51 protein-coding genes and 1 pseudogene (1 of these 52 running past the window's edge) are annotated in these 57,671 nt (G+C 64.2%); 21 read left to right on the forward strand and 31 right to left on the reverse strand.

The window, feature by feature from the left end:
- Positions 1-1,668 (reverse strand): annotated as a pseudogene (locus tag FJ973_RS00005) (autotransporter outer membrane beta-barrel domain-containing protein); the annotation flags it as partial.
- Between the two features lie 455 nt (positions 1,669-2,123).
- Here FJ973_RS00005 and xylB point away from each other — a divergent pair.
- Complete coding sequence (gene xylB, locus FJ973_RS00010; RefSeq protein WP_140554944.1) at positions 2,124-3,578, forward strand: xylulokinase; 1,455 nt, start codon at positions 2,124-2,126, stop codon at positions 3,576-3,578.
- 197 nt (positions 3,579-3,775) lie between these two features.
- Here xylB and FJ973_RS00020 read toward each other — a convergent pair whose 3' ends face one another.
- Entirely contained in the window at positions 3,776-4,138 is a 363-nt protein-coding gene (locus tag FJ973_RS00020) for a nuclear transport factor 2 family protein (protein ID WP_140554540.1), read from the reverse strand.
- A gap of 110 nt (positions 4,139-4,248) precedes the next feature.
- Between FJ973_RS00020 and xylA the strand changes: the two genes are divergently transcribed.
- Entirely contained in the window at positions 4,249-5,574 is a 1,326-nt protein-coding gene (gene xylA, locus FJ973_RS00025; RefSeq protein ID WP_140554541.1) for a xylose isomerase, read from the forward strand.
- 308 nt (positions 5,575-5,882) lie between these two features.
- Positions 5,883-6,092: a hypothetical protein gene (locus FJ973_RS00030; RefSeq protein WP_140491096.1), complete on the forward strand. Its 210-nt coding sequence runs from the start codon at positions 5,883-5,885 to the stop codon at positions 6,090-6,092.
- A gap of 57 nt (positions 6,093-6,149) precedes the next feature.
- On the opposite strand, the gene FJ973_RS00035 is transcribed toward FJ973_RS00030, so the two are convergent.
- Positions 6,150-7,130 (reverse strand): GlxA family transcriptional regulator, encoded by a 981-nt coding sequence (locus tag FJ973_RS00035; RefSeq protein WP_140554542.1) that lies wholly within the window; start codon positions 7,128-7,130, stop codon positions 6,150-6,152.
- A gap of 79 nt (positions 7,131-7,209) precedes the next feature.
- Between FJ973_RS00035 and FJ973_RS00040 the strand changes: the two genes are divergently transcribed.
- From FJ973_RS00040 to FJ973_RS00075, 7 genes are all read left to right on the forward strand, one after another.
- The gene (locus FJ973_RS00040; RefSeq protein ID WP_140491102.1) at positions 7,210-8,127 is read left to right on the forward strand and encodes a 3-keto-5-aminohexanoate cleavage protein; all 918 of its coding nucleotides are present in this window, start codon (positions 7,210-7,212) and stop codon (positions 8,125-8,127) included.
- Positions 8,128-8,142: 15 nt separating this feature from the next.
- Positions 8,143-8,766: an HD domain-containing protein gene (locus tag FJ973_RS00045; RefSeq protein WP_140491104.1), complete on the forward strand. Its 624-nt coding sequence runs from the start codon at positions 8,143-8,145 to the stop codon at positions 8,764-8,766.
- Positions 8,767-8,768: 2 nt separating this feature from the next.
- A complete protein-coding gene (locus FJ973_RS00050) occupies positions 8,769-9,863 on the forward strand; it encodes a carnitine 3-dehydrogenase (RefSeq protein ID WP_140491107.1) in 1,095 nt (364 codons plus the stop codon).
- 4 nt (positions 9,864-9,867) lie between these two features.
- On the forward strand, positions 9,868-11,031 hold the full coding sequence (locus FJ973_RS00055; protein WP_140491110.1) for an acyl-CoA dehydrogenase: 1,164 nt from the start codon (positions 9,868-9,870) through the stop codon (positions 11,029-11,031).
- 3 nt (positions 11,032-11,034) lie between these two features.
- A complete protein-coding gene (locus FJ973_RS00060) occupies positions 11,035-13,113 on the forward strand; it encodes an acetate--CoA ligase family protein (RefSeq protein WP_140554543.1) in 2,079 nt (692 codons plus the stop codon).
- A complete protein-coding gene (locus tag FJ973_RS00065; protein WP_140554544.1) occupies positions 13,106-13,888 on the forward strand; it encodes a carnitinyl-CoA dehydratase in 783 nt (260 codons plus the stop codon). Before FJ973_RS00060 ends, FJ973_RS00065 begins: the two co-directional genes overlap by 8 nt.
- 216 nt (positions 13,889-14,104) lie before the next feature.
- On the forward strand, positions 14,105-15,043 hold the full coding sequence (locus tag FJ973_RS00075; protein ID WP_140554545.1) for an alpha/beta hydrolase: 939 nt from the start codon (positions 14,105-14,107) through the stop codon (positions 15,041-15,043).
- A 64-nt stretch (positions 15,044-15,107) separates the two neighbouring features.
- Here the strand turns inward: FJ973_RS00075 and FJ973_RS00080 are convergent, their stop codons facing one another.
- From FJ973_RS00080 to FJ973_RS00100, 5 genes are all read right to left on the reverse strand, one after another.
- Entirely contained in the window at positions 15,108-16,766 is a 1,659-nt protein-coding gene (locus FJ973_RS00080) for an FAD-binding dehydrogenase (protein ID WP_140491118.1), read from the reverse strand.
- A 59-nt stretch (positions 16,767-16,825) separates the two neighbouring features.
- Entirely contained in the window at positions 16,826-17,812 is a 987-nt protein-coding gene (locus FJ973_RS00085; RefSeq protein WP_140491121.1) for a Gfo/Idh/MocA family oxidoreductase, read from the reverse strand.
- A 102-nt stretch (positions 17,813-17,914) separates the two neighbouring features.
- Entirely contained in the window at positions 17,915-18,490 is a 576-nt protein-coding gene (locus tag FJ973_RS00090; RefSeq protein WP_140491123.1) for a YceI family protein, read from the reverse strand.
- 68 nt (positions 18,491-18,558) lie between these two features.
- Positions 18,559-19,131: a cytochrome b gene (locus tag FJ973_RS00095; protein WP_140554546.1), complete on the reverse strand. Its 573-nt coding sequence runs from the start codon at positions 19,129-19,131 to the stop codon at positions 18,559-18,561.
- A gap of 59 nt (positions 19,132-19,190) precedes the next feature.
- Positions 19,191-20,081, reverse strand: coding sequence for a LysR family transcriptional regulator (locus tag FJ973_RS00100; protein ID WP_140554547.1), 891 nt, complete (start codon positions 20,079-20,081; stop codon positions 19,191-19,193).
- Between the two features lie 96 nt (positions 20,082-20,177).
- Here FJ973_RS00100 and FJ973_RS00105 point away from each other — a divergent pair, with 96 nt between their 5' ends.
- A complete protein-coding gene (locus tag FJ973_RS00105; protein WP_140554548.1) occupies positions 20,178-21,173 on the forward strand; it encodes an aldo/keto reductase in 996 nt (331 codons plus the stop codon).
- 262 nt (positions 21,174-21,435) lie between these two features.
- Here FJ973_RS00105 and FJ973_RS00115 read toward each other — a convergent pair whose 3' ends face one another.
- The 7 genes from FJ973_RS00115 to infC form a co-directional block, all read right to left on the reverse strand.
- Complete coding sequence (locus tag FJ973_RS00115; RefSeq protein WP_140554549.1) at positions 21,436-22,032, reverse strand: nucleotidyltransferase family protein; 597 nt, start codon at positions 22,030-22,032, stop codon at positions 21,436-21,438.
- Between the two features lie 48 nt (positions 22,033-22,080).
- Positions 22,081-24,489 (reverse strand): phenylalanine--tRNA ligase subunit beta, encoded by a 2,409-nt coding sequence (gene pheT / locus FJ973_RS00120; protein ID WP_140491133.1) that lies wholly within the window; start codon positions 24,487-24,489, stop codon positions 22,081-22,083.
- A 43-nt stretch (positions 24,490-24,532) separates the two neighbouring features.
- Positions 24,533-25,630 (reverse strand): phenylalanine--tRNA ligase subunit alpha, encoded by a 1,098-nt coding sequence (gene pheS / locus FJ973_RS00125; protein WP_140554550.1) that lies wholly within the window; start codon positions 25,628-25,630, stop codon positions 24,533-24,535.
- A 142-nt stretch (positions 25,631-25,772) separates the two neighbouring features.
- Positions 25,773-26,174 carry a 50S ribosomal protein L20 gene (rplT, locus tag FJ973_RS00130; protein ID WP_006201247.1) on the reverse strand — a complete coding sequence of 134 codons (402 nt, stop codon included), beginning with the start codon at positions 26,172-26,174 and terminating at the stop codon, positions 25,773-25,775.
- A gap of 91 nt (positions 26,175-26,265) precedes the next feature.
- Positions 26,266-26,469 (reverse strand): 50S ribosomal protein L35, encoded by a 204-nt coding sequence (rpmI, locus tag FJ973_RS00135; RefSeq protein WP_006201248.1) that lies wholly within the window; start codon positions 26,467-26,469, stop codon positions 26,266-26,268.
- Positions 26,470-26,675: 206 nt separating this feature from the next.
- Positions 26,676-27,302, reverse strand: a complete 627-nt coding sequence (locus tag FJ973_RS00140; protein WP_140491138.1) for an isoprenylcysteine carboxylmethyltransferase family protein — start codon at positions 27,300-27,302, stop codon at positions 26,676-26,678.
- 140 nt (positions 27,303-27,442) lie between these two features.
- The gene (infC, locus tag FJ973_RS00145) at positions 27,443-27,979 is read right to left on the reverse strand and encodes a translation initiation factor IF-3 (RefSeq protein WP_140491142.1); all 537 of its coding nucleotides are present in this window, start codon (positions 27,977-27,979) and stop codon (positions 27,443-27,445) included.
- 218 nt (positions 27,980-28,197) lie between these two features.
- On the opposite strand from infC, the gene FJ973_RS00150 reads away from it, so the two are divergent.
- The 4 genes from FJ973_RS00150 (at position 28,198) to FJ973_RS00165 (ending at position 31,566) form a co-directional block, all read left to right on the forward strand.
- A complete protein-coding gene (locus FJ973_RS00150) occupies positions 28,198-28,962 on the forward strand; it encodes an alpha/beta hydrolase (RefSeq protein ID WP_140554551.1) in 765 nt (254 codons plus the stop codon).
- Between the two features lie 2 nt (positions 28,963-28,964).
- A complete protein-coding gene (locus tag FJ973_RS00155) occupies positions 28,965-30,107 on the forward strand; it encodes a benzoate/H(+) symporter BenE family transporter (RefSeq protein ID WP_140554552.1) in 1,143 nt (380 codons plus the stop codon).
- Positions 30,108-30,224: 117 nt separating this feature from the next.
- Positions 30,225-30,707: a DUF2852 domain-containing protein gene (locus tag FJ973_RS00160; RefSeq protein ID WP_140491148.1), complete on the forward strand. Its 483-nt coding sequence runs from the start codon at positions 30,225-30,227 to the stop codon at positions 30,705-30,707.
- A 100-nt stretch (positions 30,708-30,807) separates the two neighbouring features.
- Positions 30,808-31,566, forward strand: coding sequence for a M48 family metallopeptidase (locus tag FJ973_RS00165; RefSeq protein WP_140491150.1), 759 nt, complete (start codon positions 30,808-30,810; stop codon positions 31,564-31,566).
- 101 nt (positions 31,567-31,667) lie between these two features.
- Here the strand turns inward: FJ973_RS00165 and FJ973_RS00170 are convergent, their stop codons facing one another.
- Positions 31,668-31,886 carry a hypothetical protein gene (locus FJ973_RS00170; RefSeq protein WP_140491152.1) on the reverse strand — a complete coding sequence of 73 codons (219 nt, stop codon included), beginning with the start codon at positions 31,884-31,886 and terminating at the stop codon, positions 31,668-31,670.
- Between the two features lie 111 nt (positions 31,887-31,997).
- On the opposite strand from FJ973_RS00170, the gene FJ973_RS00175 reads away from it, so the two are divergent.
- The 5 genes from FJ973_RS00175 (at position 31,998) to FJ973_RS00195 (ending at position 37,336) form a co-directional block, all read left to right on the forward strand.
- Positions 31,998-32,657 carry a phosphoribosylanthranilate isomerase gene (locus FJ973_RS00175; RefSeq protein WP_140554553.1) on the forward strand — a complete coding sequence of 220 codons (660 nt, stop codon included), beginning with the start codon at positions 31,998-32,000 and terminating at the stop codon, positions 32,655-32,657.
- 90 nt (positions 32,658-32,747) lie between these two features.
- Positions 32,748-33,998, forward strand: coding sequence for a tryptophan synthase subunit beta (gene trpB, locus FJ973_RS00180; RefSeq protein ID WP_140554554.1), 1,251 nt, complete (start codon positions 32,748-32,750; stop codon positions 33,996-33,998).
- A 2-nt stretch (positions 33,999-34,000) separates the two neighbouring features.
- Positions 34,001-34,840: a tryptophan synthase subunit alpha gene (trpA, locus tag FJ973_RS00185; protein WP_140554555.1), complete on the forward strand. Its 840-nt coding sequence runs from the start codon at positions 34,001-34,003 to the stop codon at positions 34,838-34,840.
- A 181-nt stretch (positions 34,841-35,021) separates the two neighbouring features.
- The gene (gene accD / locus FJ973_RS00190; RefSeq protein WP_140491161.1) at positions 35,022-35,948 is read left to right on the forward strand and encodes an acetyl-CoA carboxylase, carboxyltransferase subunit beta; all 927 of its coding nucleotides are present in this window, start codon (positions 35,022-35,024) and stop codon (positions 35,946-35,948) included.
- A gap of 62 nt (positions 35,949-36,010) precedes the next feature.
- Positions 36,011-37,336: a folylpolyglutamate synthase/dihydrofolate synthase family protein gene (locus tag FJ973_RS00195; protein WP_140554556.1), complete on the forward strand. Its 1,326-nt coding sequence runs from the start codon at positions 36,011-36,013 to the stop codon at positions 37,334-37,336.
- Positions 37,337-37,435: 99 nt separating this feature from the next.
- Here the strand turns inward: FJ973_RS00195 and FJ973_RS00200 are convergent, their stop codons facing one another.
- From FJ973_RS00200 to FJ973_RS00275, 15 genes are all read right to left on the reverse strand, one after another.
- On the reverse strand, positions 37,436-37,849 hold the full coding sequence (locus tag FJ973_RS00200; protein WP_140554557.1) for a type II toxin-antitoxin system VapC family toxin: 414 nt from the start codon (positions 37,847-37,849) through the stop codon (positions 37,436-37,438).
- On the reverse strand, positions 37,846-38,094 hold the full coding sequence (locus tag FJ973_RS00205; RefSeq protein ID WP_140524091.1) for a type II toxin-antitoxin system VapB family antitoxin: 249 nt from the start codon (positions 38,092-38,094) through the stop codon (positions 37,846-37,848). The genes FJ973_RS00200 and FJ973_RS00205 overlap by 4 nt, the downstream gene beginning before the upstream one ends.
- A 64-nt stretch (positions 38,095-38,158) precedes the next feature.
- The gene (locus tag FJ973_RS00210) at positions 38,159-38,440 is read right to left on the reverse strand and encodes a cupin domain-containing protein (RefSeq protein WP_140491165.1); all 282 of its coding nucleotides are present in this window, start codon (positions 38,438-38,440) and stop codon (positions 38,159-38,161) included.
- Between the two features lie 134 nt (positions 38,441-38,574).
- Positions 38,575-38,898: a thioredoxin gene (trxA, locus tag FJ973_RS00215; protein ID WP_140491167.1), complete on the reverse strand. Its 324-nt coding sequence runs from the start codon at positions 38,896-38,898 to the stop codon at positions 38,575-38,577.
- A 74-nt stretch (positions 38,899-38,972) separates the two neighbouring features.
- Positions 38,973-42,494, reverse strand: a complete 3,522-nt coding sequence (gene addA, locus FJ973_RS00220; RefSeq protein ID WP_140554558.1) for a double-strand break repair helicase AddA — start codon at positions 42,492-42,494, stop codon at positions 38,973-38,975.
- Positions 42,491-45,625 carry a double-strand break repair protein AddB gene (gene addB, locus FJ973_RS00225; RefSeq protein ID WP_140554559.1) on the reverse strand — a complete coding sequence of 1,045 codons (3,135 nt, stop codon included), beginning with the start codon at positions 45,623-45,625 and terminating at the stop codon, positions 42,491-42,493. Before addB ends, addA begins: the two co-directional genes overlap by 4 nt.
- The gene (locus FJ973_RS00230) at positions 45,622-46,386 is read right to left on the reverse strand and encodes a nucleotidyltransferase family protein (RefSeq protein ID WP_281407016.1); all 765 of its coding nucleotides are present in this window, start codon (positions 46,384-46,386) and stop codon (positions 45,622-45,624) included. Before FJ973_RS00230 ends, addB begins: the two co-directional genes overlap by 4 nt.
- Complete coding sequence (gene tsaE / locus FJ973_RS00235; protein WP_140554560.1) at positions 46,383-47,894, reverse strand: tRNA (adenosine(37)-N6)-threonylcarbamoyltransferase complex ATPase subunit type 1 TsaE; 1,512 nt, start codon at positions 47,892-47,894, stop codon at positions 46,383-46,385. The genes FJ973_RS00230 and tsaE overlap by 4 nt, the downstream gene beginning before the upstream one ends.
- Before the next feature lie 8 nt (positions 47,895-47,902).
- Entirely contained in the window at positions 47,903-50,458 is a 2,556-nt protein-coding gene (locus FJ973_RS00240) for a PAS domain-containing sensor histidine kinase (RefSeq protein WP_140554561.1), read from the reverse strand.
- Positions 50,459-50,645: 187 nt separating this feature from the next.
- Positions 50,646-52,046, reverse strand: coding sequence for an adenosylhomocysteinase (ahcY, locus tag FJ973_RS00245; RefSeq protein WP_140554562.1), 1,401 nt, complete (start codon positions 52,044-52,046; stop codon positions 50,646-50,648).
- Positions 52,047-52,219: 173 nt separating this feature from the next.
- A complete protein-coding gene (locus FJ973_RS00250) occupies positions 52,220-52,516 on the reverse strand; it encodes an HPr family phosphocarrier protein (RefSeq protein WP_140491179.1) in 297 nt (98 codons plus the stop codon).
- Positions 52,513-52,914 (reverse strand): PTS sugar transporter subunit IIA, encoded by a 402-nt coding sequence (locus tag FJ973_RS00255; protein ID WP_027032585.1) that lies wholly within the window; start codon positions 52,912-52,914, stop codon positions 52,513-52,515. The genes FJ973_RS00250 and FJ973_RS00255 overlap by 4 nt, the downstream gene beginning before the upstream one ends.
- 164 nt (positions 52,915-53,078) lie before the next feature.
- Positions 53,079-53,525, reverse strand: coding sequence for an HPr kinase/phosphorylase (locus FJ973_RS00265; RefSeq protein ID WP_140554564.1), 447 nt, complete (start codon positions 53,523-53,525; stop codon positions 53,079-53,081).
- A 210-nt stretch (positions 53,526-53,735) separates the two neighbouring features.
- Complete coding sequence (locus FJ973_RS00270) at positions 53,736-55,520, reverse strand: sensor histidine kinase (protein WP_140491185.1); 1,785 nt, start codon at positions 55,518-55,520, stop codon at positions 53,736-53,738.
- 143 nt (positions 55,521-55,663) lie between these two features.
- The gene (locus FJ973_RS00275) at positions 55,664-56,365 is read right to left on the reverse strand and encodes a response regulator transcription factor (RefSeq protein WP_010912942.1); all 702 of its coding nucleotides are present in this window, start codon (positions 56,363-56,365) and stop codon (positions 55,664-55,666) included.
- Positions 56,366-56,707: 342 nt separating this feature from the next.
- On the opposite strand from FJ973_RS00275, the gene FJ973_RS00280 reads away from it, so the two are divergent.
- A protein-coding gene (locus tag FJ973_RS00280) for a phosphoenolpyruvate carboxykinase (protein ID WP_140554565.1) crosses the window boundary here: on the forward strand, positions 56,708-57,671 show its 5' portion. It continues 647 nt past the right edge of the window; the window shows 964 of its 1,611 coding nt (coding positions 1-964); its start codon is at positions 56,708-56,710; the stop codon falls past the right edge of the window.

Consider the following 57,671-nt stretch of genomic DNA (forward strand, 5'->3'; position numbering starts at 1 on the left):
ATCCGACGCCGCCGGTGCCGCCGGCGGGGGTGGCGGGGGCTGGAGCTCCGGATCGCCGGCCTGCACCGGCGGCGTCGGATCGACCGGCGGATTGTTGACGTCGCCTTCGGACGGCACGGGCACGTGCGGCAGTTGGGAAGGCGGCGGCGGCGGCTCGGTTGCCGGAGGTTCGGGCTCGGGCGCCGCCGTCGGTCCGATCCCCGGCGGCGCTGCGGCCGGCGATGTCGGCGTTATCAACGACGAGCGCAGATACCAGTTCTCCGCGCTGCCTGCGGTGACGCCACCCTTGAACAGATAATATTCGAAGGCGCCCGCCGCGACCGGCGCGTCGAGCGCGAAGGCGCTGGCGCTGGAGGTGGCGCCATTGACCGCCTGGACGACCATGATGCCGTCCTGCGTCGTCTCGGCACCCGTGCCGCCGACATTGACCACCCCGATGCCGGTCGAGCCGGAAGCCGTGCCGCCCGACAGCACCAGCCTGTCCGAGGCCGAGGAATCATCGCCGAGTTCCGTCTGGATGAGCAGCAGGCCGCCAAGCCCGGTGTAATTGCCCGAAATCGTCAGCCGATCCGTCGCGCCTGTACTGCCATTGGTCAGGTCGATGCGGCCGGCATTGACGACGTCCGCAAGCTGGCCCGCCGTAAAGGCCTGTATCGACGCGTTGAAGCCGCCGCCATAGAGCGTGCTTGCCGCATCGACGCTGAGCGAGCCCGTGCCGGTGCCGCTGTCTCCCAGCACCAGATTGCCGTCCAGCGTGAGTTCGGTGTCGTTGGTGGCGTCGATGCTCTCCCAGTTCTGCACCCGGCTGATGCCTTTGAGCTTGACGTTGTCGAAACTCAGCGTGTCGGTGCCGAGGCCACCATTCAGCGCGTCGGCGCCGCCCATATTGGAATTGGTCAGGTTGCTCAGCTTTGCCGTGTCGTTGTCGGCGCCGAGGTCGACGGCGCCATAGATGATGCCGCCGCCGTCCCAGACGAAACTGTCGGCGCCGAAGCTCATCAGCACGTCGCCGCCGACCGTGCCGCCGGTAATAGTCACGCTGTCATTGCCGCCGCTGACACTGATGTTGCCGCCGATCGTGCCGCCCGAAAGGATGATCGTGTCCTTGTCGAAGCCGGTGACCAGGTTGCGGTCGATGGTGCCGCCGGACATGTTGAAGTAGTTCTGGTCGAGCTTCATGTTGACGCGGCCGATGCGGCCGCCCGTCATCACCGCATGGTCGCCGTCGTCGAAGAAATCGACGATGCGTCCGTCCGTCATGGTGAAGGTGTCGAGGCCATCACCCTGGTTAAGTGAACCGATCTGGCCGCCGCTTATGTTGAAGTCGTCTATGCCCGAGCCCTGCTGCACATTGCCGATGACGGTGCCAGCGCCGATGGTGAAGAAATCGGCGCCACCGCCCTGGTCGACCGTGCCGGTGATGGTACCGGATTGCATGTTGATGCGGTCCGAACCAACGCCGAAGGTGACATTGCCGCTCACCTGGCCGGTGCCGCCGGCGGGAAAGGTGAGCGTGTTGTCGCCGTTCAGATCGTTGAGGCTGCCGCCCGAATCGCCGCTGTCGCAGATGAAGGTGTCGTTTCCGGCGGTCGGAACGAGCAGGCATGCGGCGAAGGCGGCGGAATTGGGCAGCAACGCCAGCGACGTCGCGGCAAAAACGCCAAGCATTCGAGGAAGAAACATCACCGGCATATGCCGTTTCAGAACAACTAATTTAGCGATGTCTTCCGAATCGCCATTCGGAAGCCTGTTTTCAAAGCGCCGCACCGCGTCCCTCCAAGATTCGCGATTGCAAGCCCCCACCCTACGCCGCAATGAAGACACAATTCGTTCCGTTTTACAAAGCCTAATCTGCCCGTCATGGTTGATGAACTGGAAAACGGGCCGGACAGAGCTGTGCTTTGATTGAGCCAGAATTGGTGCTTGGCGTGCGTCTCGCCAACCCTCCAAAGCGTGTTGGTGGCGGCGCGTACGCTGGCGCGGCCACACAGCCCGCCGTCGGCGTTGTTTTCGTGATGCGCGGCCGATTGTCAGAGAATTGACCCGCGGCGGATCTTGGCTTAAAAACTGCCTCGGCCAGATTTTTTCGAGTTCCGAAAAAAATAATGGCAAGGGAGGAAAACATGTATGTCGGCCTCGACCTTGGCACGTCGGGCGTCAAGGCGCTGCTGATCGATGCCGAACAGACCGTCATCGGTTCCGGCCATGGCGCGCTCGACGTTTCGCGGCCGCATCCCGGCTGGTCCGAACAGGATCCAGCCCACTGGCTACGCGCCTGCGAAGACGCGATTGCCGAACTGAAGGCCTCCCATCCCTGGCAGTTCGCGGCGGTGAAAGGCATTGGCCTATCCGGTCAGATGCATGGCGCCACCTTGCTCGATGCCTCTGACAAGGTGCTGCGCCCCTGCATTCTGTGGAACGATACGCGCAGCCATGCCGAGGCAGCCGCGCTCGACGCCGATCCGCGGTTTCGCGAGCTGACCGGCAACATCGTCTTTCCCGGTTTCACCGCGCCGAAGCTCGCCTGGGTGAAGAACAACGAACCCGCCATTTTCGCCAAAGTGGCCAAGGTGCTGCTACCCAAGGATTTCCTGCGGCTGTGGCTGACCGGCGAACATATTTCGGAAATGTCGGACTCGGCTGGCACTTCCTGGCTCGACGTTGGGAAGCGGCGCTGGTCCGCCGACCTGCTCGCGGCCACGTCGCTCGACGAAAAGCACATGCCATCCCTGGTCGAGGGTACGCAGAAGGCCGGTGGGCTGCGCGGCGAGCTGGCGTCGAAATGGGGCGTCGAAGCCGGCATCCCGATTGCCGGCGGCGCCGGCGACAATGCGGCTTCCGCCTGCGGCATGGGCACGGTCCGTGCCGGCCATGCGTTCGTGTCTCTGGGCACGTCAGGCGTGCTGTTTGCCGCCAATGCCTCCTATCTGCCCAACCCGGCAAGCGCGGTCCACACTTTCTGCCATGCGCTGCCTGACACCTGGCATCAGATGGGCGTCATCCTGTCGGCCACCGATTCGCTCAATTGGCTGTCCGAGATTACCGGCAAGGGCGCAGGCGAGTTGACATCGGAACTGGGCGATACACTGAAGGCGCCGACCGGCGTGTCCTTCCTGCCCTATCTCTCGGGCGAGCGCACGCCACACAATGATTCCGTCATTCGCGGCTCCTTTACCGGACTGGCGCATGAATCGAGCCGCGCCGTCCTGACCCAGGCCGTGCTGGAAGGCGTGGCCTTCGCCTTTCGCGACAGCCTCGAGGCGTTGAAGACTGCGGGCACGAGCTTGATGCGTGTGACGGCGATCGGCGGCGGCTCGCGCTCGCGCTACTGGCTGAAGGCCATCGCCACCGCGCTTCAGCTGCCTGTCGACATTCCCGCCGACGGCGATTTCGGCGCCGCCTTCGGCGCGGCCCGGCTCGGCCTGATCGCAGCGACGGACACTGATCCGCTCGATGTCTGCACGGCGCCAAGGACCGATGCAACGATCGAACCGGATGCCGGCTTGGATGGTGCATTTGCCGATGCCTACCAGCGCTACCGCGGGCTTTATCCGGCGATCAGCGCGGCAACGGCGTGAGCAGGTGCCACGCGCCCCCCTCTGCCCTGCCGGGCATCTCCCCCTCTAGGGGGAAGATCGGCAGCTTTGGCGGCTACGCTAGCCTTGCAAGGCCGGAGGTTGGCGAAGGTATAAAAATCAGCCAATCTCCCCCCTTGAGGGGGAGATTGCCGGCAGGCCAGAGGGGGGCGCCTGGCGCCTACCTTAGCCGTGAAGCCTCACTGCGCCGGCACCTTGTCGAGGAAGCCGGTAATGCTCTTCAGGCGGCCGTTCTCGATGACGCCGATATCGGTGCCTTCGATGATGGACGGTGTGCCCTCCGGGCCGAGGTTCCAGGAAAAGCGGATTTTGTCGGCAAACCCGTCCGGTGTGCCTTTCAGCGAGAAGCGGAAGCCGGCAAAGCGCTGCTGCACGCCGTCGATCAGCGCCGCGACGCCTTCATGGCCGTCGCCCTGCATGATGGGATCGCGATAGCTGACGTTTTCGGTGAAAGTCGCCTTGAGCAGCGCCTGACGGCGCGCGGCGTCGCTCTCGTTCCAGGCGGTGATGTAGCTTTCGGCGATCTTGTTGAGATCGGTCATGATCTGTCTCCTTCGTTGGCTTTGACATGACCCTTTTCACCCAACGGACGAACGGAACCAATTACGCCTGAGGTAATCAGGCGGAGCCATTTCGGAGAGGAAGGAAATCCATGAGCAGCGGCTTTTTCGGCGACATCCAGAAGATCAAATATGAGGGGCCGGATTCGGCTAATCCGCTGGCTTACCGGTTCTACAACCCGGACGAGCTGGTGGCCGGCAAGCGGCTGGAAGACCATCTGCGCTTCGCCGTCGCCTACTGGCATTCCTTCGCCTGGCCGGGCGGCGATCCGTTCGGCGGCCAGACCTTCGATCGGCCGTGGTTCCCCAAGGCCGGCGGCATCGACACGATGGAACTGGCAAAACTGAAAGCAGACGTCGCCTTCGAGATGTTCTCGCTGCTCGGCGCGCCCTATTTCTGCTTCCACGATGCCGACGTGCGGCCCGAAGGCAAGGATTTTTCGGAAAGTTCCGCGCGCCTCGACGAGATCGCGGACTATTTCGCCATCAAGATGAAGCAGACTGGCGTCAAGCTCTTGTGGGGCACGGCGAACCTGTTCTCGCACCGCCGTTTCATGTCGGGTGCCGCGACAAACCCCGATCCGGATGTGTTTGCCTATGCGGCGGCGACGGTGAAGAGCTGCATCGACGTCACCAAGCGGCTGAAGGGCGAGAATTACGTGCTTTGGGGCGGACGCGAGGGCTATGAGACGCTACTCAACACCGACCTTGCCCGCGAGCAGGAGCAGGCCGGCCGTTTCCTCAACCTCGTCGTCGACTACAAGCACAAAATCGGCTTCAAAGGCACGATCCTGATCGAGCCGAAGCCGCAGGAACCCACAAAACACCAGTACGACTACGATGTCGCGACCGTCTATGGCTTCCTCAAGCGCTTCGGCCTGGAGAAGGAGGTCAAGCTCAACATCGAGCAGGGCCACGCCATCCTCGCCGGCCATTCCTTCGAGCACGAGCTGGCGTTGGCCAATGCGCTCGGCATCTTCGGCTCGATCGACATGAACCGCAACGACTACCAGTCGGGCTGGGACACCGATCAGTTCCCCAACAATGTGCCGGAGATGGCCCTGGCCTATTACCAGGTTCTGCAGGCGGGCGGCTTCAAGACCGGCGGCACCAATTTCGACGCCAAGCTGCGCCGCCAGTCGCTCGATCCGCAGGACCTGCTGATCGGCCATATCGGCGGCATGGATGCCTGCGCGCGCGGCCTGAAAGCGGCCGCCAAGATGGTCGAAGACAAGGCGCTGTCGGCTCCACTCGCCGAGCGCTACGCAGGCTGGAACAGCGGCGAGGCCAAGGCGATGCTTGCCGGCAAGCGCACGCTGGAGGACATCGCCGAGCGCGTGGTGAAGAAGAAGATCGAACCGCAGCCGCGCTCCGGCCGTCAGGAACTGCTCGAAAACATCGTCAACCGCTACGTGTAAGGGATGAAAGGCGGGCGGCGGCTTGTTCAGCCGCCGCTCCGCTTACCCACGCCGCTTCGCGGGGAGAAGTTCCCGGCGTCGCGCTTATTTGCCTGCCGCCCTGTTCGCCATTGAACGGAAAAGGTGCCGGCGGGCGGACGAGGGTGGCGCCGAGACCGGGTGAAAGGGCTTTGCGCCAGTGCGGAATCGACGACAAGGTTTTGCCCACTGACGCCCCTCAATCGCCTCTCTCTTGCCTTCAAACTGCCGTCACGAATCTCCTATAAGAAGGTGCTCGTGGCGGGAGAGGAAGAAGGAGGCGAACCGATATGCAGAACGAACGTGAAATCGACGCCCTGCTCTCAAATGGCGAGGCCGGGTCGATTATCGACCGGCTGATGGCAATGCCGCATCCGAAGGATGGTGCGCGCCGCTCCAACGAATGGGACCGCGCCGTTGCCAGCCGTTTCGAGACCCATCTGGCAAGACAGATGCGCTCGCAGATCGATAGTGGCGGCGACCGGCAGAACGCTGCCTGATCAACCGCTTCCCACCCTCGGGTCAAGCCCGTGGGCATGCTTTGGACGACATGTACATCAACCCCGGCGTAGCCTGACCGGGGCTTCACCGAAAGTTCTTGAAAACGCCCTCGAAAATGCCGCGGCGGATGAAAATCCGGTCCGCCCGGCAATGTCGGCCATGGCCACTCTGGTGTCGATCACCAGCCGCCGCGCAGCGCCCAGGCGCAGCCTGAGATAGTAGGCGCCGGGCGTCTCGCCGATCGACTTGCGGAAGATGCTCTCCAGTGTCCGTGCCGTAACCCCGGCGCGCTTTGCCACGGCGGCGACCGTCAACGGCTGGTCGACATGCGCTTCCATCAGCCGGATGGCTTGCGCCAGGCGCGGATCATAGCCGTCGAGCCGGCCAAGCGAGACCAGGGGCTGAGCGTCGGTGGCCGCACGGGCCTGATCGTAGATGAAGACGCTGGCCACATCGAGCGCCACGGCCATGCCGAGGCGGGTGCGAACGAGGTGCAGCATCAGGTCGAAGGTGGGCGAGGCGCCACCGGAGGTGAAGACCGGCCCGTCGATGACGTAACGGTCCGGGCGGACGTCGACGCCCGGAAAGGCCGACGAGAAATCCTCCATGTCTTCCCAGTGGGTGGTGGCGCTGCGGCCTTCGAGCAAGCCGGCCCGCGCGACCAGCCATGTACCGGCCTCGACGCCGCCGCAGGCGCGCGCCGAACGGGCGGCGCGGCGCAGGCCCGAGAGCAGAGCCGACGTCGCATAATTCTGCGTGCCGAAACCGGCGACGACGACAAGAACGTCGGTCGGTTCGGCCGCGTCGAAGCGGCCGCTGACCGCCACTGGCAGGCCGCAAGTGGTGACCGGCGCCTCGCCGGTTACGGAAACCAGCTTGAAATCGAACAATGTCTCGCCGGAGATGCGGTTGGCGGCGCGCAGCGGGTCGACCGCCGAGGCCACGCACATGATGGACGAGCCGGAAAACACCAGCATCGTCACCTTGAGCGGCAGACGCTCGGCGCGAAAGATCGTCAGTTTTTCGCCTTTAGTCATGGAAGCTTCGTAAAACGCAAAGCAGTTTTCGGCAAGTCGGGCGATGCTTGGCGCCTGTTTCGACTGGGAGGAGAGTTCCATGCCGCTTGCGATGAACCGTGAGGTTTTCATTACCTGTGCCGTGACCGGGTCCGGCGGCACGCAGGACCGCAGCCCGCATGTGCCGCGCTCGCCCAAAGAGATCGCCGATTCGGCCATCGACGCGGCCAAGGCGGGGGCGGCGATCGTGCATTGCCATGTGCGCGACCCCGAAACCGGCAAGCCCAGGCGCGACGTTCATCTCTACCGCGAGGTGACCGAGCGCATCCGCGAGGCAGACGTCGACGTGGTGCTGAACCTTACCGCCGGCATGGGTGGAGACATGGTGTTCGGCTCGCCCGAAGCGCCGCTGCCGCTCAATGAGAAGGGCACCGACATGGGCGGCGCCACCAACCGCATGGAGCATGTACGCCAGTGCCTGCCGGAGATCTGCACGTTGGACTGCGGCACAATGAACTTCGCAGAGGCCGACTATGTCATGACCAACACACCCGGCATGCTGCGCGCCATGGGCGGCATGATGACCGCGCTCGGCGTCAAGCCGGAGATCGAGGCCTTCGACACAGGCCATCTGTGGTTCGCCAAGCAGTTGGTCGAGGAACAGGTTCTGAAGCCGGATGCGCTTGTGCAGCTTTGCATGGGCGTGCCATGGGGGGCGCCTGACGACCTCAACACCTTCATGGCCATGGTCAACAACGTGCCGTCGACCTGGAGCTGGTCGGCCTTTTCGATCGGCCGCAACCAGATGGCCTATGCCGCCGCCGCAGTGCTGGCCGGCGGCAATGTCCGCGTCGGTCTCGAAGACAATCTCTGGCTCGACAAGGGCGTGCTTGCCACCAACGCGCAGCTGGTCGAACGTGCCGCCAGCATCGTCACCAATCTCGGCGCCAGGATTCTGGGGCCGGAGGAAGTGCGCAGGAAGCTCAACCTCACCAAGCGGCCGCCGATCGCGGCATAGAGAGGGGAGCTTCAGATGGCCACCGTCAAATTCACCGCAATGAAGGATGGCGACAAGGACGACTACGAATTCCTGACCGCCCATGAAATCGACTATGCCGCCAAAACCGGTGATCGGTTGCTGGAAGCCCTGGTTCAACTCGACGAGGGCCTTTCCGGCTACAAGATCACCCGGCTCGGCCATTCGCTGCAGGCGGCAACACGCGCCTGGCGCGACGGCGCCGACACCGACTGGATCGCCTGCGCGTTGCTGCACGACATCGGCGATATCTACGCACCCTACAACCACGACGAATACGCCGCGTCGATCCTGAAGCCTTTCGTGCGCGAACAATGCACCTGGGTGGTGGAGAAGCACGGCGATTTCCAGCGCCTCTACTATGCCCATCATCTTGGCGGCAACCGCCATGCGCGTGACCGCTTCGCCGGTCATGCCTATTTCGACGATTGCGACCAGTTCTGCGAGCGCTGGGACCAGTCGAGCTTCGACCCCGACTACGAGACGCTGCCGATCGAGTTCTTCAGGCCATTCGTGCTCGAAGTCTTTGTCCGCAGGGCCTACGACCCCGCCATTATCCGCGCCGGCGAGCGCGTGCCGCTCACCGATCCCGAAACAGCCAAGACAAGAACCGGAGCCTGACCATGAGCATCATCAACAAGGCGGCCGCCATCGGCGGCGGTGTCATCGGCGCAGGCTGGGTGGCGCGCCTGCTCTTGAATGGCATCGACGTGTCGATCTTCGACCCTGATCCCGAGGCCTCGCGCAAGGTCTCAGAAGTGATGAAGGGCGCGCGCCGCGCCTACAAGCAGATGGTTCCGGGCGGCCTGCCGAAAGAAGGCAGGCTGACCTTCGCCAAGACCATCGCCGAGGCGGTGGCCGATGCCGATTTCATCCAGGAGAGCGTGCCGGAACGGCTCGACCTCAAGCATAAGGTCCTGTCCGAGATCGATATCCACGCGCCGGCCAACGCCATCGTCGGCTCGTCCACATCAGGCATCAAGCCGACCGACATGCAGGTGGCGATGAAAAAACACCCGGAGCGGCTTGTCGTCGGCCACCCGTTCAACCCGGTCTATCTCCTGCCGCTGGTCGAGATCGTCGGCGGCGACCAGACATTCCCCGAGGCGGTCGAAGTCGCCAAGGAGATCTATGCCTCGATCGGCATGAAGCCTGTCGTCATCCGCAAGGAGATTGAAGCCTTCGTCGGCGACCGACTGCTGGAAGCCGCCTGGCGCGAGGCGCTGTGGCTGATCAAGGACGGCATCTGCACCGTCGAGGAACTGGACGACATCATGCGCTATGGCTTTGGCCTGCGCTGGGCGCAGATGGGTATGTTCCAGGTCTATCGCGTCGCCGGCGGCGAAGCCGGCATGCGCCACTTCATGGCGCAGTTCGGCCCCTGCCTGAAATGGCCGTGGACCAAGCTGATGGACGTACCGGAGTTCAACGACGAGCTGGTCGACCTGATCGCCACGCAGTCGGACGACCAGGCGCATGGCCTGTCGATCCGCGAACTGGAAAAGATCCGCGACGACAATCTGGTCGCCATCATGGATGCGCTCTCGAAGCAGAACAAGGGCAAGGGCTGGGGAGCCGGCGCCCTGCACAGGGACTATACGAAGCAGTTGGCCAAGCTGGCGGCGAAAAAGCCGGCCGCCTCCAAGGCGGCCGAGAAGGCGAAGGCATCGAAGCCGGTGAAGAAAGCCGAAAAACCGAAGAAAAAGAAGAAAGGCTGAGACCATGGATTTCGGTCTGTCGGAGGAACAGAAGCTCATTGTCGAGACGACGCGCGCCTTCGTCGAGAATGAGCTTTACCCGCATGAGCGCGAGGTCGAGCGCACCGGCGTGCTGCGCCGCGAACTGATCGAGGAGCTGAAGGCCAAGGCGATCGAAGCCGGTCTCTATGCCGCCAACATGCCGGCCGATGTCGGCGGCGCGGGGCTCGATACGGTGACCTGGCTGCTTTACGAGAAGGAACTCGGCCGCGCCAACTACGCGCTGCACTGGACCTGCGTCGCGCGCCCCTCCAACATCCTTTTGGCCGGCACGCCGGAGCAGCGCGAAAAATATCTGTTCCCGTGCATCCGCGGCGAGAAATGGGATTGCCTGGCGATGACCGAGCCGGGCGCCGGCTCCGATCTGCGCGGCATGAAGGCGACCGCCGTGCAGGACGGCGACGACTGGGTATTGAACGGCACCAAGCACTTCATCAGCCACGCCGATCTCGCCGACTTCGCCATCGTCTTCATGGCCTCGGGCGAAGAGGATTCGCCGCGCGGCAAACGCAAGAAGATCACCGCCTTCTTCGTCGACAAGGGCACCAAGGGTTTCACGGTGCGCGACGGTTACCGCAACGTCTCGCATCGCGGCTACACCAACGCCATCCTCGAATTCGACGATTGCCGCCTTCCGGCAAGCCAGGTGTTGGGTGAAGTCCACAAGGGTTTCGACGTCGCCAATTCCTGGCTCGGCGCCACCCGCCTGCAGGTCGGCGCCACCTGCCTCGGCCGCGCGGAACGCGCGCTCGGCCACGCGGTCGAGTACGCCGCGCAGCGTCAGCAATTCGGCCAGCAGATCGGCAAGTTCCAGGGCGTGTCGTTCAAGCTCGCCGACATGGCAACCGAACTCAAGGCCGCGGACCTGATGGTGTTCGAAGCCGGCTGGAAGTACGATCAGGGCACCGTCACCGACCAGGACATGGCCATGGCCAAGCTGAAGGCCACAGAAATGCTGGCTTACGTCGCCGACGAAGCGATCCAGATCCATGGTGGCATGGGGCTGATGGACGACCTGCCGCTGGAGCGCATCTGGCGCGACGCCCGGGTCGAGCGCATCTGGGAAGGCACGTCGGAAATCCAGCGCCACATCATTTCGCGGGCGCTGCTGCGCCCGTTCGGGGCCTGATCCATGCACAAACTTGAACGCCTTCTGCGCCCTAAATCGATCGCCGTGTTCGGCGGCGCGCAGGCCGCCGCGGTCGTGGCACAGTCGATCAAGATGGGCTTTGCCGGCGAGATCTGGCCGGTGCACCCGAGCAAGGAAGAGGTCGCCGGCCGCAAGGCCTATCGTTCGATCGCCGATCTGCCCGGCGCGCCGGACGCCGCCTTTGTCGGCGTCAACCGACACCTGACCATCGACGTGATCAAGGCCCTGGCCGAACGCGGCGCCGGCGGGGCCGTCTGCTTTGCCGCCGGTTTCCTCGAAACCGAAGCCTATGACGCGGATGGCGAGCGCCTGCAGGCCGAACTCGTCGCCGCCGCCGGCGAGATGCCGATCATCGGGCCGAACTGTTACGGCCTGATCAACTATGCCGACGGCGCGCTTTTGTGGCCCGACCAGCATGGCGGCATAAGATTGGCCGACGGCGGCAAAGGGGTGGCCATCATTACCCAGTCGTCCAACATCGCCATCAACATGACGATGCAGAAGCGCGGCCTGCCGATCGCCTTCCTGATGACCGCCGGCAACCAGGCGCAGACCGGCCTCTCCGAAATGGCGCTCGGCCTGATCGAGGACGAGCGCGTCAGCTCGCTCGGCCTGCACATCGAGGCTTTCGATTCGGTAGCCGGCTTCGAGCGGCTGGCGGCACGGGCCAGGGAATTGAAAAAGCCGATCATCGCCATGAAGGTCGGCCGCTCCGAACAGGCCAGGCAAGCGACCGTCTCGCACACCGCGTCGCTCGCCGGCTCGGACGCAGCGTCCGGGGCCTTCCTGAAACGGCTCGGCATCGCGCGCGTCGATTCCATCCCCGCCTTCATCGAGGCGCTGAAGCTGCTGCATGTCACCGGTCCGCTGCCCGGCTACAGCCTGTCATCGATGAGCTGTTCGGGCGGCGAGGCTTCGGTCATGGCCGACAGCGCCGAAGGCCGCTGGGTCAACTTCCCGGTGCTGACGGAAGAACACCGTGCCCACGTCAAGTCGACGCTCGGGCCGCTGGTCGCGGTCGCCAATCCATTGGACTATCACACCTTCATCTGGAACAACGAGCCGGCGATGACCGCCACCTTCACCGCCATGGTGTCGGGCGGCTTCGACCTCAATATGCTGGTACTCGACTTCCCGCGCCCGGACCGCTGCTCGGTGACCGACTGGTGGGCGACGCTACGCGCCTTCGAATCGGCGCTCAAGACCAACAAGGCACATGGCGCGATCGTCTCGTCGCTGCCCGAGAACCTGCCCGAGGAATACACCGCCGAGCTGATGGCGCGGGGCATGGTGCCGCTGTTCGGCATTTCCGAAGCGATGGATGCCGCCCAGGCGGCCGCCTTCATCGGCTGGGCCTGGCGCGAGCCGCAGGCGCAGCCGGTCGATACCTCAGCTTCCGGCGCTGCCGGCGGCGAGCATGTCACGCCTGACGAGGCGCAAGCCAAGGCGCGGCTGATCAAGGCCGGGCTGCCGGTGCCCAAGGGCGAGCGCGCCGACAGTGCCGTCGAGGCGGTGATCTCGTCCATGGCGCTCGGTTTCCCCGTGGCGCTGAAGGCCCTGGGTGTCACCCACAAATCCGAGGTCGGCGCTGTCAGGCTCAACCTCAGGGACGCCGAATCCGTCAGCACCGCCGCGCACGACCTTTTGCCGCTCGGCACCGGCCTTTATGTCGAGCGCATGGTGCGCGACGGCGTCGCCGAGCTGATCGTCGGCTTCACCCGCGATCCGATGTTCGGCGCTGTCATGACGCTGGGCACCGGCGGCGTACTGGTCGAATTGCTGCGCGACAGCGTCACCTTGATGCTGCCGGCGACCCGCGACGACATCGAGGCAGCACTTCGCGCTCTCAAACTGTTCCCGCTGCTCGAAGGCTATCGCGGTCGGCCGAAGGCCGACGTCCAAGCTGCCATCGACGCCATCGCGGGCATTGCTGCCTTCGTGCAGACGAATGCCGGCGAGATCGAGGAACTCGACATCAATCCGCTGATCGTCTGCAGCGAGGGCAAGGGCGCCTGGATCGCCGATGCGCTTTTGGTGCTGGGAGAGAACAAGAATGCCTGACGTCGTTTCGACCCGCCGTGAAGGCTCGATCCTCGAGGTCACGCTCGATCGGCCCAAGGCCAACGCCATCGACCTGAAGACCTCTCGGCTGATGGGCGAGACCTTCAAGGCGTTTCGCGACGACCCCGGCTTGCGCGTCGCCATCGTCAAGACCGCCGGCGACAAGTTCTTCTGCGCCGGCTGGGACCTGAAGGCCGCCGCCGGCGGCGACGCCGTCGACAGCGACTATGGCGTCGGCGGCTTTGCCGGGCTGCAGGAACTGCGCGACTTGAACAAGCCTGTCATCGCCTGCGTAAACGGCATGGCGGTGGGGGGCGGCTTCGAGCTGGCGCTGTCCTGCGATCTCATCTACGCCTCCGATCACTCCTCCTTCGCATTGCCCGAGATCCGCGCCGGCACGCTTGCCGACGCCGCGACCATCAAGCTGCCGAAGCGCATTCCTTATCATGTCGCCATGGACCTTTTGCTCACTGGCCGCTGGATGGACGTTGCCGAGGCGCATCGCTGGGGCCTGGTCAACGAGGTGCTGCCGAAGGAGAAGCTGGAGGACCGCGTCTGGGAGATCGCCCGCCTGCTCGCCAGCGGCCCGCCGCTTGTCTTCGCCGCGATCAAGGAAACCGCGCGGGTGGCCGAAGCGCTGACTTTCCAGGACGCGATGAACAGGGTGACGCGCCGGCAGTTGCCGACGGTCGATGCGCTGTACGGTTCCGAGGACAATATGGAAGGGTTCCGGGCTTTTGCGGAGAAGCGGGAACCGGTGTGGAAGGGGAAGTAAAGCAATGCCAGAGATGACGGCGCGAGGCACCCCCCTCTGGCCTGCCGGCCATCTCCCCCGCAAGGGGGGAGATTGGATGTCATTTCCGCTTTCGCCAATCGTCAACGCTGCAATAAGGGCGATGTCGATTGAACTGCCAATCTCCCCCCTTGCGGGGGAGATGTCCGGCAGGACAGAGGGGGGTGCCTGGGCTCGCCGTTCACAGTCGGCGCGGCCATGACCGACTACAGCAAACTCATTGATGCCGAGACCCGGGCCTTCATCGAGCGGACCAATTCCTATTACCCGCCGGATACGATCGACTACACGATTGCCGAGCAGCGCGAGATCTACGCCCGCATGTGCCGGGAGTTCTTTGCCGGCTATCCCGAGGGGGTGACAGCGGAAACCACCGCTATTGCCGCACAGGCGTGCAATATCCCGATCCGCATCTATCGCAGCGCCCCGCAGGCAGTGGCAACGGTGCTCTATTACCACGGCGGCGGGTTCATCCTTGGCGGGCTCGACAGCCATGACGACGTTTGCGCCGAGCTTTGCGGCCGCACCGGCTATGACGTCGTCTCGGTCGACTACCGGCTGGCGCCGGAGCATCTGCATCCGGCCGCGTTTGACGATGCGATGAACACCTTCGAGTGGGCGGCAGCCACCCGCGATCATCCCGTCCTGCTCTGCGGCGACAGCGCCGGTGGCAATCTCTGCGCCGCAGTCAGCCATGCGACGCGCGGCCATGCGAAGAAACCGATCGGGCAGGTGCTGATCTATCCCGGGCTCGGCGGCGACCGTTCGCGTGGCTCCTATCTGAAGCATGCCGAAGCGCCTATGCTGACCACGCGCGACCTCGAATTCTACAAGCACATCCGTACCGGCGGCGTGGACCAGACCGGCGACATCACGCTTCAGCCGCTGGCCGACGCCGATTTCGCCAACCTGCCGCCGACCGTGCTGATCACCGCCGAGTGCGATCCGCTGTCGTCGGACGGCGAGGCCTATCGCGACCGCATCGTGGCGGGCGGCGGGCGAGCCACTTGGTTCGAGGAAAAAGGGCTTGTGCACGGCTATCTCAGGGCGAGGCACACGGTCGGCCGCGCCCGCGCCAGCTTTACCCGCATCGTCGAGGCGGTGTCGGCGCTCGGCAAAAGCGAGTGGATCTGGTGAGGGCCTCCTCGCATGACAATCGACAGAAGATGATCAACCCAGCGACTGCCAAGCCGTTCGGCGCTCAGCCTACCGAACGAGCCGCCGCCCGGCCGGCGCTGCGGCCGGAGAAGATACAGCCGCCCAGGAACGTGCCTTCGAGCGCCGCATAGCCATGCACGCCGCCGCCGCCGAAACCGGCGGCTTCGCCGACCGCATAGAGGCCCTGAACCGGCTCGCCATCGCTCCCCAGCACGCGGCTTTCGAGATCGGTCTGCAGGCCACCCAGCGTCTTGCGGGTCAGGATGTTGAGGCGAACCGCGATCAGCGGGCCGTTCGCGGGATCGAGCATCTTGTGCGGCCTGGCCGTGCGGATCAGCCGGTCGCCGAGATAGGCCCGCGCTCCGCGCAGCGCGGTGACCTGCATGTCCTTGGAGAAGGGATTGTCGAGTTGCCGGTCGCGGGCGCGGATCTCGCGCTCGACATGGGCGACGTCGAGCAGCGGTTCGCCGCCGGCCAGCTTGTTCATGCGCGCCACCAGATCGGGCAGTTCGGCCTCGATGATGAAATCCTCGCCCTTCTCCATGAACGCCTTGACCGGGCCCGGAATGCCCGACGTGGCGCGGCCGAGCACCTGGCGCCAGCTCTTGCCGGTCAGGTCCGGGTTCTGCTCGGAGCCCGAGAGCGCGAACTCCTTCTGGATGATTTTTTTGGTCAGGATGAACCAGGAATAATCGAACCCGGTGCTCGTGATGTGGCTGAGCGTGCCGAGCGTGTCGAAACCGGGGTAAAGCGGCACCGGCAGGCGCTTGCCCCTGGCGTCGAGCCACAGCGACGACGGACCGGGCAGGATGCGGATGGCATGATCGGTCCAGATCGGCGCCCAGTTCCTGATGCCCTCGACATAGTGCCACATGCGGTCGCGATTGATGACGCTGCCGCCGGCCTGTTCCGTGATCGCCAGCATGCGGCCGTCGACATGGTCGGGCACGCCGGTGATCATGCACTTCGGCGCCGCGCCCAGACGCTTCGGCCAGTTTTCCCGGACCAGCTGGTGGTTGCCGCCGATGCCGCCGGAGGCGACGATCACGGCCTGCGCATGAACCTCGAAATCACCTGATATCTCACGCGAACTCTTGTGGCCGCGCTCGACGGTGCTTGGTTGCAGGATGTCGCCGCGCACCCCGTCGATCCTCGTGCCGGTGCGGATCAATTCGTTGACGCGGTGGCGGAACTTGAAGCGGATCAGTCCCTTCTTCTCGGCTTCGCGGACGCGCAGCACGAAGGGCTCGAGCACGCCGGGACCGGTGCCCCAGGTGATGTGAAAGCGGGGCACGGAATTGCCATGGCCAATGGCATTGCCGCCGCCGCGCTCGGCCCAGCCGACCACGGGAAAGAATTTCATCCCGCGCTCCAGCAGCCAGGAGCGCTTCTCGCCGGCGGCGAAGCCGACGTAGGCCTCGGCCCATTTGCGCGGCCAGTGATCCTCCGGCCGGTCGAAAGCGGCGGTGCCCAGCCAGTCCTCGAGCGCCAGCTCGTGCGAATCGCGGATGCGCATGCGCCGCTGCTCGGGCGAATCGACGAGGAACAGACCGCCGAACGACCAGAAGGCCTGGCCGCCCAGCGACTGCTCCGGTTCCTGGTCGACGATGACGATCTTCTTGCCGGCCTCGGCCAGTTCGGCGGCGGCGACCAGCCCGGCAAGGCCGGCGCCGACAATGATGACATCCGCGTCGTCAGCCAATTTCCCCTCCCGTTAGCTGGCTACCGTATGAATCTCGAACCGGAATATATTAATGATGGTCAGACCGCCTCCCAGCCATCCTTGCCGCCGGCGCGGAAGATGGCGTCGATGACCTTCTGGTTGAGCACGGATTCCTCCAGCGTGAAGACGCGCTCCTTACCGCCCTGGGCCGCCCGCGCGAAGGTCTCGACCTCGAGCCGGTACTGCTGCGTACCGGGAAAGCGGAACACCTGCGCCTCCGTGTGGTTCTGATTGTGCAACTCGACGCGGTGGTGATCGTAGAGCCCGGCATTGAACGGCGAGAACACCTCGATGAACCCGTTCTCGCCATGGAATACCATCACCTGGCGCGCGGCCATCTGGGTCGAGAGATAGAAGGACAGTTCGAAGTCGCCGAAATCGGCGCGGATCGAGGAATAGATGTCGGTGCCGAATTTTTTGTCGCGCTCGATCGTCGCCTGCACGCGCAGCGGCTCCTTGCCGGTGGAAAAGCGCGTCGACACGGTCGGGTAGACGCCGATGTCGGGCAGCGCGCCGCCGCCAAGGTCGAGCTGGTTGCGCATGTTGTTGGGATCGACATTGTAATAGGAGAACGCGCCCTGCACATGGCGCAGCCGGCCGATGACGCCGCTGGCGATCAGGTCGCGCACCTTGATCCATTGCGGATGGTAGACGACCATGAAGGCTTCGCAGACCAACACCTTGCTGGCATCGCGCAGCTTGATCAGCGGCGGAATGTCCTTGGCGTCGAGCGCCAACGGCTTTTCGACCAGCACATGTTTTCCCGCCTGAATGGCCTTGGCCGTCCATTCGACATGCTGCGATGTCGGCAGCGGGATATAGACGCCGTCGACCTCGTTCGAGGCGAGCAACTCCTCATAGGAACCGAAAGCATGCGGCGCGCCGAAGCGATCGGCCAACCCACGGGCCTTCGACTGATCGCGGCTGGCGATTGCGGACAGCACGCCATTTTCCGCCTCCACGATCGCAGGTAAAAGCTGCTCGCGACCGATCTTGGCCGTCGATAACACACCCCATCGGAACATCAGGCTTCTCCTCTCGATTACAGGCGAGGAGGTTTGCCTGAAATCGGGGCAAAAGCCAATGCGGGGGCCAAGTTCCTCGCCCCACGAGCGGGGAGCGATGGCTCAACCCCTCTTCCCCGTCAGCCTCATGTCGAAACCGACGACGTTGGAATAGATCGGCGTGCCGACATCCATTCCGTAGCGCGACCGCAGCACCTTGCCGGTGACGTGGAACCCGATCGTGCCGGACTTCAGGCCATCGAGCTCGGCGGTGAACTTTTCCGCAAACGTCTTGCCGCGCGCCGTCAGCCGGCCGGTGACAAGCGCCGTCGTATCGCCGGTGCGGGTCACGCTGGTCGAGCGGAACTGGATTTCGGGGCTGTTGGCCGCATCGAACACGGCGTCTGAACGCAGGAAAGCGTCGATGCGGCCCTGGCCGGTGCCGACGCTTTCGGGAAAAATGGTAAGGTTGACCTTCGAGCGGCTGACGTCGTCATTGTCGATGCGGATCGTGCCCTTGAAGTGAGCAAACGCACCATCGAAACCGCCGCCGCCGGCCTTGCCGATGGTGAAGCGGATCGAGGAGTCAGCCTGGCTGATCGTGTAACTGCCGGCGGCATCATCGAGGACAACTGCTGCCCAGACAGGCACGGCAAGGCAAGCGGCAAGGGCCGCCGATCCGAGGAGTCGCGCATACATGAGATTATTTCCTTCTTCGGAGGCAACGCTCTTCGCGTCCTCGCTTACAAACGAGGCCGAAGCCCGTTCTATTCCCCGCCTGAGGAAGGCGTGACGATGCGTGTAAGCACATTGTCCCTCAGTCGAAAATGATGGCGCAGTGCCGCCGTGACATGCAGCGCCACAAGTGCTGCGCCGGCATAGGCAAGGTACCAGTGCGCTGCCGCCCAGAAACTTTCGGCGGCATCGGATTCCGCGAGCGGCAGGTTGGGCATCACGAACAGATTGAACGGCATGCTTGGAATTTCCAGCGTCGAGACCGAAACCAGCGCCCAGCCGGACAGAGGCAAAGCGATCTGAAAGGCATAGAGCGCCAGGTGAGCGAGCGGCGCCGCCAGGCGCTCCAAGGATCCGACCGAGGATGGCAAGGCCGGCGCGGCATTGCCGAGCCGCCAGGCGATGCGCAGGATGATCAGGCCGAGTAGCAGGAAGCCCAGCGATTTGTGCAGCTGGATGAGCTCGAAAGCCGTGCGCTGGCTGCTGATGCGGACCATCGCGAAACCGAGCGCGAATTGGCCGATGAAGGCAAGGCCGATCAGCCAATGAAGCAGGATTGTCGCCCACCCGTAGCGGGTCGGGGTATTTATGATCGAAGCTCGCATGGAAGGTGAACGAATGTCGCGTCGGCTTTCTTCCACCCTCCCACAAGGGAGAGGGCAGCCTATCCGCTCACCCTGAAGAAATCGATGAAGGCCCTGAGCGCAGGCCGCATCTGGCGGCGGCTGGGATAGTAGACGAAGAAACCCTCGAAGGACGGACACCAATCCTCCAGCACGCGGATCAGCCGGCCGTCGCGGAGCGGCTCGCGGACATAGTCCTCGAAGACGAAGGCAAGCCCCGCGCCGTCGACCGCCGCCTGGGCGATCAGATGGTCTTCGTCGAGGATCAATGGTCCTTGCGCAGCGATCTCGATCTCCTCGCCATCCCTGGCGAATTCCCAGCGGTAGAGAATGCCGCTGGAGAAGCGGAAGCGGATGCAGCGATGATCGGACAGGTCACGCGGATGGCGCGGCCTGGGCATGGTGTCGAAATAGGAGGGCGCGCCGACCACGGCGCCGCGTATATCAGGCCCGATGCGCACCGCGATCATGTCGCGTTGCAGGCTTTCGCCAAGCCGCACGCCTGCATCGAAACCGCCTTCCACCACGTCGGTGAAGCGGTCCTCGATGACGATCTCCAGCACGATATCGGGATAAGCCGCGGCAAAGGCGCCGAGCCGCGGGGCCAGCACCAGATGGGCTGCCGTGCGCGGCACGCTCAGCCGCAGATTGCCGGCCGGCCGGTCGCGCGCCTCGACCGCCGCCTCCAGTGCCAGGTCGATCTCCGACAGCGCCGGCCGCAATCGTTCCAGCAACCGCGCGCCCTCTTCGGTCGGGGCAATGCTGCGGGTGCTGCGTGCCAACAGCCGCACGCCAAGCCGCGCCTCAAGGCTGGACACGGCATGGCTGACCGCCGACGGGGCGATCGCCAGTTCCCTGGCCGCGCCGCGAAAGCTGCCGCATTGGGCAACAGTTGCCAGCACCGCAAGCTGTGAAAGATGTGCCCGGTTCATTGATCTATTTTCGAGAACGCCCCGTGCACAGATGAGCCGATTATCGAACATAAGGCAAGGCGCTATTTCCTGGGCATCGCAACAAGGAGACGCGTGATGAAAACCCGCAAACTCGGTACTGAACTCGAAGTTTTCCCGATCGGCCTCGGCTGCATGGGCATGAGCTTCGGCTATGGCGGCCAGCCGGAAGCCGAGGCGATCGCCACCTTGCGCCGCGCCGTCGAGATCGGCGTCAATTTCTTCGACACGGCAGAGGTCTACGGGCCCTACGAGAACGAGATCCTGCTCGGCAAGGCGCTGAAGCCGGTGCGCGATCAGGTGACGATCGCAACCAAGTTCGGCTTCAAGATCCTGGAGGAAGGCACCGGCACCGATCGCATGGCGGGCGTCGACAGCCGCCCCAAACACGTCAAGGCCGTCGCAGAGGCGTCACTGAAGCGGCTGGGCACCGACGTGATCGATCTCTATTACCAGCACCGCGTCGACCCGAACGTGCCGATCGAGGACACGGTCGGCGCCATGGCCGAGCTGGTGCGCGAGGGCAAGGTGCGCGCGCTCGGCCTTTCGGAAGCGAGTGCCGCCACCATCCGCCGGGCGCATGCCGTACATCCGATCGCGGCGGTCCAGAGCGAATATTCACTGTGGAGCCGTGACCCGGAAGACGATGTGTTCGCCGTCTGCCGCGAACTCGGCATCGGTTTCGTTCCCTACAGCCCGCTCGGCCGTGGCCTCTTGACCGGCACGATCGCCAAGCCCGAGACGCTTGATGACGACGACTGGCGCCGCACCTTGCCGCGCTTCCAGGCCGACGCCATGGAAGCCAATGCCAAAGTCGTGGCCACGCTGGAAAAACTGGCGACCGAAAAGGGAGTGACCTCGGCACAGCTGGCGCTCGCCTGGGTACTGCACCAGGGCGATTTCATTGTCCCCATCCCGGGCGCCCGAAAAATCCGCCATCTCGAGCAGAACACGGCGGCGGCTGATATCGAGCTGAGTGCCGCAGAGGTACAGACCATCGGCGATGCACTGTCGCCTGATAAGGTCATGGGCAAGCGCTACACAGAGGAGCTGCTGGCGCTGGTGAATGGGTGATTGGCAATCCCAAGAGAACCGAAAAGGGGTGCTCCTGCCCCCCTTTTCGATGCCGCGCGGCATAAAAGATTGCCAGACGCCCGCGTGAAACACCCCCCTCTGTCCTACCGGACATCTCCCCCGCAAGGGGGGAGATTGGCAGCTTCGCTGTCTCGTCTACCTTATGCCGTCTGTAATTCGCGAAAGCGGATCAGAGCCGATCTCCCCCCTTGCGGGGGAGATGGCCGGCAGGCCAGAGGGGGGTGTCTCGCACCCGCATTTCCTACCATGGCACGACCGTAACCTCCGGCCAGTTCTCCCGCGCCCGCTGGCCCTTCGCCTCATGCGTCCGCTGATTGTCCATCGCCCGGTTCGGCGTGACGCGGAATGAGAAGACGTCGTCGAGACCGAACGGCGCCAGCAGTTCCAGTTGACAATCCGCGTCGTATCGCACCCCGACCGCATGTGTCTTCGACGCAAAAAACCGGACCGACTCGCTCGAACTCGTGTAGCGCGGACAGGGCCGCCCGAACTTCTGCGGGTACCACAAATGCACCCGCGCTTGGTTGCGCACCTCGACGGGCAGCCCCTGGAAATGCTTCGCCGCCCGGCGGATGACGGCGTCCTCGGCCTCGTAGGACAGGTCGCTATCGTCGAAATAGAACAGGTCGACATCCTTGATGCCATAACCCGACGGCTTCCCCGTCAGATGGTTCCAGACCGAGTTATAGAGCACGCCGGAGACCACCAGCCAGTCCGGAAGATCGAGCGTGCGGGCACATACCAGCGCCTGGCGCACGAGCGCATCCGACAGCAGGATATCGAGAAACGCAGCGCGTTGTGCTTCGAACGGGAGGCCGGAATAGTGCAAATGGTCCATCGCCCTTTGGAGGGCGATTCGCCGTGCTCCCGCAATCCCGGAAAGAGGCTATGCCCTGAGCACGCCTCCAGTCTGCTTGCCGACATTCTCGACGACGCGCCTGGCCAACGCCTCGAAATCCTCGTCGGTCAGCGTCTTCTCGACCGGCTGGATCGACACTTCGATGGCGATGGACTTCTTGCCCTCGCCGAGCGCCGCACCTTCGAAAACATCAAAGACCGAGACGCCGGTGACCAGCTTCTTGTCCGCGGCGAGCGCCGCGCGTACCAGCGTGCCGGCCTCGACCGCCTTGTCGACGACGAAGGCGAAGTCGCGCTTCACCGCCTGGAAGGCGGAGAGATCCAGCCTGGGCTTGGTTTTCGTCGGCTTTGCCTTGGGCTCGGGCACGGCATCGACATACACTTCGAAGCCGCAGAGCGGGCCGGAGACGTCAAGCCCTTCCAGCGTTTTTGGATGAAATTCACCGAACGTGCCGAGCACCGTCTTCGGTCCGAGCTTGATCGTTCCGGAACGACCAGGATGGTACCAGGACGGGCCGCCGGCCTCGATCTGCAGCCGCTCGACCGGCGCGCCGCAGGCTTCGAGTGCGGCGATGGCATCAGCCTTGGCGTCGAACACGCCGACCGGACCGGAATTGCCAGCCCAGTTGCGGCCGGAACCGTCGAGCTTGGCGGTGCCGCGCCGCACGCCGGCGGCAACGCGCCGTTGCTGGTCGGCGCCGTCGCCCTCATAGGTGCCGGAGACCTCGAACAACGCCACGTCGCCAATGCCCTTGTCGGCATTGCGCTGGGCGGCTGCGATCAGGCCGGGCAGCAGTGAGGGCCGCATGTCGGACATGTCGGCGGCGATCGGGTTGGCGAGCTTGAGCGAAGCCTGCCCGCCGCCGAACAGTTCGGCGTGCCTGGCGGGGATGAACGACCAGGTGACTGCCTCCATCATGCCGCGCACGGCCAGCGCCCGCTTGGCCGCGCGGGTGCGGATCTGCAGCGTCGTCAGGATCTTGCCGTTGACCGCGTCATGCGCGCCGAGCGGCTGCGAAGCGATGTTGTCGACGCCGTGGATGCGCATCACCTCCTCGACCAGGTCGGCCTTGCCGTCGACATCGGGACGCCAGGACGGCACGGCGATTTCGACGACATCGCCCGAACCCTCAGGCTTGAAGCCGAGGCGCGTGAGAATATCGAGGCTTTCCGCCTTCGGCACTTCTATGCCGGTCAGCCGCTTCACTTCCGACAGCGGGAAGGAGACGATCTTGGGCTGATGGCCGGCATAGCCGGCCACCTCGATTTCCGTCGGCGTGCCGCCGCAGAAATCAAGCACCAGCCGGGTCGCAAGCTCAACGCCCGGCACCATGAATTCGGGGTCGACCCCGCGCTCGAAACGATAGCGGGCATCGGTGATGATGCCGAGCGCGCGCCCGGTGCGGGCCGTAGTGATCGGGTCCCAGAGTGCGGATTCGATCAGCACGTCGGTCGTGTTCTCGTCGCAGCCGGAACGCTCGCCGCCCATGATGCCGGCGATCGATTCCACGCCATTGTCATCGGCGATGACGCACATCTCCGGCGTCAACGTGTATTCGCGGCCGTCGAGCGCCAGTACCTTTTCGCCATCCCTGGCGCGACGCACGACAAGATTGCCGGCGACCTTGCCGGCATCGAAGACATGCAGCGGCCTGCCACGATCGAAGGTGACGTAGTTGGTGATATCGACCAGCGCGCTGATGGGCCTCAGCCCAATGGCGATCAGCCGCTGCTGGAGCCATTTCGGGGACGGGCCGTTCTTGACGCCGCTGACCAGATTGAGCGCGAAGCCGGGGCAGAGTTCCGGCGCTTCGATCGTCACCTTGACGGGGCACATTCCATTGCCGACATGCGGCATGATCGCGCCGCCGACGAGGCGGCCGAGACCGCTCGCCGCGAGATCCCGGGCGATGCCGTAAACGCTGGTGGCATCAGGCCGGTTTGGCGTCAGATTGATCTCGATGACCGGATCGTCGAGATGCGCGTAAGCGGCGAAGCTGGTGCCGACCGGCGCATCTTCGGGCAGGTCGATGATGCCGTTGTGCTCGTCGGAAAGTTCCAGCTCGCGCTCGGAACACATCATGCCGTGGCTTTCGACGCCCCTGATCTTGCCAACCGTCAGCGTCACATCGATGCCGGGCACATAAGTGCCGGGCGCGGCGAAGGCGCCGATCATGCCCGCCCGCGCATTGGGTGCGCCACAGACGACCTGCACGGGCGGCTTGCCGTCGCCGGTGTCGACGGTCAGCACCCGCAGCCGGTCGGCGTCGGGATGCTGCACCGCCGTCAGCACCCTGGCGATGACGAAGGGCTTCAGACTCGCCTTGTCGTCGACATGCTCGACCTCGAGGCCGATCGAGGTCAGCCGCTCGACGATCTCGCCGAGCGAGGCGTCGGTCTCGAGATGGTCCTTGAGCCAGGAGAGGGTGAATTTCATGATGCTGTTCCGTAATGTATCGCAGCAGGAATCGTCTTGACCGTCACGCGCTCAGGCCCCCGAACAAAGTCGGCATGTCGAGCGGCCGGAAGCCGTAATGCGACAGCCAGCGCACATCGGCATCGAAGAAGGCGCGCAGATCCGGCATGCCGTATTTCAGCATGGCGATGCGGTCGATGCCCATGCCCCAGGCAAAGCCCTGATATTCATCGGGATCGAGCCCGCCAGCGCGCAGAACGTTGGGGTGCACCATGCCGCAGCCAAGGATCTCCATCCAGTCGGAGCCTTCGCCGAAGCGCACCTCGCCTGGCCGCGAGCGGTCGCACTGGATATCGACCTCGAGGCTTGGCTCGGTGAACGGGAAGAAGGACGGCCGGAAGCGCATCTTGACCGACGGCACCTCGAAGAAGGCCTTGCAGAACTCTTCCAGCACCCACTTCATGTTGGCGACGTTGGCCGATTTGTCGATCACCAGCCCTTCGACCTGATGGAACATCGGCGAGTGGGTGGCGTCGGAATCCTGCCGGTAGGTCTTGCCCGGAATGACGATGCGGATCGGCGGCTTCTGCTTCTCCATGGTGCGGATCTGCACCGGCGAGGTGTGGGTGCGCAGAAGCTTGCGCTCGCCCTTCTCGTCCGGCTGGAAGAAGAAGGTGTCATGCATCTCGCGCGCCGGATGGCCTTCCGGGAAATTCAGCGCGGTGAAATTGTAATAGTCGGTCTCGATGTCGGGCCCTTCGGCGATGGCGAAGCCGAGATCGCCGAAGATCGCCGCGATCTCGTCGATGACCTGGCTGATCGGATGAATGCGGCCGCGCTCGGCCGGCGACTGCCGCACCGGCAGCGTCACGTCGACCTTCTCCGCGGCGAGGCGGGCAGTGATGGCAACATCCCTGAGTTCCGCCTTGCGCGCGGTGAGCGCATCGGTGACGCGGTTCTTGAGGCCGTTGATGGCGGGGCCTTTGACCTGGCGCTCCTCGGCGCTCATCGAGCCGAGCGTCTTCAGCATTTCCGAGATCGACCCCTTCTTGCCAAGGGCTGCCACGCGCACGGCTTCTATCGACGCTTCGTCGGACGCCGATGCGATGTCGGCGAGCAGCGAAGCTTCCAGGCTTTCAAGATTTCCAGCGGTGGCGTTCACGGCGAAACTCTCTCGATCGGGCAACCCACCATCACCGGGCGTGTCACCAATTTGGTTACATCAGGCATAAGAAAAACCCGCGCCAGCCGTGCCAGCGCGGGTTCCCCAAATCAGAATTTCGAATGCTTGGGAAGCGCTGGTCTTAGGCGACAGCGCTTTCAAAAGCATTCGGGGTGGTGTTCTTGAGGTACTCAAGAGCAACCTTGGCCTTGGCCACGAGCGCGGCGAAAGCCTGCGGCTCGTGGATGGCCATATCCGACAGGATCTTGCGATCGATCTCGATGCCAGCCTTGTTGAGGCCGTCGATGAAACGGCCATAGGTCAGGCCGTGCTCGTGCGTCGCGGCGTTGATGCGCTGGATCCACAGCGCGCGGAACGAGCGCTTGCGGTTCTTGCGGTCGCGATAGGCGTATTGCAGCGACTTTTCCACCGCCTGCTTGGCGATGCGGATGGTGTTCTTGCGGCGGCCGTAGAAGCCTTTCGCGGCTTTCAGGACCTTCTTGTGCTTGGCGTGCGAGGTGACGCCTCTTTTTACGCGTGCCATGTCATGATCTCCTTAAAAGCAATTCCAGGAAAAGTGCCTTGCGGTTTTCCGTTCGGAATTGCGTAAAACAAATTCGTGTTCGGCCGAATGCTCAGAGGCCGTTCGGCAGAAAATTCTTGATGACCTTCTTGCCGTCCGGTTCAGCCAGAACCATCGTGCCGCGGGCATTTCGAATGAACTTGTTGGAACGCTTGATCATGCCGTGACGCTTGCCGGCCGCAGCCGACAGGACTTTACCCGTACCGGTGATCTTGAACCGCTTTTTGGCGGCCGATTTGGTCTTCATCTTGGGCATTTTGCTACTCCGTATTGTGGCGCACCATCGCGCTTCTTGTTCGCTTCGGGCCGACCAAAGCCCGAAAAGCAAATGAAACCGCCACGGCATGCCCTGCCGGGCGGTTTTCTTGGAACGGCGGTCCTATACGTCAAAGCAGGCGACTGTGCAACACCCACCGCGCCGCGCGTTTCCCCGAACGCCGGGATGCGGCGCCCGGTCCTTCTTCAAGGGAGCGTAAACAACACCGGCAGCATACCCGACTGCTGGGCGCCGTCGATCAGTTCGAAGGCCGGCAGCGCGATGAGGAAGACCAGGCCGTCGAGAAGCGTGGTCAACAGCAGGCGCGGCTTGAAGCTGCCGGTGTCGCCTTCCTGGTAGAGGGAAAGCTTCGGAAAGAATCGCGGCACTCTTGCCAGATAGGCCTGATAGGGCTCGCCGAGCGTTTCCTTAAGGAATTTCTCCTCGCGCAGGATGACGATATGGAAGGCGCCCGCACACAGGACAGCGAACAGAATGATGCCGGAGAACGAGCCGATCTGCGCGCCGACGCCGGCCGCGGCCACAGTCGAGAACACATAGAGCGGGTTGCGGGTGATCGAATAAGGCCCGCCCGTCACAACTTCGGAAGATTTGCGCCCACCTATGTAGAGCGTCGACCAAAGGCGACCGCAGATACCTAGGAAAATCAGCAGCACGCCGAACATCTCGATCGTTTCATGCATCGCCGTATCAGGCGGAAAGCTCGATTGCCCGAACAGCAGGGCTGCGAACAGCACCACCACAAGCACGGCAAGCACCAGCCTGCGCGTGCGCTGGTAGCCACCCAGCCCGTATTTGAGTTTTTTGTCCAAGGGAGGAATCCGATCGTCGAGAGCTTAGCCGGCGACCGCAGCTATGGCCGAGAAATGGGCGTCCCGCCGATCGCCGGGACGCCCTGTAGCACAATTCAGGCGGAATTGGAGCGCGTCGGTCGCGCTAACCTTATCGTGATCTAGCGCGGCGCCAGCACCATCATCATCTGGCGGCCTTCGAGCTTCGGCTCCGCCTCGACCTTGGCGATGGTAGCCACTTCCTCACGCACCTTGTTCAGAAGCTGCATGCCAAGCTCCATATGCGCCATCTCGCGGCCACGGAAGCGCAATGTCAGCTTGACCTTATCGCCTTCCTCGAAGAAGCGGCGCACCGCCTTCATCTTGGTCTCGTAGTCGTGGCTGTCGATGTTCGGGCGCATCTTGATCTCCTTGATCTCGATGACCTTCTGGTTCTTGCGCGCCTCGGCCGCCTTCTTCTGGTTGGCGTATTTCAACTTGCCGAGATCGAGGATTTTTACGACGGGCGGCTGCGCGTTGGGCGATATCTCGACGAGATCGAGCCCTGCCTCTTCGGCGAGCAGCAATGCGTCGTTGATGGAAACATCGCCACGGTTCTGGCCTTCGGCGTCGATAAGCTGGACCCGGGGAACCCGGATGTCACGATTGGAGCGCGGCCCATCCTTGGTCGGCGCCGCTGCTTTGAAAGGTCTGCGAATGGTCGTGGTCTCCTTGGCCGTTTCGTTCTGGATTTGCAGGTGTTGATATGTGGACGCGCCAATGTGGTGAGCGCGCGGGCGGAGTCAATAGCACAGCATTGACAGAAAATCACCTGATCGCTGCCTGCGGCAAACAAAGAAAGATCGCGAGCACTTTTCGCCACACCACTGGCTGTGTCACAAGACCCTGCGCCGAAAGTCGGCGTGAGGAAAAAGCCATGACTGCCCCTGTCTTTCTGGATGTCGACGGATCGAGCATCGCGGTGCGCCATATTGCGGGCGCGACGCCTGGCGTCGTCTGGCTCGGCGGCTACAAGTCGGACATGCTGGGCACGAAGGCTGAAGCGCTTTCGGACTGGGCGGCAAAAGAAGGCCGCGCCTTCCTGCGCCATGACTATTCCGGACACGGCGAATCCGGCGGCGCCTTTGCCGACGGCACGATCTCGAAATGGCTTTCGCAAAGCCTGGCCGTGTTCCGGCATTTCACCAGCGGCAGCCAGATCCTGGTCGGCTCGTCGATGGGCGCCTGGATCGCCCTGCGCATGGTGCAGGAATTGCGCAAGGCAGGCGACGCAAGCGTCGTCGGTCTGGTGCTTCTAGCACCGGCGCCGGATTTTACCGCAGAACTGGTCGAACCGGTGCTGACCAAAGCGCAGAAGCGCGACCTTGCCAAAAAAGACTTCTTCGAGGAGCCGTCGGACTATTCCACCGAGCCCTACATCTACACGCGCGCGCTGATCGAGGATGGGCGCGACAACCTGGTCATGACAGGCCCGCTCGACACGCACTGCCCCGTACACGTCTTGCAGGGCCTGGCCGATCGGGACGTGCCGTCGAGCCATGCGCTGAGGCTGGTCAGCCTGCTGCCGGCCGACGATGTCACGCTGTCGCTGATCCCGGACGGCGACCACCGGCTGTCGCGGCCGCAGGATCTCGATATGCTGGTGCGGGCGGTCGGCGACATGGCCGCGCGGGGCAAGTGACGATGCGCCTTTCCATCCCGATCTCAGCCTTCGTCGCGGCCATCGTCGGCTTCGGCGGCACGCTGGCCATCGTCATTGCCGCCGCCCACGCGGTCGAGGCCACGCAAATTCAGACCGCGAGTTGGGTGACCACGATCTGCCTGGCCATGGCGGTCGAAAGCCTGTGGCTGTCCTGGCGAACGAAAATGCCCATCATCACCGCATGGTCGACGCCGGGCCTGGCGCTGATGGCGGCGTCGAGCGGTTTTTCGATCGGCGAGGCCGTCGCCGCCTTCATCGTCACCGGCATTCTTTTGGTCGCCACCGGGCTGTTCCGGCCGCTGACGAAACTGATCTCGGGGATACCGCCCTCGGTCGCTTCAGGAATGCTGGCCGGCATTGTCGTCACCTTCGCGCTCAATGCGGTCAAAACTGTTCCCGCCGATCCCTGGCTGATCCTGCCGTTGATCGCCGCCTTCTTCGTCATCCGCCTGTTCAATCCGGCGCTGTCGGTGCTGGCAGTGCTGGTCGGCGGCGGTCTCGCCGCGTTTCTCACCGGCCGCGTCGGCGGTTTGCCCACTCCTGAACTGTCGACGCTCACTCTGATCGCGCCTGTGTTCACCGCCAAGGCGATAATCGGCCTGGCAGTACCGCTCTACCTGGTCACCATGGCTTCGCAGAACCTGTCGGGCCTCGCCGTGCTGCGCGCCGCCGGCTACCATCCGGAACCCGGTCCGCTGATCGGCATCACCGGCCTGTTTTCGCTGCTTTCGGCGCCGTTCGGCGGCTCGACCACCAATCTGGCGGCAATTTCGGCGGCTATCTGCACCGGGCCCGACGTTCATCCAGACCCAACGGAGCGCTGGAAGACAGGGCCGTTCTATGCCCTTGCCTATCTGATCTTCGCGATTTTCGGCGCCTCCCTGGTGGCGATCTTCGCCGTCCTGCCGCAGAGCCTCATCGTGCTGGTTGCGGGTCTTGCGCTGATGGCCTCGCTGGCCAACGCGCTGGCGATCGCGCTCAAGGACGAAAGCGAGCGCATGGCCGCCACCGTCACTTTTGTCGTCACCGCCTCCGGGCTGACCTTGTTCGGCGTCGGCGCCGCATTCTGGGGACTGATTGCCGGGCTGGTCGTGCTTTTCCTCGATATGCTCAAAAAGCGATAATCATTTCAGCAGCTTGTCCGGTTTTAGCCGACATTGTCTTGAATCGCCGTTTTTGCCTTCCCATTTCGATTCCACGCAGCCGGTCCTGGCTGTCTCCAACCGAAGGAATGGGAGAAAATGAACACATCTGCATTGATCCGCCCGGCCTGGACGCCGGCAACCATCGCGTTGATGGTGATCGGCTTCATGGTGTTCTGGCCGCTCGGCTTCGCCATGCTCGCCTACATCATCTGGGGCGACCGGCTCGAGGGCTTCAAGCGTGACGTCAACCGCGCGACCGACGGCATCTTCGCCGGCTGCCGCCGCGGTTCCGACAAAGCCGCGCGCTGGGGCCACGGCTCCGCCCGGACCGGCAACGTCGCGTTTGACGACTGGCGCGAAAAGGAGCTTGAACGCCTGGCCGAGGAACGCCGCAAGCTCGACGACATGTTGACCGAGTTCGACGACTACGCCCGCGAATTGCGTCGCGCCAAGGACCAGGACGAGTTCGATCGCTTCATGGCGAACCGCAACAAGTCGACCGCTCCGGCAAAGAGCGACCCGAGCACAGGCACGACCCCCACCAAGCGTGGCAAAGGCTCGAACCTGCTTGACGACTGAGGCTGAGCGACAGGCCCGATCGTGAAAAAACGGCGTCGCGCGAGCGGCGCCGTTTCTTTTTTGTTCTATTCGTTTTTCTCGAATCGCGTATCGTCCGGCCATGACCCTCGGATTCTTCCGCAATCTGACGAAGCCCAAGCCCACGCCTGTCGTGGAGCGAGAATACTGCGTTGCCGGCCGCACGCTGCCGCTCAAGATCGTCGAGAGCGCCAGGGCGCGGCGTCTGACGCTGCGCATCGATTCCAGCGGCCAGGGCCTGCGTATCACCGTGCCGCCGGGCCTGCGCCGCGGCGAGGTGGAGCGGTTCCTCGATCGTCATCAGGACTGGCTGGAGCAGCGGCTGGCCAAGGTGCCGACACGGCCGCAGGTACGGCCAGGCATCAAGATACCAATCCGCGGCGTGCCGCACCGCATCGTCCATGAGCCGTCAAGGCGCGGCACCGTCACCGTGTCGCGCGACGAACGCGGCCCGCTGCTGATCGTGCATGGCGAGCGCATCCACCTGCCGCGCCGCATCGCCGATTTTTTGAAGCGCGAGGCCAAGAAGGAGATCGAGAAGCTGGTGGCCAGGCACACCGAAGCGCTTGGCAAGCGCGCCAAGGCGATCCGCTACAAGGATACGTCCAGCCGCTGGGGCTCGTGCACCTCCGAAGGCAATTTGTCCTTTTCCTGGCGCATCATGATGGCGCCGCCGCCCGTCATCAACTACCTCGTCGCGCATGAAGTAGCGCATCTGAAAGAGATGAACCACGGCCCGAAATTCTGGAAATTGTGCGAAAAGCTCTGCCCCGACACCGACCGCTGCAAGGACTGGCTGAAGCGCAATGGCGGGGCCTTGCAGGCGATCGTTTTCGAGTAGCGCAATGAAGCGTCGTACGGCGCCAGAAAATAAGCTTTTCCGCGGTGATGCTTCACACCTCCGGTCCCGCCAGCGTCTACGTTCTCACTGGGCGCACGAACTCAATCGTCATTCGCGGCGTTCAACTCTTCAGGCCGCAGCCCCTCTTCGCTATGATGCGGCCACGGTAAAAAATTCCGATCGAAGGCGTCGGTGTCGAAATAATCGAGCGCCCGATGCGCCTCGGCGCCGTTGAAGGCGGCCTTGTCCATCAAATGCGCGATCACCTCGCGCGCCTGCGCGATCTTCTGCCTGAGTTCGGCAACGGTTCTGTCAGTCATGATGTTCTCCCGCCTTGCATGCTTTCCCATGATAGGTAGCGCCTTTGGCCCTGCCGGCAAACAACATGCTTTTTCTCGACTCTGCCTCGATTTCATGTCAATTCCCGCGCCATGGCACTCGACGTCAAAATCTGCGGCTTGAAGACCGACCAGGCAATGGCCGCGGCGCTGGCCGGCGGCGCCAGCCATGTCGGCTTCATTTTCTTTGCCAAGAGCCCGCGTTACATCGAACCGGCTGCAGCCGGGCGGTTGCGCGAAGCGGCGCGCGGCAAGGCTTTGGCGGTTGCCGTTACCGTCGACGCCAACGACACCTTCCTGGACGACATCATCGACAGCATGCGCCCGGACATGCTGCAGCTGCACGGCTCGGAAACGCCCGAACGGGTGGCCGAACTGAAAGCCCGCTATGACCTGCCGGTCATGAAGGCGCTGCCGCTCAGCGAAGCCGCCGATCTCGAGCGCATCAAACCGTTCGTCGGGGTCGCGGACCGGTTCCTGTTCGACGCCAAGCCGCCGAAGGGCTCCGAGTTGCCGGGCGGCAATGGCGTTGCGTTCGACTGGCGCATCCTGACCGGCCTTGACGCCGGGCTCGATTACATGCTTTCCGGTGGGCTCAACGCCGCCAATATCGGCGATGCCCTTCGGCTTGCCAGCCCGCCCGGAATAGATATTTCCTCAGGCGTGGAAAGCGCGCCGGGCGTCAAGGATCCGGCGCTGATCGAGCAGTTTTTCCGGGCCGTCAAGGCAGTGCGAGACGACCGCGCCGCCTGACCGCCTCAAACCCGAGCATGTCCCGGAAAAAGTGGAAACCGGTTTTCGACAGGACATGCTCAAGAAAATCGAGATGCCAGGAGATCGGCGATGAACAAGCCGGCGACACCCAATTCCTTCCGCACCGGACCCGACGAACAGGGCATGTTTGGCATTTTCGGCGGTCGTTTCGTGGCCGAAACGCTGATGCCGCTGATCCTCGACCTCGAACGGCACTGGAACGAGGTCAAGAACGATCCGGATTTCAGGGCCGAGCTCACCGATCTTTCGACCCATTATGCGGGGCGGCCGTCGAAGCTTTATTTCGCCGAAGGACTGACTAGGCATCTTCGTGAGGTTTCCTTGGCGAAGGGCATCGGGGGCGGCGCAAAGGTTTATTTCAAGCGCGAGGACCTGAACCATACCGGTTCGCACAAGATCAACAATTGCCTCGGCCAGATCCTGCTGGCCAAGCGCATGGGCAAGACGCGCATCATCGCCGAGACCGGGGCCGGCCAGCACGGCGTGGCGTCGGCCACCGTCGCGGCCCGTTTCGGCTTTCCCTGCGTCGTCTACATGGGTGCCACGGACGTTGCCCGCCAAAGCCCCAATGTCTTCCGCATGAAACTGCTCGGCGCCGAAGTGCGGCCGGTGACCGCTGGCCACGGCACGCTGAAGGACGCCATGAACGAGGCGCTGCGCGACTGGGTGACCAATGTCGAGGACACTTATTACCTGATCGGCACCGCCGCCGGCCCGCACCCCTATCCGGAGCTGGTGCGCGACTTCCAGTCGGTGATCGGTTCGGAGGCGCGCGCTCAGATCCTCGAGCAGGAAGGCCGGTTGCCCGACACCATCATCGCCGCCGTCGGCGGCGGCTCCAATGCCATCGGCCTGTTCCATCCGTTCCTCGACGACAAGGATGTCCGCATCATCGGCATCGAGGCTGGCGGGCGTGGCCTCGACGGCATCGAGCACTGCGCCTCGATGAACGCCGGCGCGCCGGGGGTGCTGCATGGCAACCGCACCTATCTCCTGCAAAATGCCGACGGCCAGATCATGGACGGCCATTCGATCTCGGCCGGCCTCGATTACCCCGGCGTCGGCCCGGAGCATTCCTGGCTGCGCGACTCTGGCCGCGTCGAATATGTGCCGATCCTCGACGACGAGGCGCTGGAGGCCTTCAAGCTGACCACACGCGTCGAAGGCATCATCCCGGCGCTCGAATCGGCGCACGCCATCGCACATGCGGTGAAGATCGTGCCCGCCATGGACAAGGACCAGATCGTCATCGTCAACCTGTCCGGCCGCGGCGACAAGGACGTGCATACGGTGGCTTCGATGCTGGGCATGGAGATCTGATCATGGTGACCCGCATCGATCGCCGCATGGCAAAGCTCAAGAACGAAGGCCGCCCGGCGCTCGTCACCTATTTCATGGGCGGCGACCCGGACTATCAGACCTCGCTGTCGATCATGAAGGCGCTGCCAATGGCCGGCGCGGACATCATCGAACTCGGCATGCCGTTCTCCGATCCGATGGCCGATGGCCCGGCGATCCAGGCCGCGGGCTTGCGGGCGCTTAGAGGCGGCCAGACGCTGGTCAAGACGCTCAAGATGGCGGCTGACTTCCGCACCGGCGACAATGAGACGCCGATCGTTTTGATGGGCTACTACAATCCCATCTACATCTACGGCGTCGACCGCTTTCTCAAGGACGCACTGGCCAGCGGCATAGACGGGCTGATCGTCGTCGACCTGCCGCCTGAGATGGACGAGGAACTGTGCATCCCGGCGCTGAAAGCCGGCATTAACTTCATCCGGCTGGCGACACCGACCACCGACGACAAGCGCCTGCCCAAGGTGCTGCAGAACACGTCCGGCTTCGTCTATTACGTGTCGATGACCGGCATCACCGGTTCCGCGCTGGCCGACACCGGCAAGGTGGCTGCGGCGGTCAAGCGCATCAAGGGCCATACCGATCTGCCGGTCTGCGTCGGCTTCGGCGTCAAGACCGCCGAACAGGCGCGCGTCATCGGCGCCAATGCCGACGGTGTCGTCGTCGGCACCGCGATCGTCAATGCGGTCGCCAATGTGCTGGGGCCGAAGGGTGAAAAGACCGCCGACCCGGCCGAGGCCGTCGCCACGCTTGTCAGCGGCCTCGCGCAGGGCGTGCGCTCGGCCCGCCTTGCTGCCGCCGAATAGTTTTCCTACCTCAGATTTTGTGCACGTCGCCATCCCGGGCGGCATGCGCTGGATCGGTTTGCCGTTTCACGGAAACGCCGAACCGCTCTATCTTTTTGTTTTATCGCAATTCCGGACGGAAAACCGGTTCACACTTTTCCTGGAATTGCTCTAACTCTTCGTCAGGACAGGAGCCGAAGCGATGAACTGGATCACCAACTACGTTCGCCCGAAGATCAATTCGATGCTCGGCCGGCGCACCGACATGCCCGAGAACCTGTGGATCAAGGATCCCGAGACCGGGGAGATGGTGTTCCACAAGGATCTGGAATCCAACCAGTTCGTCATCCCGTCTTCGGGCCATCACATGAAGATCTCGGCCAAGGAGCGGCTGAAATACTTCCTCGACGACGGCAAGTACGAACAGCTCGAAAATCCCAAGGTCATGCTGGACCCGCTGAAATTCCGCGACGAGAAGCGCTACACCGACCGGTTGAAGGACGCCAAGGCCAAGACCGGCCTGGAAGATGCCATCGTCAACGCGCTGGGCACCGTAGAAGGCCTGCCGGTGGTGGTGACGGTTCAGGATTTTGCCTTCATGGGCGGTTCGCTCGGCATGGCCGCGGGCGACGCCATCGTTCATGCCTTCGAGGTGGCCGTGCAGCGCAAGCGGCCGCTGATCCTGTTTGCCGCTTCCGGCGGCGCGCGCATGCAGGAAGGCATCCTGTCGCTGATGCAATTGCCGCGCACCACGGTCGGCGTCGACCGGCTGAAGGAAGCCGGCCTTCCCTACATCGTCGTGCTGACCAATCCCACCACCGGCGGCGTCACTGCCTCCTACGCCATGCTGGGCGACGTGCACATCGCCGAGCCAGGCGCGCTGATCGGCTTCGCCGGACCGCGCGTCATCGAGCAGACCATCCGGGAAAAACTGCCGGACGGCTTCCAGCGCTCCGAATATCTGATGGAGCACGGCATGGTCGACATGGTGGTGTCGCGACTGGAGATGCGCCGGACCATCGCGCGGCTCTTGAAGATGCTGCTCAAGATGCCGGAAGAGCACAAGCCCCTGGAGCCGGAAATCCTGCCGCCGGCGGTGGTCGCGACGGAAGCACGGCCGCAGGCCTGACGCGACACTCTTTGCCGCGAACCGCGATTGCGCGCGATCCATCGCGCGCTTAGGACTCTTACATGACCACGCTTGCCGCCGACCGTGAAATCGAAGCGCTGATGGCGCTTCACCCGAAAGGCTTCGATCTTTCGCTCGACCGCATTTCACGGCTGCTGGAGCGGCTGGGCAATCCTCAGGACTTGCTGCCGCCGGTGATCCATATCGCCGGCACCAACGGCAAGGGCTCTTGCGCCGCCTTCTCGCGGGCGCTTCTGGAAGCGTCCGGCCGGCTCGTGCACGTGCACACCTCGCCGCATCTGGTCAGCTGGCACGAGCGCTACCGGCTGGCGGCCGATGGCGGCGGCAGGCTGGTCGAGGACGATATCTTCGCCGAGGCCATCGCCCGCGTCGCCAAGGCCAATGGCGGCGAGAAGATCACCGTTTTCGAGATCCTCACCGCCGTCACCTTCATCCTGTTTTCGGAGCATCCGGCCGATGCCGCCATCGTCGAGGTCGGCCTCGGCGGCCGCTTCGACGCCACCAATGTCATCGCCAGGCCGGCTGTCTCGGTGATCATGCCGGTGTCGATGGACCACGAAGCCTATCTCGGCGACCGCGTCGAACTGATCGCCGCCGAGAAGGCCGGCATCATCAAGCGCGGCTGCCCGGTGGTCATCGGCGCGCAGGAAACCGAGGCGGCGCAGCAGGTGCTGATCGAAACCGCCGAGCGGCTCGGCTGCCCGACCCTGGTCTATGGACAGGATTTCCTCGCCTTCGAGGAGAACGGCCGCATGGTCTATCAGGACGATGATGGCTTGATGGATCTGCCGCCGCCGCGGCTGCCCGGGCGCCACCAGTTCGCCAACGCGGCCGCCGCGATCGCCGCCGTCAAGGCAGCCGGCTTCGAGATCAGCCACCGTGCCGCCGAGAAGGCGATGACCACTGTCGCCTGGCCGGGGCGGATGCAGAAGCTGTCGCAAGGCAGGCTGACGGAACTGGCGCCCAAGGGCGCCGACATCTGGCTCGACGGCGGCCACAATCCGGGCGCCGGCGTGGTCGTCGCCGAGGCGCTGGCCGAACAGGAAGAGAAGAACCCCAGGCCGCTTTTTCTCATCTCCGGCATGATCAACACCAAGGACCAGAGCGGCTATTTCCGCGCCTTCAATGGCCTCGCCCGGCACGTCTATACGGTGCCGGTGAGCCTGAGCGACGCCAGCGTGCCGAACGACGAACTGGCGGCCCGTGCCACCGAGGCCGGGCTGACGGCCGAGCCGGTGAGTTCCGTCGCCAGCGCGCTGATGTTGCTGCGCGACACCTGGGACGGCCCGCCGCCGCGCATCCTGATCGGCGGTTCGCTCTATCTGGCTGGAGCGGTGTTGGCGGAGAACGGCACGCCGCCGACGTGACATGGCGATAATCGGAAATCTATCCTACATGCCGCCGGAAAACGATCTCGGCTTGGGAAACCGTCATGGCAAGACGCTTCGCGTGAATCCGTTTCAACGCTAGAAATCCCACGGTGAGATCAGGTCGAGGTTGGCGGTGGCAAAGTCGTTGAGGTTGCGCATCGCCAGCCGACCACCATTTACACGCACGATCGCGGCGATCATGCCATCGGGAGCCGACATTCCACGGCCCAGGCGGCTGGCGGTTCCCATGATCTCCCCGTAAACCAGCGCAGCCTCTTCCGTCAGCCCAAAAATCCGGCCGGCGAAGCGACGGCGCCATTGAGAAAGCCCCTGCTCCAGGCGATCCGCACGCTCATCAGGTCGGATTTTGTGAATGCCGAAAGCGATTTCAGCAATCGTCACCGTGGGAAGGGCCAATTCAGCATCGTTGCGGACAAGCCAGGCCAGAACGGCTTCGTCCGGTGCCTTCTTGAGTGTCTCTGAAATCACATCGGTGTCGACGAAAATCAAAGCTCGGGTCCAGCATGAACCAGGCGGCCGTCGCGGATGATTTCCTTCAGATCGATATCGACGCCACAACTGGCCGTGAGGCGGGCGTAGAAGGTGGTGGCGGGCTCGCGTCCCGCCTCACGGATCTCGTACGATTCAAGCGCTCGCTCGACGACATCTGCTATCGAGCGATTTTCGCGACGAGCAAGTCTATGAGCCAGGTCGCGTGCTTTTGCGCTACGGACCGAGAGCTGAGGTTCGGCCATCTCAAACTCCGTTGTTGGAAGACATATGTACCGATTTCCGCTGCGGTATTCGAGGCGAACGCCGCTATTTCAGCTCGATCTCAATGAAGGCATATTCGCCGTCATTGGCGCTGATGACGTCGTGCTCGACGCCTTCCCTGCGGAAATAGGGCGCGCCTTTCTTCATTTCGGCGAAGGATTCGCCGTCCTTGGTCAGAAGCTTTACCTTGCCGTCCATCAGCGGCACGACAACATAGTCGTGGCCATGGCGGTGCCAGCCGGTGTTGTCGCCCGGCTGAAAGCGGTATTCCGTGACGATGACGCGCTCATTGTCGATGAAGACGGTGGCCTTGGCGGATCCGGTCATTTTTCCTCTCCCTACATCTGCTGCCAGCAGAAGACATGGAGGCCCCCGACGTCAGGGCCAGAGCGGAGGACCAATGACGCCAACAAAAAGCCCGGCGCGATCGGCCGGGCTTGATGTCAGGAATTTCGGATTGATCAGGCGAGATTGCCGTTGATCCAGTGCGACAGCGCGGTCTTGGGCGCGGCGCCAACCTTCACATCGGCTCTTTCGCCGCCCTTGAAGATCATCAGCGTCGGGATCGAGCGCACGCCGAATTCCGCTGCCAGTTCGGGATTCTCGTCGATGTTGAGCTTGGCGATCTTCACCTTGCTGCCGAGCTCATTGGCGATGTCTTCCAGCGCCGGCGCGATCATCTTGCAGGGACCGCACCATTCCGCCCAGAAATCCACCACGACCGGCTCCTTGGCGTCGAGCACAGCGGTCTGGAAATTGTTCTTGTCGACCTTGACGGTAGCCATGCGGAAATCCTTTCGAAATTTTTCGTCGCACCAAATGTGGTGGTTGCCGCGCCCTTCTTCAAGCAGTTCTTGTGTCACGCTCGCGTGAGTCGGGCAAGAGCGTCATCCATGGCCCGAGCCGGCAGTTCGATCAGCCGCGGCGCCTCCGTGAACAGCAAGGCCGCCGTGACTTCGCGGCCGGGATAGAGCGGCCGCAGCAAGGCGCGATAGAGCGCGAGCTGCAGCAGATAGGCGGGCGGAACCTCGCCCAGCGAGGCGGGCGCCGGCCGATTGGTCTTGTAATCGATGATGGATACGCGGTCCGGCGTCACCGCCAACCTGTCGATCTTGCCGGAAATCGAGCGTTTCGTGCCCTTGACGTCGAGGCTGCCCATGACCGCCACTTCGGCGCGCGAAGAGGGTCCGAAAAGCGGCGCGAAACGCGGATCGGCAAGGATCGCCATCACCGAGGCGACCGCCTTTTCGCACTCGCCGGCCGGCCATTGCGCGCCGGCGCGGGCGAGATAGCGTTCGGCTGCGCCCTGGCGTTCGTCTTGCGCCACGCCGGGCAGCATCTGCAGCAGTTTGTGCAGCGCCAGGCCTCGCATGACGGCGAAGCCGGGTTCGGCGTCGCCATCCAGCACTGGCGAGCCGGTGTCGATGACGCTTTCCTTGCCCTCGTCGATCAGGGCGGAGGCTCCGGATGGCGACAGCGGGCGCGGCAGGTCCTCGTATGGCGGCAGCGGCTTGAACAAGATTTCGGGCGGCGGCCCGAAGTCCCGCGTCTGCCTGGCTTCGCTCTCGGCGACCGGTGCAAACGGCGGCAATCCGGTCACCTGGAAGCGATGCACTGAGACGCCGCCGCCGGCCGGATGCGGATACTCGGCACTCTCCGGCGCCCCGACCAGGGCACGGCTGACGAGCGAATGCCAGGTGCCGGTGTTCGGCGCGCGCTTGCCGTGATAACCGCAGACGATCAGCCTGTCCTCGGCCCGGGTCATGCCGACATAGAGCAGCCGCCGATACTCGTCATCGGCGAGATCGCGCGCCCTTGCCGCGGCAGCCTTCGAAATGGCGTTGGCGACGTCGCTGGCCGAACGCCAGAGAAAGCCCTTGCCGCTCCAGTTCAGCCCGGAACCCTCGAACGGCATCAGGCGCGGCAGGTGCTGATCGCTGAACGGAGCCGAACCGCCATCGACCAGGAAGACGACAGGCGCCTCGAGCCCCTTGGCTGCATGCACGGTCATGACGCGGACCTCGTCGCGGGTCTGGTCCATCTCGCGCTTGATTTCTGGGCCGGCGCTCTCCAGCGTCGACAGGAAGGCTTCCAGCCCGGGCAAGCCGGTCCGCTCCTCGGCAAGGCAGAAACTCAGGAATTCGTCGAGAATGTCCCCGGCTTCCGGCCCGAGCCGCGCAACCATCTTGCGGCGCACGCCACCGCGTGCCAGCAGGCCGGCATAGAATTCGAACACCGGCTTGAAGACGGCCTCGTTGGCCCAGATGTCGAGTTGAGCGGCGACCGCCGCGAGCGCTTCGCTTTGGCTGGCATGCTGGCGCAGGGACTCGGCCAGCGACAGGCCGGATGGTCTTTGCGCGGCCAGTGTGAAAAGCATCTCTTCCGACAGATCGAAGATCGGGCTCCGCAGCACGGCGGCGAGCGACAGATCGTCCTGCGGCTGGATCAGGAAATGGCCGAGCGCGATCAGGTCCTTGACCGCGATGTGGCCGGGCAGGCTCAACCGGTCCGCGCCGGCGACCGGGATGTCACGACGTTTCAGGGCACGCGTCAGTGCATGAACGAAGCGATCGCGCTTGCGCACCAGCACCAGCACGTCGCCAGGGCGCAGCCTCTTGCCGCGGCCTTCGATGACCTCGCCATTGCCGATCCAGCCGGCAATGGTGGCGGCGACGTTTTCGGCAACCCGAACCGCCGGCGCGCGGGCATGGTCGACTGCCTGGGTCCAGTCGTCCGGCTCGTCGACGACATCGGCGCCGATGGATGGCCAGACCTCGACATAGCCCGGTGCATCGGTGCGTATCGCCTTGTGGCTCAGCGGGTCGGGGTCATGGCTGATGCCGCGCCGCACGACCGGATCGGCGAAGACACGGTCGACAGCGGCCAGAACATCGTCGGTCGAGCGGAACGACCAGGTGAGCTTCAGATCGGCGAAGGGCGCATCGGCGTCGCGCACCTTGCTTGCGAACAGGAGCCTGCTGTCGGCGAAGGAATCCGGCGCCGCTCCCTGGAAGGAATAGATCGACTGTTTTTCGTCACCGACAGCGAAGATCGTCCGATGCGCGGTGTCGCGGGCGCCGATGCCGGCGAAGAATTCCTCGGCCAGCCGCTTCACCACCTCCCACTGGTCGGGGCTGGTGTCCTGCGCCTCGTCGAGCAGGATGTGGTCGATGCCCTGGTCGAGCTTGTATTGCACCCACGGGCCGGCATCGGGCCTGGCCAGGAGACTGACGGTGCGGGTGATCAGGTCGTTGAAGTCGAGGAACCCGCGGCCACGCTTCAACTGCTCGTAGCGGGCGACCAGCCAGTCGGCCAGCGTCAGCGCGGCGCGCGTGCCCTCCAGCATTCGGAACAGGGCGAGCCGGTCGACCGCCTCGACGATTGCGGTGGTCGCCGAGAGATAGCGCTCCGCCAGGTCCGGCAGCCGGTCGAGCAGCGCCTTTTTGAATGCATTGGCTGGATCGTAGACGTCGCCGTCGGCCTTCAGGAAAGCCCGCGAAAGCAGCTGCAGGCGGCGCACGGGGTCGGTTTCCGCGAAAGCCAGGCGCGCATGAGGCAAGATGTTGTTGAGCACCGTCCTGGCGTCGGCGGCCTCCGCCGCCTGGGCGAAGCCGGCAAAATAATCCGGCAGGAAGCCGGGCAGCGGCCAGATGGCGGTCGCTATGCCTTCGGCGGTCTGGCCGGGGCGGAATTGGAATTCGTCGAACAGCGTCTGGAAGTTCGGGCCGCCTCGATCGATTTCACCGATGAAGGCGCCCAGTTCGTCGCGCTTGCGGACGATCTCACCCAGCAAAGCGTCGAGCCCGGCCTCGCCACCGCGCTCGAGCACGGCGGCGAAAGCTTCGGCGAGGTTCGGCCGATCCGCCGCGCTGCCCGAAATCATTTCACGGCGCGCGGCGGCGAACAACGATGCCTCCATCTGCGGGTCGAGCATCTCGAAATGCGCGGGGATGTTGGCTTCCAGCGGGAACTGGTGCAGCACCGATTCGCAGAAGGCATGAATGGTCTGGATCTTCAGGCCGCCGGGCGTTTCCAGCGCCTCGGCAAACAGGCGGCGGGCGCGGCGCATGGTTTCGCGGTCGGGCCGGCGGCCATCGAGCGCCTCGACCCTCACCGCCAGTTCGGCATCGCCGAGCGCGGTCCATTCCGACAGGGTCGAGAACACCCGGTTCGACATGTTGGCGGCGGCGGCACGCGTATAGGTCAGGCACAGTATCTTCGACGGATCGGTGCCGCGAAGCAGGAGGCGGATGACGCGCTGGGCCAGCACATGGGTCTTGCCGGACCCGGCATTGGCCGACACCCAGGCGGAATTCCTCGGATCCGAGGCGCTGGCCTGCCTGGAGGCGGTTTCGCCGGGGATGGGATAGGCTTTCTTCATGCCTCCCCTCCCTCGTCATCCGCATCGCCGCCCGCCGACCATTCGAGCACGCGGGCGAGATGGTCGTAGTTGCCGTCGGTCTCGCCTTCGCGGAACGGCAGTGCCCGCGACAGATAGCCGGCCGCCGGATCGGCATAGTGGATGAGCAATTTCTCCAGCCGCGCCCAGGCCTCCTCGGCGAGGTCCGTGGCGGTGCGTGGCTGCCGGTTGTATTCGAGGATCGATTCCTCGAAAACCTCGCCATTCGGCTTCAGCCTGACAAAAGCCAATTGCGAGGGCTCGCGCGCGCCGAGTTCCTGGAAAGCGCCGCGCCTGAGCAACGCGCCCTCCAGGGCCAGTTGCGGCGACAGCAGCGTGTGCGCCTGCGCCTTGGAAGGCGAGGAGCCGGTCTTGTAGTCCAATATGTCGGCCATGCCGCCATGGAGAAGATCGACCCGGTCGGCATAGCCCGACAGGGTGATCCCGGATTGGCCGACCACGGTCTTGGCCGCTCGCGCCTCGGCGTGGCGCCGGGCCACGGCCCCGGCGCGGCCGCGTTCCCATTCGATGATGCTGGCGGCGAGCTTTTCGAAACGCGGCCACCAGACCGCCTCGACATCGGCGGGAAGTGCTGCCTCGGCGAAGCAGGTTCGGCCGGCGGCGAGCAGGCCGGCCAGCGCATCGGGAGCACGCGGATCGGCCACGCTGCCCGAGAACAGATGCAGGATGGCGTGGAACAGCGTGCCGCGCTCGGCCGCACCCGGGTCGCGGATGACCGGGTCGAGCGGCAGCAGGCCGAGGATGCGCCTGGCATAGACGGCGTAGGGATCGCGACGCAGCGTCTCGATCTCGGTGACCGAGAAATGGGTTGGACGCAGCGCGACCGGCGGCTTCGGCTGCGGGCGCGGCGCGAAATCCCGCCGCGGGCCGGTATCGAGCGCGCGCGCCCAGGCGATGAGCTCGTCGCCGCGTTCGGCAAGCCTGGCTGCCTGGTCCTTGCCGATATAAGTGAGAATGCGCTGCAGCCAGCGCGAGGGCACGGCGGGCGCGTCACCGGCGCGTGCGGAGCGCGACAGCACCACCTTCGCCGCCCCCATGGCCATCTGGAAATCATGCGCGGCAAGCCCAATGCGCCGTTCGGGCGGCTCCAGGTCGATGCCGGTCTTCATCAGCCGCGACATGAAGCGGTCGCTTTCGGGTTTGCGCGGCCACACGCCTTCGTTCATGCCGCCGATGACCAACGTGTCGACATTCTGCAAGCGGGCTTCCAGCGCCCCCCAGATGGCAACGTTCCTGTCTGTGCCTTGCGCCGGCTTGACCGTCTCGGGCGCGATCAGCGCCGCCATGACATCTGGCCATTCGTCGGCGGCAAACGACAGCGGCACGGGCGCCGCGACCAGTCCGCGCAACAGCTCGGCCAGTTTCTCGCCGGCATCGCCGGCATAGAGCGCGCCAAGACCGCCATCGGCCGCACGGCCGAGATTTTCCAACACCACGACGCTGGCCCCGACCAGCGCGACAAGACCGGCGTCGGCCTGGCCGCGAAAGGCGGCAAGCGGCGCCAGCGCTTCGTTGAGACGTCCGAGCAAATTCCGCGCGCCTTCGATGGCGCGCACGGTCAGCCGGGCAAACCAGAAAGGCCGCCTGCTGTCGGCGCCGAGGTCAACCAGGCGGGCTTCGAACAGGTCCGGCAGCGACGCGATGTCGGGGCGGCCGGTGCCGCCGCGCAGCGCCACCAGCTCGATCAGTTCCGCCGCATGGCGAACGCTCGTTCGGTCCAGGCCAAGGGCAAGCAGGGGATGCTTGAGCAACGACAGCAGGCCGACGGGGTCACCGGGGCGGAACACCGCCTGCAACGCCAGCCCAAGCAGGCCGGCGGCGGGCGTGTTGGAAAGCGGCACACCGCCGGAATCGTCGGCGACGACGCCGAAGCGGGCGAGTTCGACCGAGACGCGGCGCGCCAGCGCCCGGTCGCCGGTAACGAGAGCCGCCCTTTGGCCGGGCTGCTCGACGGCGCGCTTGAGCGCAACGGCGATCGCCACGGCTTCATCGCGTTCGCTGGCCGCTTCCAGCAGGCTCACGCCGGAGAACGCCTGCTCGATGTCGGAGGGGGAAAAGCCGCTGCGCGTCTCGGCCCACAATTCGGTGGTCTCGGCCGGCCGCAGCGCTTCGCCGACGAGGGCGGCGCGAAGCGCGAGTTCATGTCCGGCCGCGCCGATCTCCTCGACATCGCCGCGCAGCACACCGATGGTGCCGATCAGCTTGGCGAGGCCGTATTGCGGATGGCCGAGCACGGCCGGACGTGCGCCCGGCGCCGTGATGGCCTGGAAAGACGGCTCATCCATCGTCCGGTCGAGGCCTGGCAGCACGATGGCTCCTCCCGCCAAGCGGGCGATTGCGGCCAGCAGCTCTGCCGTGGCGGGGATGGAGCCGGTGGAACCGGCGGCGATAACCGGCCCGGCGGGCGGATTGCGCCGCAGCCGCGCCGCTTCCAGCCGGATCAGGGCGCTGCGATGCGCGGCCGGGTTGGAGAGGTTCCGTTCCCCAAGGAATTTCGGCCAGGCTTCGGTGACGATGCCGAGGAAATCGAGCGTGACCTGCCACCATCCCGCGAGATTGCCGCTCACCAGATCGGCGAGCCGCGTCCAGTCCGTGCCTTCCGTCTCGATCTCATCCATAAGCCGGGCGAGATCGCGCGCCAGCCAGATCGCATCGGCGGCGGAGGCCGGAATGACGATCTCCTCGTCGAAAAGCGCCGCCACATGCGCCGGCAGCCGGCGTTTCCAGGCACGCACCAGCGGCGCCAGCAGCAACAGGCGTTCGGTTGCCGCGATCGGCGGCGCGAGGTCGATGGCGGCCGACGCTTCCGTCTCGAACGCGGCCTCGTCCTCATCGAACTCGCCGAGCGGCCGGATGACTGGCAGAATCGCCGAACCGCCGCCGCCCCTCGCCGACAGGCTGTCGACGAAGACGCCACGCAAGGCGCGCGCGGCGCGGCGCGTCGGCACATAGATGATGACATCGGCCAAAGCGAGCGGGTCGCCATCGAAGCGAAAGCCCGGAACAAGACGCCCGGCCAGCAGCGCCTCGGCAAGCGTCGGCAGAAACGGCGCACCGGGCGGAATGGAGAAAACGCGGCCCGGGCCGCTCATTGCAACTCGGCTAGCGCGTCGGCGACCGCCGCTTCCGCGCTGGCAATAGCGTCAGGCGTGCCGACGGTGATCCAATGGCCATGCATCGGCATGCCGGACAGCCGGCCGGCGGCGATCGCCTTGTCGAAGTAGGCGTTAAGCGAATGAGGTTCCGGCAGGGCACCCTTGAAGATGCGCGGATGGACGATCGCCGCCCCGGCATAGATCAGGCCCGCCGGATCGCCCTTGGAACGCCGCAGGGTGCCGTCCGGCGCCACCAGGAAATCGGTGCTGCCGCAGTGTCCGGTCGCCTGATGGAGATCCGCCAGCATCAGCAGAATATCCATTTTCGCGGCGTCCCATGCAAGGGCGAGACGGTTGAGATTGGGCGTTCCTTGGTCGATCCAGAAGGTGTCGGCGTTGAGGATGTAGAAGGGCTGTTGGCCGAGCTCCGGCAGCGCCTTGACGATGCCGCCGGCGGAATCGAGCAACCGCTCGCTCTCGTCCGAAATGACGATCCGCGGCGCATGGCGCGCGCCGAGATGGGCGACGATCTGTTCGGGAAGATAGTGCACGTTGACGACGGCCCTGCCGATGCCGGCCGCGGCGAGACTGTCGAGGCCCCAGTCGAGCAGCGTCTTGCCGGCGATCCTGACCAGCGGCTTGGGGATCGTGTCGGTGATCGGCCGCATGCGCTTGCCGAGCCCTGCGGCAAGCACTATCGCAGTTTTGGGCACGATCGCAGTTTTGGGCACGCTCGCTGCGTCCGGTATCGATGTCACGGCGTTTGCTCCTCCAGCAGACCGTGAGCGGTATAGAACTCGCGAAGGCCGGCCAAGGCAGGATGAGACAGCGCCCGGCGCAGATAGTCGCGGATACGCGGCAAGTGCTTCAGATAATAGGGCTTGCCGTCGCGTTTTTCGAGCCGGACGAAGATGCCGAGGATCTTGGAATTGCGCTGCGCCGCCATGATCGCATAGGCCTCGAGGAATGCCGCCTCGTCAAATGGGCCGGCCGCGTGGCGGGCGGCGACATAGGCATCGAGCGTGCGTTTCTCGATGCCTGGCGGGATGGTGACGCGCGCGTCCATGGCCAGCGAGGCCACGTCGTAAGCGGCGGGGCCGATCAACGCGTCCTGGATATCGACGATACCGAGCCGGTCATGGCCGGAGCGCTCAGCGCGCCAGATGATGTTCGGCGAATGAAAGTCACGCAGCATCAACGTGTATTGGCTGTCAGCGAGGCGGTCGAGAACCGCGTTCCACTCCTTGTGGTAGCCGACGCGCAAGGCATCGCCCGCCGGAGCGCCCGTCAGCATCGGCACGTACCAATCGACCAGCAGGTCCGCCTCGATCAGCATGGCGTCGCGGTCGAAGGGCGGCACATCGTGAAACAGGCCGGGCGCGGCCTCCATCCGGTGGGGCCAGGTCTTGCTATGCATCATGGCGAGCAGTTCGGCCGCCGCCTCATAGCGCCCGGCGACCGGCCTGCCATGCCCGTCCAGGAAACCTTCGGAGCCCAGATGTTCGAGCAGCAGGAATCCCTGGTCGAGATCCTGCGCATGGATTTCGGGAACGCTGACCCCGGCGGCGAGCAGCGCGCGGTCGATGGCGGCGAAGGCTGACACCGACTGGGCGGTGTGGGCGATGACGCCATAGGGCTTGCCGTCGCGCACCGGCGGGCCTAGCACCAGCCGCGGCGAGTTCATCAGCACCCTCGCGGCGTGGCCTGGAAGCGAGACAATTTCGTAGGAGCGGGCAGAGGCATCGCCGATGAAATGGCGGCGGCTGGCCTCGCCCCATCCAGCGCCTTCGAGGAAATCACGCATGGCGAGCGACCGCGCCACCCGATCGTAGGCAGCGCCTTGCCCGGACAGTCTCGCCAATCGGCCATCGCCATGCTGGACGAGTTCGATCAACACGGCGGTCCCAGGCAAATAACCCTCGGCCCGTTCCGGCCATTCGACAAGGGCCGCGCCTTGCGCCAACGCCTCGTCGAAGCCCAGTTCATCGAGCTCGGCTGCCGAGGACAGGCGGTAGAGGTCGAAATGATGGACCGGGATGCGCGTATCGTAGCTTTGCACAAGGGTGAAGGTAGGACTCGGCACGTCGAGACCGGCATCGTCGGCCAAGGCCCTGATCAGCGCCCGCGCCAGCGTCGATTTGCCCGCGCCGAGATCGCCCTTCAGCGCCAGGACGTCGCCGGCGCGCAACGCCAGCGCCAGATCCTCACCCAGCCGCGCTGTCTGTGTTTCGTCGGCGAGTAAACGCTCGAGCATCAATGCGGCCATCGAGTGCGCTACTCGGCCGCGGCGCGGATGCCCGGCATGTCGGGAAAGGTGCAGATGACGGTCGTGCCCTTGTCCTTGCCGGTTTCGATGCGGACGCTGCCGCCATGCAGCTCGACGAAGCTCTTGACGATCGACAGTCCGAGCCCGGCGCCGCGCCGGCGGCCGCCATTGGCGCGCGGCTCGAAGCGGCGGAACACCGAGTCAAGCACGTCGGGCGGCATGCCGGGTCCATCGTCATGGACCGAGAATTCCACCCCGTCCGCCAACTGACGGCAGGCGAGCCGGATGGCGCTGGCCTCCGGCGCGTAGTTGGCGGCGTTGCTGAGCAGGTTGTAGAGGATCTGGCGAATGCGGATTTCGTCACCGTGGAAGGTCTTCGGCGCCGCGGCGGCATCGACCTCGAGCCTGATTGAATGCTCTTCCAGCCGGTCGGCAACCAGCTCGGCGGCGGCGGCGATCGTGCGGTCGACATGGACCTCGGAAATGTCGAGCTGCATGATGCCGGCATCGACCGTGGCCAGGTCGAGTATGTCGTTGACGATGGTCAAAAGCACCGAGGACGACGAGCCGACATGCTCGACATATTCGCGCTGCTTCTGCGTCAGCGGACCGGTGGCCGGCAGCGACAGCAGTTCGGTGAAGCCGATGATGTTGGTCAGCGGCGAGCGCAGTTCGTAGGACACGTGCTGGACGAATTCGTTCTTGAGCTGGTCGGATTTCTCCAGCGCCTCGTTCTTGTCCTTGAGCGCGCGTTCGACACGGACGCTGTCGGTAACGTCGACGAAGGTCATCATCACTTGCCCGTTGGGCAGGGGGATCACGGCGTAGCGCAGCACGGTGCCGTTGTTGAGCTCGGTCTGGCCGTGGCGGTCGCGGCGCTCGTCGTCGAAGCCGGTGATGGCGGCGACGAAGCTGCCCCACGGGCTGTCGATCGCTTGCAGGTCGCAAAGCTCACGGATTGCGGAAACATGGACATTGGGCCGGGCGGTTTCGGCGTCCAGGCCCCACAAAGTAGCAAATGCCGGGTTCGACAGGCGCAGCCTGCCGTCGGGACCGAACACCGCCACGCCTTCGGCGAGGTTGTCGAGTGTTTCGCCCTGGACCCGCACCGCGGTGCGGTAGCGGCTTTCGAGGTCCATCTTCTCGGTCAGGTTCTCGAACACCCAGGTGACGCCGCCCTTGGGCTGCGGGTTGGCGACGACGCGGATGGTCTTGCCGTCGGGCAGGTGCCACCAATGCTCCTGCGATTCCACCGCGCGGTAGGCGCCGAGCAGGCCTTCCTTCCAGCGACGCCACTCCGGCTGCTCGGCGATCTTGCCCTCGCTGCGCAGCCGATCCAGCAGCAAAGCGTTATCGGGCGCGCTGTGCAGGAAGCCTGCATCGAGGCCCCAGAGCTTCTGGAAAGCCTGGTTGAAGAAGCGCAGCTTCTCGTCGGTGTCGAAGATCGCGACCGCCGTGTTGAGCTGGTCGAGCGTGTCGGCGTGGCTGCGCACGGTGCGCTCATATTCGCTGCGGATGGTTTCGATGGCACTGGTGTCGCAGGCAAGTCCCGCCGAACCGTCGGCGCCGGCGAAATCGGTCACCGCGAAAACGCGGCGGTCGCCTTCGATCACCGTGGAAAGCGTCTGTTCGAAGACCGGGTGCGACTTGTGCTGGGCAGCGATCGCGTCGCGCGCCTGGCCGCCGAGGAATTCCTTGGCGTCGCGGACGGCCATCTCCGCGCTTTCGGCCTCGACCGCTTCGGCATAGGCCCGGTTCACCCATCTCAGGCGGCCGTCCTCGCCGCGCAGCCATGCCGGCATCTTCAGCGCCTCGAGCAGGCCGATCATCGTATCATGATCGGCGGCCAGCCGCTGGTTTTCGATCTTCAGCCGGGCCTGGCTGCGTTGCGTCTCGGAAAGGGAAACGAACCGCACCAGCACATGCGCCGCGCTCTTGCGGCCATGCACTTCCAGCGGAGCGCCGGTCTGCGTTTCGATGACGAGGTCGAAGGACACGGCTCTTTCGCGCAGCCCCGCGACGGCATGCTCGAGTGCCGCAGCCGAGCGCGGCATCAGCCAGCGGCCGAAGGCAAGGAAGGCGGCCCGCTCCTCGGGCGCGCCGCTTTCGACCGGCAGCGTGCCGATGAGCTCGGGTTTCTTGTTCTCCGAGGCCCAGACGACGACACGCTGGTCGCGCAAGTTGAGCAGCGCCTCCGAACGGCGCAGCGCCGCGTTGATGTCCGCGATGCGGCTCCTGAGCTCGACATTTTCGGCCGAGGTGCGCGCTCTCTCCCGGATCAGAACGATCGCCGACAGGAATGCCGCTCCCATCACTCCGACAAAGACGGCAAGCTGCACGACCTCGACCGTGCTCACCGATAGGCCGGCGGCCTCCGCACCAGCAGCCTGGGCATGGGCCACCGTGCCGGCCAAAGGCCAGCCAAGTGCGGAGCCGGCAAGGAACAGTCCGGCGCGCGCGCGCCATGAAGGGCGCCCGCCTCGCGTGGCGGTGCCGGTAGTCCTCGAATCGTCATGGCCGCCGGAAACGGCCCGTCCCGCGTAAAGCGGGTTATCCCCCGGCATGTCTTGGTCCTCTTCGCCGCCTGAATGCAAGACCGCCCTGATGCGTACGCCGGTCCTCGTCCCCGGACCGCGAATCACAACAATAGCGCCTGCTGGAATCGGCGTGAAGAATCATTCGGCGCAAAAATAAAGCCGGGCGAAAAGTCAATCGCCCGGCGTCAATATCTGGTAGTAAATTCAGCTTTGGTTAATAGCGGTAGTGTTCCGGCTTGAACGGACCCTGCGGGGTCACGCCGATATAGGCTGCCTGTTCGCCCGACAGTTCGGTCAGGCGAGCGCCGAGCTTGTCGAGATGCAGGCGCGCGACCTTCTCGTCGAGATGCTTGGGCAGCACGTAGACCTGGTTCTGGTACTGCTCGCCCTTGGTGAACAGCTCGATCTGCGCCAGCACCTGGTTGGTGAAGGACGCCGACATGACGAAGCTCGGATGGCCGGTGGCGTTGCCGAGGTTGAGCAGGCGGCCTTCCGACAGCAAGATCATGCGCTTGCCATCGGGGAAGGTGATCATGTCGACCTGAGGCTTGACGTTGGTCCATTTCAGGTTGCGCAGCGATGCCACCTGGATCTCGTTGTCGAAGTGACCGATGTTGCCGACGATCACCATGTCCTTCATCGAACGCATGTGGTCGAGGGTGACGACATCCTTGTTGCCGGTGGTGGTGATGACGATATCGGCGGTGGGTGCGGCATCTTCGAGCGTGACGACCTCGAAGCCGTCCATCGCCGCCTGCAGGGCGCAGATCGGATCGACCTCGGTGACCTTGACGCGGGCGCCGGCGCCCTTCAGCGAGGCGGACGAGCCCTTGCCGACGTCGCCATAGCCGCAGACGACGGCGACCTTGCCGGCCATCATGGTGTCGGTGCCGCGGCGGATGCCGTCGACCAGCGATTCCTTACAGCCATATTTATTGTCGAATTTCGACTTGGTGACGGAGTCGTTGACATTGATGGCCGGGAAAGGCAACAAGCCCTTCTTCTGCAGCTGGTAGAGCCTGTTGACGCCGGTGGTCGTCTCTTCGGTGACGCCCCGGATCGCTTCCTTCTGCTTGGTGAAGAAGCCGGGCGAAGCCTTCATGCGCTTCTTGACCTGGGCATAGAAATATTCCTCCTCCTCGCTATGCGGATTGGACAGCACGTCCTCGCCGGCCTCGGCGCGCGCGCCGATCAGGATGTACATGGTGGCGTCGCCGCCATCATCGAGGATCATGTTGGAGGTGCCGCCGTCGGCCCACTGGAAAATCCTGTCGGTATAATCCCAGTACTGCTCAAGCGTCTCGCCCTTGACGGCGAAGATGGGGATGCCGGCCTCGGCGATGGCCGCGGCCGCATGGTCCTGGGTCGAGAAGATGTTGCAGGAAGCCCAGCGTATATCGGCGCCGAGCGCCTTCAGCGTCTCGATCAACACCGCGGTCTGGATGGTCATGTGCAGCGAGCCGGTGATGCGCGCGCCCTTGAGCGGCTTCTTGGAGCCGAATTCCTCGCGGCAGGCCATCAGGCCCGGCATTTCGGTTTCGGCGATCTCGATTTCCTTGCGGCCCCAGCCGGCAAGCGAGATGTCGGCGACCACATAATCTTTGCTACCCGTCATGGCAGTGCTCCGATGCGAATTGTTACGCTATTGAATTGTTTGCGGATGCGCCCGCGCCGGCAGGCGCGTCGAAGGGCGCGAATTGCCCGCCTGACTAGCAGATCGGCGTCAAGACGACAATGGGATATAAAGAAATCTTTATCCCTGCATGTCTTCCATGCGAAGGTAAGGGATCAGCATTCCTCGCCGAAGCGGGACGCGACCAGCTGCTCCAGCGCATTCATGACCTCAAGCGCTTCGGGACCGCTGGCGGTGACGCGAATCGAATAGCCCGGACTTGCCGCCAGCATCATCAGGCCCATGATCGAGGTGCCGCCGACCTTGACGCCGTCCTTCTCGACGTGGACCGACGCGTTGTAGCCGCTGGCGAGCTGCACGAACTTGGCCGAGGCGCGCGCGTGCAGGCCGCGTTGATTGACGATCGGAAATTCGCGGACGATCTGGTCCTTTTCCGACGACATCGTGCTCATTTGCTGCTCAGGAGCTGGCTGGCGACATTGATGTATTTGCGCCCCGCCGCCTGCGCCTCGTCGAGGGCCGCCGCCATGTTGTCGCCCTTGCGGATCGAGGATAGCTTGATCAGCATCGGCAAATTCATGCCGGCGATGACTTCGGTGCGGCCGGACTCCATCACGGAAATGGCAAGGTTCGAAGGCGTGCCGCCGAACATGTCGGTCAACACGATCACGCCCGTCCCGGTGTCGACACGGGCAACGGCATCGACGATGTCGCGCCGGCGCTGCTCCATATCGTCGTCAGCCCCGATCGCCACGGTTTCGAAATTGTCTTGTGGCCCGACGACATGTTCCACGGCATGTCGGAACTCGGTGGCCAGTTGACCGTGCGTTACAAGCACGAGTCCGATCATTCTTTGGTGGCTCCCGTCATCGCCGCTTCACAGGCGCATTTTATGCTCGCCAGCCATTCCAGGCGGCGGGAGCGCTATCTTGTCGACGCGCGGCTCGTTGACAAGCCCAAAATTGCGCCGGCCTATGCCATTTTGACGCATTGCAGCAAAAAACCCCGGTCGCATCATAGAAAAGGCGCGATCGACAGATGCGCCATCACGGCGGGCAAGGCAGCGGCAATATTGCGTTCCGCAACGTCAATCCGCGGCACCAGGCAGCCGGCGATGTTGTCGTCGGCATCCTCCTGAAAGCGTGCCACTTCGCCGGCCGGCAAAAGCCTGACATGCAGATCGATGACGGCACCCGCTTCAAACGGCACGGATCGCGGACCACGCCCGGGCACCTCGACCAGGCCCTCGATCGCGGCGGGCGCGCGGCACACCAGCCGTCCCGCATGTGCCATGACGAAAAGCTGGTCGTCGCCGACGAGCCGTGAGAACAAGCCTCGCGGGTGGCAATGGTCAATGAGCGCCAGCGCCAGTGTCGTCTTGCCCGAACCGGATGCGCCGCTGACGAGAACGCCGCGCTCGCCGATCAGGATGGCCGTTGCGTGGATGTTTTCAGGCTGCATGAGCGTGCCCGCTTATGTATTTCGGAAATCCTGATCCAACCCCGTCATCCCGAGTATCTGCAGGCCTTTCAATAGTGTTCGCACCATAGTCCCGCTGTGCGGCGGATCCACGGGACAAGCCCGAGGATGACGGCCGCAAGGCCGCGATATCCGGGATCATTTTTGCATGAGGCATGATCTGATCCGAAAACCGGTTCCCACTTTTCGGGATCATGCTTCGGCCGGCAGCGTAACCACGAAGCGGGCGCCCTTGATCTCGCCTGGCTTGGTGCCGGGGATGTTCTCGGCGGTCAGCGTGCCGCCATGGGCCTCGACGATCTGCCTGGATATCGACAGGCCAAGGCCTGAATTCTGGCCGAACGCCTCGCCGGCGGGCCGGTCGGTGTAGAAACGTTCGAAGATGCGGTCGATGTTGTCGGCACGGATGCCGGGACCATTGTCATCGACGGTGAGGATGTTGAACTTGCCGGTGCGCGCCAGCGACAGGATGATGTGGCCGCGCTCCTCTGGCACGAAGGAGCGGGCGTTCTCGATCAGGTTGGTGATGACCTGGCCGATGCGCAGGTCGTGGCCGACGACGAAATAGCCTTTGACGCCCTGCGGCAGCTTGGCGACCCTGAGCTCGATCTCGACCGCCTTCTTGTTGCGCGTCGTTTCACGCGAGACGGCGACGAGGTCGGTGATGAACTTCTTCAGGTCCACGGTCCCCGCGTCATCCCGCGCCAGCTCGGCGTCGAGACGGGAGGCATCCGAAATGTCGGTGATGAGGCGGTCCAGCCGCCTGACGTCGTGCTGGATGATCTCCATCAGCCGGCTGCGCGAATTGTCGTTCTTGGCCAGCGGCAAGGTCTCCACCGCGCTGCGCAGCGAGGTCAGCGGGTTCTTCAATTCATGGGAAACATCGGCGGCGAAGCTCTCGATCGCCTCGATGCGCGCATAGAGCGCGTTCGTCATGTCGCGCACGGCAATCGACAGATTGCCGATCTCGTCCTGACGGTCGGAGAAATCAGGAATTTCCTCGCGGCTCTTGACGCCGCGCCGTACCCGCACGGCCGCCGCCGACAGCCGGCGCAGCGGATTGGCGATGGTGGAGGCCAGAAGCATCGACAGGATGGCGGTGACGAGCGCCGCGATGCCAAAGACGCGCAGGATCGCCTTGCGTTCGGCGGCGACGATCTTGTCGATGTCGCCGCCTTCGGTCGACAGCATCAACACGCCGAGAACGGCGCGGAAGCGCTGGATCGGCACCGCGACGGAAACGATCTGCTCGCCCTGTTCGCTGATCCGGACGATGGTCGACGGGCTGCCGGTCAGCGCCTTGACCACTTCCGGGAAGGCGGCGCCATTGCCGCCCGGCTGCTCGTGATAGACCGGCAGATCGGTGTTGCGGAAGAAGTCGAAGATGAACTTCTGGATGCGTTCGACAAGGTCGGGCTCTTCCTCGTCGACCGGGGGCAGATCGTACCGAAGGATCTGCCCGCGCGAATAGAGATGGCGCGAATCGAGCAGCAAATTGGCGTCGCGGTCGTAGATGCGGGCGCGGGTGCGGGTCGGCGAGATCAGCCGGCGCAGCACCGGGGCGACGCGCTCGGGATTGATCGGGAAATCTAGATTGTCGAGCTGGTCGGAGCCCGGTCCCAGGCTTTCGCCGGCCTGCAGCTCAAGCAGCTTTTCCGGATCGATGCTGATCGAATCGGTCTCGACCGTCGCCGAGGCGGCGATCGCGCCGGCGATGATCTCGCCCTGGGTCATCAGGCTTTCGACGCGGGCGTCGATCAGCCCGTCGCGGAAGGTGTTGAGATAGAGAATGCCGGTGACCAGGACTGCGAGGCCGGCGAGATTGAGGAAGAGGATACGCCGCGTCAGGCTGGAAAAAATGTGATGGCCGAGGAAGCGGCGCATGGGCACGGTGAGCTTCGACAGGAACGCGGGCATGATGCGCGCCGGCCGCCTTGCAACGCCCGCCGATCTGCTCCGCTGTGCTTCCACTGCCATCGAACAGCCGTTCCCTGCTTAGTATTAGTGAGTAGCGGGTAGCGAATAGAGAAATGGTTGGCTGAGATTGCGGCGATGCACGGGTGGCCGCTCGCACCATTCAAAACTGACTACCGACTATTCTCTATTGCCTACCCGCCTATTCACGCCTCGCGGAACCGGTATCCGACTCCGTAAAGGGTTTCGATCATCTCGAAGTCGTCGTCGACGGCCTTGAACTTCTTGCGCAGCCGCTTGATGTGGCTGTCGATGGTACGGTCGTCAACATAGACCTGCTCATCATAAGCCGAATCCATCAGCGCATCACGACTTTTTACGACGCCGGGGCGCTGTGCCAGCGAATGCAGGATCAGGAATTCGGTGACGGTGAGCGTCACCGGTTCGCCTTTCCAGGTGCAGGTGTGGCGTTCCTGGTCCATGACGAGCTGGCCGCGCTCGAGCGAGCGCGCCTGCTGGCTGGGCGCTTTTGCCGCGGCCTCACGGGCGCTGGCACGACGCAACACCGCGCGCACCCGCTCGACCAGCAAACGCTGCGAGAAGGGTTTGCGGATGAAGTCGTCGGCGCCCATCTTGAGGCCGAACAGCTCGTCGATCTCGTCGTCCTTGGAGGTCAGGAAGATGACCGGCAGGTCGGATTTCTGGCGCATCCGGCGCAAGAGTTCCATGCCGTCCATGCGCGGCATCTTGATGTCGAGGATGGCGAGATTCGGCGGGCGCGCCGCCAGGCCTTCCAGCGCGGACGCACCATCCGTGTAGGTTTCGACGCGATAGCCTTCCGATTCGAGGGCGATCGACACTGAGGTCAGAATGTTGCGGTCGTCATCGACAAGCGCGATTGTTGCCATTTCAAGCGGCTCCCTCATGAGCTGTCCCTTCTTTGGTAGAGAAGGGGCTTTTGCAGGACAAATTAGGTACAAAATGTGGCATAGGCCTTCGCCGCTGTCACGGGCGGCATGCCGGCGGCCACGATCGCACCTCGATATGGATTGGACGAACCAGCGCCGCCAATCCTTTGGGCAACCACGAAACTTTTTGCACATATAAACGATTTAAACAACTTTCAAAATATTTAAATCGATTAATGATTTGATATCATTCGGCTTTTCTGGTTCTGACCATCTAAGCTCGCGTAGTGGGCGTGCCGGAAGGCGCCGGCAAAGATGCGGCAAATCGGAGAAGGGTCACCTATGTCGGAAGTCGGCAAACGCAATCCTGCCTGCGCGATCGATCGTATCGGTCTCAGAACCTCTGGCCTGGTGCGCTACAATTTCGGGGCGGCCGCCCTCTACGAGGAATCGATCAGGCGCGGCGAAGCGCGGCTGACAGCGCACGGCGCGCTGGTCGCCGAAACAGGCCAGCACACCGGCCGTTCGCCCAAGGACAAGTTCGTCGTCCGAGACGGCGCCACCGAGCATGACATCTGGTGGGACAACAACAAGGCGATCTCGCCGGACCAGTTCGAGACGCTGTTCGAAGAGTTCCGGGCGCACGCCGCGGACAAGGATCTCTACGTGCAGGACCTGGTGGGCGGCGCAGACCATGAGCTGAAGCTGCCCACCAGAGTCATCACCGAGTTTGCCTGGCATTCGCTGTTCATCCGTAACCTGCTGATCCGTCCGGAAGCCGCGGAGCTCGACCATTTCGTGCCCGAGATGACGATCATCGACCTGCCCTCCTTCCGCGCCGACCCCGCCCGCCACGGCACCCGCACCGAAACCGTGATCGCCGTCGACCTCACCCGCAAGATCGTCCTGATCGGCGGCACTTCCTATGCCGGCGAGATGAAGAAATCGGTGTTCACAATGCTGAACTACCTGCTGCCGGCCAAGGGCGTGATGCCGATGCACTGCTCGGCCAATGAGGGCCCTGGCGGCGACGCCGCGATTTTCTTCGGCCTGTCGGGCACCGGCAAGACGACGCTGTCGGCCGATCCGTCGCGCACGCTGATCGGCGACGACGAGCACGGCTGGGGGCCGCACGGCATCTTCAATTTCGAAGGCGGCTGCTATGCCAAGACCATCAAGCTGTCGGCGGAAGCGGAGCCTGAGATTTTCGCCACCACGCAGCGCTTCGGCACGGTGCTGGAGAACGTCGTTCTCGACGCCCATGGCGTGCCGGATTTCGACGACGGCCGGCTCACCGAGAACACGC

It is taken from the genome of Mesorhizobium sp. B2-1-3, assembly GCF_006442495.1.
Taxonomy (GTDB): domain Bacteria; phylum Pseudomonadota; class Alphaproteobacteria; order Rhizobiales; family Rhizobiaceae; genus Mesorhizobium.

Bases quoted from the DNA above. Each gene is read 5' to 3' on its own strand.
- FJ973_RS00270 (WP_140491185.1), bottom strand. From the start codon at position 55,520: ATGGCAGTGGAAGCACAGCGGAGCAGATCGGCGGGCGTTGCAAGGCGG.
- FJ973_RS00085 (WP_140491121.1), bottom strand. From the start codon at position 17,812: ATGTTCCGATGGGGTGTGTTATCGACGGCCAAGATCGGTCGCGAGCAG.
- FJ973_RS00165 (WP_140491150.1), top strand. From the start codon at position 30,808: ATGACCCTCGGATTCTTCCGCAATCTGACGAAGCCCAAGCCCACGCCT.
- FJ973_RS00040 (WP_140491102.1), top strand. From the start codon at position 7,210: ATGCCGCTTGCGATGAACCGTGAGGTTTTCATTACCTGTGCCGTGACC.
- FJ973_RS00195 (WP_140554556.1), top strand. From the start codon at position 36,011: ATGACCACGCTTGCCGCCGACCGTGAAATCGAAGCGCTGATGGCGCTT.
- FJ973_RS00175 (WP_140554553.1), top strand. From the start codon at position 31,998: ATGGCACTCGACGTCAAAATCTGCGGCTTGAAGACCGACCAGGCAATG.
- addA (WP_140554558.1), bottom strand. From the start codon at position 42,494: ATGAAGAAAGCCTATCCCATCCCCGGCGAAACCGCCTCCAGGCAGGCC.
- FJ973_RS00045 (WP_140491104.1), top strand. From the start codon at position 8,143: ATGGCCACCGTCAAATTCACCGCAATGAAGGATGGCGACAAGGACGAC.
- ahcY (WP_140554562.1), bottom strand. From the start codon at position 52,046: ATGACGGGTAGCAAAGATTATGTGGTCGCCGACATCTCGCTTGCCGGC.
- FJ973_RS00250 (WP_140491179.1), bottom strand. From the start codon at position 52,516: ATGAGCACGATGTCGTCGGAAAAGGACCAGATCGTCCGCGAATTTCCG.
- FJ973_RS00150 (WP_140554551.1), top strand. From the start codon at position 28,198: ATGACTGCCCCTGTCTTTCTGGATGTCGACGGATCGAGCATCGCGGTG.
- FJ973_RS00075 (WP_140554545.1), top strand. From the start codon at position 14,105: ATGACCGACTACAGCAAACTCATTGATGCCGAGACCCGGGCCTTCATC.
- FJ973_RS00210 (WP_140491165.1), bottom strand. From the start codon at position 38,440: ATGACCGGATCCGCCAAGGCCACCGTCTTCATCGACAATGAGCGCGTC.
- rplT (WP_006201247.1), bottom strand. From the start codon at position 26,174: ATGGCACGCGTAAAAAGAGGCGTCACCTCGCACGCCAAGCACAAGAAG.
- FJ973_RS00020 (WP_140554540.1), bottom strand. From the start codon at position 4,138: ATGACCGATCTCAACAAGATCGCCGAAAGCTACATCACCGCCTGGAAC.
- FJ973_RS00100 (WP_140554547.1), bottom strand. From the start codon at position 20,081: ATGAACCGGGCACATCTTTCACAGCTTGCGGTGCTGGCAACTGTTGCC.
- tsaE (WP_140554560.1), bottom strand. From the start codon at position 47,894: ATGGCCGCATTGATGCTCGAGCGTTTACTCGCCGACGAAACACAGACA.
- FJ973_RS00265 (WP_140554564.1), bottom strand. From the start codon at position 53,525: ATGCAGCCTGAAAACATCCACGCAACGGCCATCCTGATCGGCGAGCGC.
- FJ973_RS00275 (WP_010912942.1), bottom strand. From the start codon at position 56,365: ATGGCAACAATCGCGCTTGTCGATGACGACCGCAACATTCTGACCTCA.
- rpmI (WP_006201248.1), bottom strand. From the start codon at position 26,469: ATGCCCAAGATGAAGACCAAATCGGCCGCCAAAAAGCGGTTCAAGATC.
- trxA (WP_140491167.1), bottom strand. From the start codon at position 38,898: ATGGCTACCGTCAAGGTCGACAAGAACAATTTCCAGACCGCTGTGCTC.
- FJ973_RS00050 (WP_140491107.1), top strand. From the start codon at position 8,769: ATGAGCATCATCAACAAGGCGGCCGCCATCGGCGGCGGTGTCATCGGC.
- trpB (WP_140554554.1), top strand. From the start codon at position 32,748: ATGAACAAGCCGGCGACACCCAATTCCTTCCGCACCGGACCCGACGAA.
- pheT (WP_140491133.1), bottom strand. From the start codon at position 24,489: ATGAAATTCACCCTCTCCTGGCTCAAGGACCATCTCGAGACCGACGCC.
- xylB (WP_140554944.1), top strand. From the start codon at position 2,124: ATGTATGTCGGCCTCGACCTTGGCACGTCGGGCGTCAAGGCGCTGCTG.
- FJ973_RS00160 (WP_140491148.1), top strand. From the start codon at position 30,225: ATGAACACATCTGCATTGATCCGCCCGGCCTGGACGCCGGCAACCATC.
- FJ973_RS00095 (WP_140554546.1), bottom strand. From the start codon at position 19,131: ATGCGAGCTTCGATCATAAATACCCCGACCCGCTACGGGTGGGCGACA.
- addB (WP_140554559.1), bottom strand. From the start codon at position 45,625: ATGAGCGGCCCGGGCCGCGTTTTCTCCATTCCGCCCGGTGCGCCGTTT.
- FJ973_RS00105 (WP_140554548.1), top strand. From the start codon at position 20,178: ATGAAAACCCGCAAACTCGGTACTGAACTCGAAGTTTTCCCGATCGGC.
- FJ973_RS00030 (WP_140491096.1), top strand. From the start codon at position 5,883: ATGCAGAACGAACGTGAAATCGACGCCCTGCTCTCAAATGGCGAGGCC.
- FJ973_RS00170 (WP_140491152.1), bottom strand. From the start codon at position 31,886: ATGACTGACAGAACCGTTGCCGAACTCAGGCAGAAGATCGCGCAGGCG.
- FJ973_RS00255 (WP_027032585.1), bottom strand. From the start codon at position 52,914: ATGATCGGACTCGTGCTTGTAACGCACGGTCAACTGGCCACCGAGTTC.
- FJ973_RS00155 (WP_140554552.1), top strand. From the start codon at position 28,965: ATGCGCCTTTCCATCCCGATCTCAGCCTTCGTCGCGGCCATCGTCGGC.
- trpA (WP_140554555.1), top strand. From the start codon at position 34,001: ATGGTGACCCGCATCGATCGCCGCATGGCAAAGCTCAAGAACGAAGGC.
- FJ973_RS00115 (WP_140554549.1), bottom strand. From the start codon at position 22,032: ATGGACCATTTGCACTATTCCGGCCTCCCGTTCGAAGCACAACGCGCT.
- FJ973_RS00240 (WP_140554561.1), bottom strand. From the start codon at position 50,458: ATGCCGGGGGATAACCCGCTTTACGCGGGACGGGCCGTTTCCGGCGGC.
- accD (WP_140491161.1), top strand. From the start codon at position 35,022: ATGAACTGGATCACCAACTACGTTCGCCCGAAGATCAATTCGATGCTC.
- xylA (WP_140554541.1), top strand. From the start codon at position 4,249: ATGAGCAGCGGCTTTTTCGGCGACATCCAGAAGATCAAATATGAGGGG.
- FJ973_RS00090 (WP_140491123.1), bottom strand. From the start codon at position 18,490: ATGTATGCGCGACTCCTCGGATCGGCGGCCCTTGCCGCTTGCCTTGCC.
- FJ973_RS00055 (WP_140491110.1), top strand. From the start codon at position 9,868: ATGGATTTCGGTCTGTCGGAGGAACAGAAGCTCATTGTCGAGACGACG.
- FJ973_RS00035 (WP_140554542.1), bottom strand. From the start codon at position 7,130: ATGACTAAAGGCGAAAAACTGACGATCTTTCGCGCCGAGCGTCTGCCG.
- FJ973_RS00205 (WP_140524091.1), bottom strand. From the start codon at position 38,094: ATGGCCGAACCTCAGCTCTCGGTCCGTAGCGCAAAAGCACGCGACCTG.
- FJ973_RS00060 (WP_140554543.1), top strand. From the start codon at position 11,035: ATGCACAAACTTGAACGCCTTCTGCGCCCTAAATCGATCGCCGTGTTC.
- FJ973_RS00065 (WP_140554544.1), top strand. From the start codon at position 13,106: ATGCCTGACGTCGTTTCGACCCGCCGTGAAGGCTCGATCCTCGAGGTC.